The organism is Klebsiella ornithinolytica NBRC 105727 = ATCC 31898 (genome assembly GCF_001598295.1).
Lineage (GTDB): Bacteria > Pseudomonadota > Gammaproteobacteria > Enterobacterales > Enterobacteriaceae > Klebsiella > Klebsiella ornithinolytica.
This window is the reverse complement of the sequence record NZ_BCYR01000003.1, coordinates 1-56,073: the sequence shown is the minus strand read 5'-3', so window position 1 is coordinate 56,073 and position 56,073 is coordinate 1. Positions and strand designations below refer to the sequence as shown.

Annotated in this window: 55 protein-coding genes (1 of these 55 only partly in view); 34 read left to right on the top strand and 21 right to left on the bottom strand. The window is 55.6% G+C overall.

The genetic code is table 11. The features are described 5' to 3' along the window. The 4 genes in view from ROR01S_RS07825 to ROR01S_RS07810 are tightly spaced (at most 10 nt apart) and all read right to left on the bottom strand, a layout consistent with a single transcriptional unit that may run on beyond the window. A protein-coding gene (locus tag ROR01S_RS07825; protein WP_015584223.1) for a 3-carboxy-cis,cis-muconate cycloisomerase crosses the window boundary here: on the bottom strand, positions 1 to 231 show its start. 1,122 nt of this gene lie to the left of the window's left edge; the window shows 231 of its 1,353 coding nt (coding positions 1-231); its start codon is at positions 229 to 231; its stop codon lies beyond the left edge, outside the window. A gap of 9 nt (positions 232 to 240) precedes the next feature. After that, on the bottom strand, positions 241 to 1,443 hold the full coding sequence (gene pcaF, locus ROR01S_RS07820) for a 3-oxoadipyl-CoA thiolase (protein WP_004862531.1): 1,203 nt from the start codon (positions 1,441 to 1,443) through the stop codon (positions 241 to 243). Between the two features lie 10 nt (positions 1,444 to 1,453). Further along, positions 1,454 to 2,110 carry a 3-oxoacid CoA-transferase subunit B gene (locus ROR01S_RS07815; protein ID WP_004862533.1) on the bottom strand — a complete coding sequence of 219 codons (657 nt, stop codon included), beginning with the start codon at positions 2,108 to 2,110 and terminating at the stop codon, positions 1,454 to 1,456. 10 nt (positions 2,111 to 2,120) lie between these two features. Continuing rightward, positions 2,121 to 2,807, bottom strand: coding sequence for a 3-oxoacid CoA-transferase subunit A (locus ROR01S_RS07810; protein WP_004862535.1), 687 nt, complete (start codon positions 2,805 to 2,807; stop codon positions 2,121 to 2,123). Positions 2,808 to 2,974: 167 nt separating this feature from the next. On the opposite strand from ROR01S_RS07810, the gene ROR01S_RS07805 reads away from it, so the two are divergent. Next, positions 2,975 to 3,781: an IclR family transcriptional regulator domain-containing protein gene (locus tag ROR01S_RS07805; protein ID WP_004862537.1), complete on the top strand. Its 807-nt coding sequence runs from the start codon at positions 2,975 to 2,977 to the stop codon at positions 3,779 to 3,781. On the opposite strand, the gene smrA is transcribed toward ROR01S_RS07805, so the two are convergent. Next, on the bottom strand, positions 3,778 to 4,341 hold the full coding sequence (gene smrA / locus ROR01S_RS07800; protein ID WP_064359285.1) for a DNA endonuclease SmrA: 564 nt from the start codon (positions 4,339 to 4,341) through the stop codon (positions 3,778 to 3,780). The two genes, ROR01S_RS07805 and smrA, sit on opposite strands and share 4 nt — an antisense overlap. A gap of 97 nt (positions 4,342 to 4,438) precedes the next feature. Next, positions 4,439 to 5,350, bottom strand: a complete 912-nt coding sequence (locus tag ROR01S_RS07795; RefSeq protein ID WP_015584221.1) for a LysR family transcriptional regulator — start codon at positions 5,348 to 5,350, stop codon at positions 4,439 to 4,441. 165 nt (positions 5,351 to 5,515) lie between these two features. Between ROR01S_RS07795 and ROR01S_RS07790 the strand changes: the two genes are divergently transcribed. From ROR01S_RS07790 to abgT, 3 genes are read left to right on the top strand one after another with little or no spacing between them, the layout of a single operon-like run. Further along, positions 5,516 to 6,826 carry a M20 family metallo-hydrolase gene (locus ROR01S_RS07790; protein ID WP_044351834.1) on the top strand — a complete coding sequence of 437 codons (1,311 nt, stop codon included), beginning with the start codon at positions 5,516 to 5,518 and terminating at the stop codon, positions 6,824 to 6,826. Then, positions 6,826 to 8,271, top strand: a complete 1,446-nt coding sequence (locus ROR01S_RS07785; protein ID WP_015584220.1) for a M20 family metallopeptidase — start codon at positions 6,826 to 6,828, stop codon at positions 8,269 to 8,271. Before ROR01S_RS07790 ends, ROR01S_RS07785 begins: the two co-directional genes overlap by 1 nt. A gap of 58 nt (positions 8,272 to 8,329) precedes the next feature. Continuing rightward, positions 8,330 to 9,856 (top strand): p-aminobenzoyl-glutamate transporter, encoded by a 1,527-nt coding sequence (gene abgT, locus ROR01S_RS07780; RefSeq protein ID WP_064359284.1) that lies wholly within the window; start codon positions 8,330 to 8,332, stop codon positions 9,854 to 9,856. A gap of 353 nt (positions 9,857 to 10,209) precedes the next feature. Here abgT and ROR01S_RS07775 read toward each other — a convergent pair whose 3' ends face one another. Continuing rightward, positions 10,210 to 10,476: a hypothetical protein gene (locus ROR01S_RS07775; protein ID WP_004862550.1), complete on the bottom strand. Its 267-nt coding sequence runs from the start codon at positions 10,474 to 10,476 to the stop codon at positions 10,210 to 10,212. Positions 10,477 to 10,613: 137 nt separating this feature from the next. Between ROR01S_RS07775 and ogt the strand changes: the two genes are divergently transcribed. The 3 genes from ogt (at position 10,614) to uspE (ending at position 13,166) form a co-directional block, all read left to right on the top strand. Further along, positions 10,614 to 11,129, top strand: coding sequence for a methylated-DNA--[protein]-cysteine S-methyltransferase (ogt, locus tag ROR01S_RS07770; RefSeq protein ID WP_004862553.1), 516 nt, complete (start codon positions 10,614 to 10,616; stop codon positions 11,127 to 11,129). 195 nt (positions 11,130 to 11,324) lie between these two features. After that, entirely contained in the window at positions 11,325 to 12,077 is a 753-nt protein-coding gene (fnr, locus tag ROR01S_RS07765; RefSeq protein WP_004862555.1) for a fumarate/nitrate reduction transcriptional regulator Fnr, read from the top strand. 138 nt (positions 12,078 to 12,215) lie between these two features. Beyond that, positions 12,216 to 13,166 (top strand): universal stress protein UspE, encoded by a 951-nt coding sequence (gene uspE, locus ROR01S_RS07760; RefSeq protein ID WP_004862557.1) that lies wholly within the window; start codon positions 12,216 to 12,218, stop codon positions 13,164 to 13,166. 138 nt (positions 13,167 to 13,304) lie between these two features. On the opposite strand, the gene ROR01S_RS07755 is transcribed toward uspE, so the two are convergent. From ROR01S_RS07755 to pntA, 3 genes are all read right to left on the bottom strand, one after another. Further along, complete coding sequence (locus ROR01S_RS07755; RefSeq protein WP_004862559.1) at positions 13,305 to 13,493, bottom strand: YdiH family protein; 189 nt, start codon at positions 13,491 to 13,493, stop codon at positions 13,305 to 13,307. A 148-nt stretch (positions 13,494 to 13,641) separates the two neighbouring features. Beyond that, entirely contained in the window at positions 13,642 to 15,030 is a 1,389-nt protein-coding gene (pntB, locus tag ROR01S_RS07750) for a Re/Si-specific NAD(P)(+) transhydrogenase subunit beta (RefSeq protein WP_004862561.1), read from the bottom strand. Between the two features lie 10 nt (positions 15,031 to 15,040). After that, positions 15,041 to 16,570 carry a Re/Si-specific NAD(P)(+) transhydrogenase subunit alpha gene (pntA, locus tag ROR01S_RS07745; RefSeq protein WP_004862565.1) on the bottom strand — a complete coding sequence of 510 codons (1,530 nt, stop codon included), beginning with the start codon at positions 16,568 to 16,570 and terminating at the stop codon, positions 15,041 to 15,043. Positions 16,571 to 17,092: 522 nt separating this feature from the next. On the opposite strand from pntA, the gene ydgH reads away from it, so the two are divergent. The 3 genes from ydgH (at position 17,093) to folM (ending at position 20,366) form a co-directional block, all read left to right on the top strand. After that, positions 17,093 to 18,043 (top strand): DUF1471 family protein YdgH, encoded by a 951-nt coding sequence (gene ydgH / locus ROR01S_RS07740; RefSeq protein WP_004862568.1) that lies wholly within the window; start codon positions 17,093 to 17,095, stop codon positions 18,041 to 18,043. 178 nt (positions 18,044 to 18,221) lie between these two features. Further along, positions 18,222 to 19,604 carry an amino acid permease gene (locus ROR01S_RS07735; RefSeq protein WP_004862570.1) on the top strand — a complete coding sequence of 461 codons (1,383 nt, stop codon included), beginning with the start codon at positions 18,222 to 18,224 and terminating at the stop codon, positions 19,602 to 19,604. Positions 19,605 to 19,640: 36 nt separating this feature from the next. Beyond that, a complete protein-coding gene (folM, locus tag ROR01S_RS07730; RefSeq protein ID WP_004862572.1) occupies positions 19,641 to 20,366 on the top strand; it encodes a dihydromonapterin reductase in 726 nt (241 codons plus the stop codon). On the opposite strand, the gene ROR01S_RS07725 is transcribed toward folM, so the two are convergent. Then, positions 20,363 to 20,698, bottom strand: coding sequence for a GlpM family protein (locus ROR01S_RS07725; protein ID WP_004862575.1), 336 nt, complete (start codon positions 20,696 to 20,698; stop codon positions 20,363 to 20,365). The genes folM and ROR01S_RS07725 overlap by 4 nt on opposite strands. Positions 20,699 to 20,946: 248 nt before the next feature. On the opposite strand from ROR01S_RS07725, the gene rstA reads away from it, so the two are divergent. Next, on the top strand, positions 20,947 to 21,663 hold the full coding sequence (gene rstA / locus ROR01S_RS07720; protein ID WP_004862578.1) for a two-component system response regulator RstA: 717 nt from the start codon (positions 20,947 to 20,949) through the stop codon (positions 21,661 to 21,663). Positions 21,664 to 22,019: 356 nt separating this feature from the next. Here the strand turns inward: rstA and ROR01S_RS07715 are convergent, their stop codons facing one another. The 3 genes from ROR01S_RS07715 to ROR01S_RS07710 are packed head-to-tail and all read right to left on the bottom strand — an operon-like array spanning position 22,020 to position 23,770. Further along, complete coding sequence (locus ROR01S_RS07715; RefSeq protein WP_064359283.1) at positions 22,020 to 22,886, bottom strand: MBL fold metallo-hydrolase; 867 nt, start codon at positions 22,884 to 22,886, stop codon at positions 22,020 to 22,022. Positions 22,887 to 22,898: 12 nt separating this feature from the next. Continuing rightward, the gene (locus tag ROR01S_RS25885) at positions 22,899 to 23,225 is read right to left on the bottom strand and encodes a hypothetical protein (protein ID WP_071887179.1); all 327 of its coding nucleotides are present in this window, start codon (positions 23,223 to 23,225) and stop codon (positions 22,899 to 22,901) included. Positions 23,226 to 23,245: 20 nt separating this feature from the next. Next, on the bottom strand, positions 23,246 to 23,770 hold the full coding sequence (locus tag ROR01S_RS07710) for a DUF4286 family protein (RefSeq protein WP_004862584.1): 525 nt from the start codon (positions 23,768 to 23,770) through the stop codon (positions 23,246 to 23,248). Between the two features lie 163 nt (positions 23,771 to 23,933). Between ROR01S_RS07710 and ROR01S_RS07705 the strand changes: the two genes are divergently transcribed. The 4 genes from ROR01S_RS07705 (at position 23,934) to tus (ending at position 28,726) form a co-directional block, all read left to right on the top strand. Next, entirely contained in the window at positions 23,934 to 24,824 is an 891-nt protein-coding gene (locus ROR01S_RS07705) for a LysR substrate-binding domain-containing protein (RefSeq protein WP_004862586.1), read from the top strand. An 89-nt stretch (positions 24,825 to 24,913) separates the two neighbouring features. Then, on the top strand, positions 24,914 to 25,927 hold the full coding sequence (locus ROR01S_RS07700) for an alpha/beta hydrolase family protein (protein WP_048024991.1): 1,014 nt from the start codon (positions 24,914 to 24,916) through the stop codon (positions 25,925 to 25,927). A gap of 481 nt (positions 25,928 to 26,408) precedes the next feature. Then, positions 26,409 to 27,710: a two-component system sensor histidine kinase RstB gene (gene rstB, locus ROR01S_RS07695; protein ID WP_004862587.1), complete on the top strand. Its 1,302-nt coding sequence runs from the start codon at positions 26,409 to 26,411 to the stop codon at positions 27,708 to 27,710. A gap of 83 nt (positions 27,711 to 27,793) precedes the next feature. After that, the gene (tus, locus tag ROR01S_RS07690; RefSeq protein WP_004862589.1) at positions 27,794 to 28,726 is read left to right on the top strand and encodes a DNA replication terminus site-binding protein; all 933 of its coding nucleotides are present in this window, start codon (positions 27,794 to 27,796) and stop codon (positions 28,724 to 28,726) included. Here tus and fumC read toward each other — a convergent pair. Both fumC and fumA read right to left on the bottom strand, forming a co-directional pair. Further along, complete coding sequence (gene fumC, locus ROR01S_RS07685; RefSeq protein ID WP_064359282.1) at positions 28,716 to 30,116, bottom strand: class II fumarate hydratase; 1,401 nt, start codon at positions 30,114 to 30,116, stop codon at positions 28,716 to 28,718. The two genes, tus and fumC, sit on opposite strands and share 11 nt — an antisense overlap. 144 nt (positions 30,117 to 30,260) lie before the next feature. Continuing rightward, positions 30,261 to 31,907 (bottom strand): class I fumarate hydratase FumA, encoded by a 1,647-nt coding sequence (gene fumA, locus ROR01S_RS07680; RefSeq protein WP_064359281.1) that lies wholly within the window; start codon positions 31,905 to 31,907, stop codon positions 30,261 to 30,263. A gap of 196 nt (positions 31,908 to 32,103) precedes the next feature. Between fumA and manA the strand changes: the two genes are divergently transcribed. Next, positions 32,104 to 33,282 (top strand): mannose-6-phosphate isomerase, encoded by a 1,179-nt coding sequence (gene manA, locus ROR01S_RS07675; RefSeq protein ID WP_064359280.1) that lies wholly within the window; start codon positions 32,104 to 32,106, stop codon positions 33,280 to 33,282. Positions 33,283 to 33,380: 98 nt separating this feature from the next. Further along, the gene (locus ROR01S_RS07670; RefSeq protein ID WP_064359279.1) at positions 33,381 to 34,925 is read left to right on the top strand and encodes a YdgA family protein; all 1,545 of its coding nucleotides are present in this window, start codon (positions 33,381 to 33,383) and stop codon (positions 34,923 to 34,925) included. 178 nt (positions 34,926 to 35,103) lie between these two features. On the opposite strand, the gene ROR01S_RS07665 is transcribed toward ROR01S_RS07670, so the two are convergent. Next, positions 35,104 to 36,132 carry a Mal regulon transcriptional regulator MalI gene (locus tag ROR01S_RS07665; RefSeq protein WP_004862601.1) on the bottom strand — a complete coding sequence of 343 codons (1,029 nt, stop codon included), beginning with the start codon at positions 36,130 to 36,132 and terminating at the stop codon, positions 35,104 to 35,106. A 174-nt stretch (positions 36,133 to 36,306) separates the two neighbouring features. Between ROR01S_RS07665 and malX the strand changes: the two genes are divergently transcribed. Together malX and ROR01S_RS07655 are read left to right on the top strand one after the other, a co-directional pair. Further along, complete coding sequence (gene malX, locus ROR01S_RS07660) at positions 36,307 to 37,899, top strand: maltose/glucose-specific PTS transporter subunit IIBC (protein WP_004862603.1); 1,593 nt, start codon at positions 36,307 to 36,309, stop codon at positions 37,897 to 37,899. Positions 37,900 to 37,948: 49 nt separating this feature from the next. Continuing rightward, positions 37,949 to 39,121 (top strand): MalY/PatB family protein, encoded by a 1,173-nt coding sequence (locus ROR01S_RS07655; protein WP_064359278.1) that lies wholly within the window; start codon positions 37,949 to 37,951, stop codon positions 39,119 to 39,121. Positions 39,122 to 39,191: 70 nt separating this feature from the next. On the opposite strand, the gene ROR01S_RS07650 is transcribed toward ROR01S_RS07655, so the two are convergent. Beyond that, the gene (locus tag ROR01S_RS07650) at positions 39,192 to 40,220 is read right to left on the bottom strand and encodes a CorA family divalent cation transporter (RefSeq protein ID WP_004862606.1); all 1,029 of its coding nucleotides are present in this window, start codon (positions 40,218 to 40,220) and stop codon (positions 39,192 to 39,194) included. 187 nt (positions 40,221 to 40,407) lie between these two features. On the opposite strand from ROR01S_RS07650, the gene ROR01S_RS07645 reads away from it, so the two are divergent. The 4 genes from ROR01S_RS07645 to yedF all read left to right on the top strand — a co-directional run bounded on the left by ROR01S_RS07645 (position 40,408) and on the right by yedF (position 44,028). Beyond that, on the top strand, positions 40,408 to 42,030 hold the full coding sequence (locus ROR01S_RS07645; RefSeq protein WP_064359277.1) for an inorganic phosphate transporter: 1,623 nt from the start codon (positions 40,408 to 40,410) through the stop codon (positions 42,028 to 42,030). 164 nt (positions 42,031 to 42,194) lie between these two features. Then, the gene (gene ydfZ / locus ROR01S_RS07640; protein ID WP_064359276.1) at positions 42,195 to 42,398 is read left to right on the top strand and encodes a putative selenium delivery protein YdfZ; all 204 of its coding nucleotides are present in this window, start codon (positions 42,195 to 42,197) and stop codon (positions 42,396 to 42,398) included. A gap of 188 nt (positions 42,399 to 42,586) precedes the next feature. Continuing rightward, a complete protein-coding gene (gene yedE / locus ROR01S_RS07635) occupies positions 42,587 to 43,798 on the top strand; it encodes a selenium metabolism membrane protein YedE/FdhT (protein WP_004862613.1) in 1,212 nt (403 codons plus the stop codon). Continuing rightward, positions 43,795 to 44,028, top strand: a complete 234-nt coding sequence (gene yedF, locus ROR01S_RS07630) for a sulfurtransferase-like selenium metabolism protein YedF (RefSeq protein ID WP_004862615.1) — start codon at positions 43,795 to 43,797, stop codon at positions 44,026 to 44,028. The genes yedE and yedF overlap by 4 nt, the downstream gene beginning before the upstream one ends. Positions 44,029 to 44,083: 55 nt before the next feature. Here yedF and metQ read toward each other — a convergent pair whose 3' ends face one another. Further along, on the bottom strand, positions 44,084 to 44,899 hold the full coding sequence (gene metQ, locus ROR01S_RS07625; RefSeq protein WP_015584210.1) for a methionine ABC transporter substrate-binding lipoprotein MetQ: 816 nt from the start codon (positions 44,897 to 44,899) through the stop codon (positions 44,084 to 44,086). A gap of 254 nt (positions 44,900 to 45,153) precedes the next feature. Between metQ and ROR01S_RS26995 the strand changes: the two genes are divergently transcribed. After that, entirely contained in the window at positions 45,154 to 45,324 is a 171-nt protein-coding gene (locus ROR01S_RS26995; protein ID WP_004862622.1) for a hypothetical protein, read from the top strand. Positions 45,325 to 45,417: 93 nt separating this feature from the next. Continuing rightward, positions 45,418 to 46,950: a diguanylate cyclase DgcJ gene (gene dgcJ, locus ROR01S_RS07620; protein WP_015584209.1), complete on the top strand. Its 1,533-nt coding sequence runs from the start codon at positions 45,418 to 45,420 to the stop codon at positions 46,948 to 46,950. Between the two features lie 13 nt (positions 46,951 to 46,963). Here dgcJ and ROR01S_RS07615 read toward each other — a convergent pair whose 3' ends face one another. Then, positions 46,964 to 47,677: a hypothetical protein gene (locus ROR01S_RS07615; RefSeq protein ID WP_004862627.1), complete on the bottom strand. Its 714-nt coding sequence runs from the start codon at positions 47,675 to 47,677 to the stop codon at positions 46,964 to 46,966. Between the two features lie 31 nt (positions 47,678 to 47,708). Here ROR01S_RS07615 and ROR01S_RS26990 point away from each other — a divergent pair, with 31 nt between their 5' ends. Both ROR01S_RS26990 and add read left to right on the top strand, forming a co-directional pair. Continuing rightward, positions 47,709 to 48,140 carry a hypothetical protein gene (locus ROR01S_RS26990; protein WP_155728878.1) on the top strand — a complete coding sequence of 144 codons (432 nt, stop codon included), beginning with the start codon at positions 47,709 to 47,711 and terminating at the stop codon, positions 48,138 to 48,140. A gap of 49 nt (positions 48,141 to 48,189) precedes the next feature. After that, positions 48,190 to 49,191 (top strand): adenosine deaminase, encoded by a 1,002-nt coding sequence (gene add, locus ROR01S_RS07610; protein ID WP_064359275.1) that lies wholly within the window; start codon positions 48,190 to 48,192, stop codon positions 49,189 to 49,191. Positions 49,192 to 49,227: 36 nt separating this feature from the next. Here add and ROR01S_RS07605 read toward each other — a convergent pair whose 3' ends face one another. Further along, positions 49,228 to 50,268: an oxidoreductase gene (locus ROR01S_RS07605; RefSeq protein ID WP_064359274.1), complete on the bottom strand. Its 1,041-nt coding sequence runs from the start codon at positions 50,266 to 50,268 to the stop codon at positions 49,228 to 49,230. Positions 50,269 to 50,457: 189 nt separating this feature from the next. Here ROR01S_RS07605 and blr point away from each other — a divergent pair, with 189 nt between their 5' ends. From blr to rsxC, 7 genes are all read left to right on the top strand, one after another. After that, the gene (gene blr, locus ROR01S_RS25880) at positions 50,458 to 50,607 is read left to right on the top strand and encodes a division septum protein Blr (RefSeq protein WP_071824612.1); all 150 of its coding nucleotides are present in this window, start codon (positions 50,458 to 50,460) and stop codon (positions 50,605 to 50,607) included. 126 nt (positions 50,608 to 50,733) lie between these two features. Continuing rightward, complete coding sequence (locus tag ROR01S_RS07600; protein ID WP_032717535.1) at positions 50,734 to 52,104, top strand: GH1 family beta-glucosidase; 1,371 nt, start codon at positions 50,734 to 50,736, stop codon at positions 52,102 to 52,104. 217 nt (positions 52,105 to 52,321) lie between these two features. Continuing rightward, entirely contained in the window at positions 52,322 to 52,537 is a 216-nt protein-coding gene (gene ydgT / locus ROR01S_RS07595) for a transcription modulator YdgT (protein WP_004862642.1), read from the top strand. A 68-nt stretch (positions 52,538 to 52,605) separates the two neighbouring features. Further along, complete coding sequence (locus tag ROR01S_RS07590) at positions 52,606 to 53,046, top strand: DUF2569 domain-containing protein (RefSeq protein ID WP_004862645.1); 441 nt, start codon at positions 52,606 to 52,608, stop codon at positions 53,044 to 53,046. 79 nt (positions 53,047 to 53,125) lie between these two features. Beyond that, the gene (gene rsxA / locus ROR01S_RS07585) at positions 53,126 to 53,707 is read left to right on the top strand and encodes an electron transport complex subunit RsxA (protein WP_004862649.1); all 582 of its coding nucleotides are present in this window, start codon (positions 53,126 to 53,128) and stop codon (positions 53,705 to 53,707) included. Between the two features lies 1 nt (position 53,708). Beyond that, complete coding sequence (gene rsxB / locus ROR01S_RS07580) at positions 53,709 to 54,287, top strand: electron transport complex subunit RsxB (protein ID WP_015584207.1); 579 nt, start codon at positions 53,709 to 53,711, stop codon at positions 54,285 to 54,287. Next, the coding region (gene rsxC, locus ROR01S_RS07575; RefSeq protein ID WP_064359273.1) for an electron transport complex subunit RsxC at positions 54,280 to 56,073 on the top strand (1,794 nt) is incomplete at its 3' end. The genes rsxB and rsxC, both read left to right, overlap by 8 nt.

Here is a 56,073-nt window from a genome sequence, read left to right as displayed (position 1 = left end):
AATCGCCAGGTTGCCCGCGCTGGCGGCAGCCAGCCCCAGGGCCGGAAAATCGATGGCCGAATGCTGGCAGGCGCTGACGATGGGGGCGACAGCATCCTGCGGCACGGTGCCGCAGGATGCCTGTGCGCGGACCAGCGCCGCTTCAAAATCCAGCATCCCCTGCACCCGCTGCGCATCGCTAAACCAGGCGGTCAGCGGACTGCTGCGCAGCATGGGGGTCAACAAACTCATGTTGGCTCCTTAAACACGTTCAATAATCAGCGCAATACCCTGGCCGACACCAATACACATGGTACACAGCGCATAGCGCCCACCGGTACGACGTAGCTGATACGCGGCGGTCATCGCCAGACGACCACCCGACGCCCCCAGAGGGTGGCCCAGCGCAATGGCGCCGCCGTTGGGATTGACGTGGGGCGCATCGTCGGCCAGCCCTAAATCGCGGGTCACCGCCAGCGCCTGCGCGGCAAACGCTTCATTCAATTCAATGACATCCATTTGCTCCAGCGTCAGCCCCGTTTGCGCCAGCACTTTACGTACCGCCGGAGCCGGACCGAAGCCCATAATACGTGGCGCCACGCCCGCCGTCGCCACGCCGACGACCCGGGCCAGGGGGTGCAGATCGTTGGCCGACAGCGCCGATTCGCTGGCCAACAGCAAGGCACAGGCGCCATCGTTCACCCCGGAGGCGTTCCCCGCGGTCACCGAACCGTCCGGACGCACCACCCCTTTGAGTTTCGCCAGCGCTTCCGCAGTCGTGCTACGCGGGTGTTCATCGCGAGTAAACAGCAGCGGGTCGCCTTTACGCTGTGCGATAGAAACCGCGATCAGCTCATCAGCAAACCGTCCGGCCTCCTGCGCCGCGGCGGTGCGCATCTGGCTGCGCAGCGCAAAGGCGTCCTGATCGGCACGCGAAACGGCAAAATCAGCGGCGACGTTCTCGGCGGTCTCCGGCATCGAGTCGACGCCGTACAGTTCTTTCATCCGGGCGTTGATAAAGCGCCAGCCGATCGTCGTATCTTCAATCTTCATGTTGCGGCTAAAGGCATTCTCCGCCTTACCCATCACAAACGGCGCGCGCGACATGCTCTCCACGCCGCCGGCGATCATCAGCTGAGTTTCGCCGCTTTTGATGGCCCGCGCTGCGACGCCGATCGCATCAAGACTGGAGCCGCACAGCCGGTTAATGGTGCTACCCGGCACCGTTTGCGGGAGTCCGGCCAGCAGCAGCGCCATACGGGCAACGTTGCGGTTATCTTCCCCGGCCTGGTTTGCGCAGCCGTAAATCACATCATCAATGCGCGCGGGATCGAGGCCCGGGTTGCGCTCCAGCAGCGCTTTCAGCGGCAGAGCGGCCAAATCATCGGCGCGCATTGTCGCCAGCGTACCAGCAAAACGCCCGAACGGTGTACGCACCGCATCACAGATAAATGCCTGATTCATCATAGGTTCCTTATGCGCTTTCCGCCAGATGTTCAAAGGTCAACGCCACCGGAGTGATGCGCTGCAGCTCCTCAAAAGAGAGGCCGTTGAAAATTTCTCGGACCACCGGACCGGCCGGGGTGATGTCAATGACCGCCAGGTCGGTGTAGATCCGGCTGACGCAGCCCACTCCGGTGAGCGGGTAGCTGCACTGTTCAACCAGCTTACACTCGCCGTCGCGGGTCAGGTGATCCATCATCACAAACACCTGACGTGCGCCGATGGCCAGATCCATCGCCCCTCCCACCGCCGGGATCGCGTCCGGTGCGCCGGTGCTCCAGTTGGCGAGATCGCCGCTGGCGGAGACCTGATACGCCCCGAGTACGCAAATGTCGAGGTGGCCGCCGCGCATCATGGCGAATGAGTCGCCGTGATGGAAAAAGCAGCCGCCTTTGAGCAGGGTCACGTACTCTTTCCCGGCATTAATCAGCTCCGGATCTTCTTCACCCGGCTGCGGCTTCCCCCCCATCCCCAGCAGGCCATTTTCACTGTGCAGAAAGACCTCTTTATCGCTCGGCAGATAGTTGGCGATGCGGGTAGGTAAACCGATGCCCAGGTTGACATAGGCCCCTTCCGGGATATCGCGCGCCACTCGCTGGGCCATTTCATCGCGGGTTAGTTTTTGCATAGTTGGCTCCTCAGGCGCGTTGTGCGGTGGTCAGATGTTCCAGCGAGAACACACGCTGGACGAAAATCCCCGGGGTGATCACATTTTCCGGGTCAAGGTCGCCAAGACTCACCAGACGGGAGACTTCAACGATGGTGGTTTTTGCGGCGGTGGCCATAATGGGGCCGAAGTTGCGCGCCGCTTTGCGATACACCAGATTGCCCCAGCGGTCGGCCTGGTGCGCTTTGATCAGGGCAAAATCGGCCTTGATCGGGTATTCGAGGACGTAATGACGACCGTCGATTTCGCGGGTCTCTTTGCCTTCAGCCAGCGGCGTGCCGTAACCGGTCGGCGTAAATATCGCGCCCAGGCCGGCGCCGGCGGCCTGGATTCGCGCCGCGAGATTACCCTGCGGGACCAGTTCCAGCTCCACTTTGCCGCGGCGATAAAGATCGTCAAAAATCTGTGAGTCAACCTGGCGCGGGAAAGAACAGACCATCTTTCTCACGCGTCCGGCCTTCAGCAGTGCCGCCAGGCCAACTTCACCGTTGCCCGCATTGTTGTTGATAATGGTGAGGTCGCGGGCACCCTGTTCAATCAGGGCGTCAATCAGGTACGTTGGCTGACCGGCGGGACCAAAACCGCCGATCATGATGGTCGCCCCGTCGTGAATCCCGGCGATGGCATCACTTAGCGTCGACACGCTTTTATCAATCATCAGGTCGCTCCTTTACGTGCGGTAATCGCACTTTTATGCGTTGTTCGCACAAAATGTGACCCGCTTAACGATGTTGGTCAAGGGCGATAATCGAAATATGGTGCGATAATCGAACATCGTATATCTTTAGCGAAAGAATGTGATCGACGGCAAATATGGAGAAAAAAATGGAGAAGCATCCAGACGATTTACTGACGGGCGACAGCGATCCGTTTAAAGGCGATCCGAACTTTATGGCCTCGCTGGCCCGCGGGCTGGAAGTGATTCAGGCCTTCACCCCGCAGCGCCCGGTCCTGTCTATCTCGCAAATCAGCCAGAAGACCGGTATTCCGCGCGCGGCGGTGCGCCGCTGCCTGTACACGCTGGGGAAACTGGGATTCGTCTATGCGGAAGATGGCAAAAACTTCCAGCTGCGCCCGCGTATTCTGGCCCTCGGCCACGCGTGGCTAGCCTCCACGCCGCTGGCGCGTTCGGCGCAGCCTGTTCTTAAACACCTGAGTGAAATGCTGAACGAATCCTGCTCGATAGCCACCCTCGATGGCGACGATATTCTCTACATTGCCCGCGCCTCCAGTTCGCGGATTATGACCATCGATCTGGATATCGGCAGCCGCCTCCCGGCCTGGGCGACCTCGATGGGGCGCGTGCTGTTAAGCCATCTGCCGGAAGAGAAGCTGAACGATATGCTGGCGCGGGTGACGATGATTCGCTACACCCCGCAAACGGTGGATTCGGTGAACAAGCTGCGCGCGGAGCTGAAGCGCGTCCAGCAGCAGGGCTACGCGCTCAACGATCAGGAGCTGGAAATGGGACTGCGCTCGCTGGCGGTGCCTTTGTTCAACCCGCAGGGCCAGATACAGGCCGCGCTGAACGTCGGCGTGCATGCCGGGCAGGTCTCCACTCGCGACATGCTGGAACGGGTTCTACCCGAGCTGCAAAAAGCGGCTCGCGAGCTGACGCTGCTGCTGCGCTAGCGGCTGCGTTTGGCGTGGCGCTCCCAGTTCTCCTGTTTCGCCTCGGCGGATTTGCGCAACGCGACGTAACACGCTCCGCTGCCGCCATGCTGTGCCGAGGCCGCGCAGAACGCCTGTACCTCGGGCAGTTCGACCAGCCAGCGCGCCAGATAGCTACGCACGATATTAGCGTGCGCGTTATCTTCCCGCCCTTTTCCGTGGACGATCAGCAGATTGCGCAACCCCTCCTTTTGCGCCTGCACGACAAAGGCAAACAGCATTTGCCGGCACTGTTCGACCGGACGGCGCAACAGATTCAGGCTGGCCTGCTGGTCATATTTCCCCAGACGCAGCTTATCCAGCACACCGTTTTGCAGCCCGTCGCGTTTAAATTCCAGCGGCGTGGTCAGCGGCAGAATATCGAGATAGCCGGTGGTGAGAAAATTATCGAGCTGCAGGACATCAAGACGCTGCGTCGGGCGCAGGTTGCGTTCCGGATGCCAATGAACGTCATTGCCGCGCTTCAGAGGCTGAACGTCCTCCATGGCGCCAAGAAATAGCGATTTGTCGTCAAGATTCATGTGCACTCCTCCGGCTGCTACCGGAGGCTACTATAGCCGCCGCGCCCCGCCGCCTCAATGCGTTTATCGACAACCGGCGACAATTTGCCCTGCCGGCTCAGGCGGGAAACTGGTGGCGACTTTGTCGGCGAAACTGGGTAATCAGCGAGGCCGTTAACGGCGTCTGCCGCGAGTCGCGGCGCTGGATCAGATAATAGGTCGCTTTCGGTAACGTTTCGCTCACCTTGATCATCACCAGCTTGTCGGCAATCATCGGGTCGCTGCCCAGCTCAACCGGTAAGATACTCAGAAAATCACTCTGTACCACCAGACTGATGCAGGAAGAGAAGGTTTCGCACACGATGCCGACATGCGGGATCTGCGAACGGTGGCTAAACAGATCCTGCAGCTGCTTAAAGTAGCTGCCGCGCGGGGTTGGCATGGTCCAGCTGTAATGCAGCAGTTGTTCAATCGAGGTCGCCTGGGTTGCGGGATGCCCGGCGCGGGCGAAGACCGCAAACGGCTTTTCGAACAGTTTCTCAAAGCTGAATTCATGATCGTAAGGGCCGGGATAATAGGTATTGATGGTGAAATCGAGCTCCCCCTGCCGCAGTTCGTTGATCATCGACAGCAGCTGACCTTCCATGATACGCACCTTCACCAGCGGGTGCTGCTGATGAAAACGACAAATCACCGAGGGCATCAGCGAGCGCGCCACGCTGGCTCCAAGACCAATATTGATCTGCCCGGTCAACGCCCCCTGGCGCTGCAACAGATCTTCCTGCGCCGCCCGCAGCTCCTCAAGAATCAAACTGGCGTGCTGATAAAAACTTTCGCCATTCTCGGTTAACGATACCCCCTGGCTGCGGCGCACGAACAGCTGGGCGGACAGCCCCTCTTCCAGCTCTTTAATGGCCTTGGTCAAAGCCGGTTGCGATAACGCCAGTGTCCGGCTGGCACCGCGAATACTGCCCTGACGCGCCACTTCAACGAAGGCACGAATTTGGTGAAATTTAATCTGAAAAGACATCGCCGTAGTGATAACCATTGTTTATCAAACAGAAGAAAATGGCATCTACTGTAATGCAAAGCGTTGTGGCAACGTAAGAATGCGCTGCTGAAAAACCCATCAGCGATAAGTAAAAGCTATCACACCGTGAACCTCATCACATTTTTAAATATGACAGGACAGGTTATGCCGTTACTCAATGAATACATCCGTCAACTGCTGCCAGAGATGACGCAATGGCGTCGCGATTTACACCATTATGCCGAGTCCGGCTGGGTCGAGTTCCGCACCGCCAGTAAAGTTGCAGAGCAGTTGCATCAGCTGGGCTACGACCTGACCCTGGGCCGCGACGCGGTCGATGCCGATAGCCGGATGGGATTACCGGATGAGATCATCCTGGCCAACGCCTTTCAGCGCGCCCGTGAGCAAGGTGCGCCAGAACCGTGGTTGAGCGCATTCGAAGGCGGCTTCACCGGTATCGTCGCCACGCTGGATACCGGGCGTCCCGGCCCCACTCTGGCCTTTCGGGTCGATATGGATGCCCTCGATCTGAATGAAGATACCGACGGCCACCACCGCCCGTTCCGCGAGGATTTTGCCTCCTGTAACCCTGGGATGATGCACGCCTGCGGACATGATGGTCATACGGCCATCGGCCTTGGCCTGGCCCACGTTCTGAAACAGTATGCCGATCGGCTGCACGGCGTGATCAAGCTGATTTTCCAGCCTGCGGAGGAAGGTACCCGCGGCGCGCGGGCAATGGTCGCCGCTGGCGTGGTGGATGATGTCGATTACTTTACCGCTATTCATATCGGTACCGGTGTCCCGGCCGGTACCGTGGTGTGCGGCAGCGATAACTTTATGGCGACCACTAAATTCGACGCGCTATTCACCGGCGTTGCGGCCCACGCCGGAGGTAAACCGGAAGACGGGCGTAATGCGCTGCTCGCCGCGGCGCAGGCGGCGATTGCTCTGCACGCCATCGCGCCGCATAGCGCCGGCGCATCGCGGGTCAATGTCGGCGTGATGCAGGCGGGCACCGGGCGGAACGTTGTCCCATCCGGCGCGCTCCTGAAGGTGGAAACCCGCGGCGAAACGGAAGACATTAACCGGTATGTGTTTGAACGCGCGCGGGAGGTTATCCACGGCGCTGCCGCGATGTACGGAGCCAGCGTCGAGCTGCGCCTGATGGGCGCGGCGACCTCCAGCGCACCGTCCCCGGCGTGGGTACACTATCTGCGCGAGCAGGCGGCCCGGGTGCCCGGCGTGGAGCAGGCTATCGACCGTATTGCCGCCCCTGCCGGCTCAGAAGATGCCACCCTGATGATGGCCCGGGTTCAACAGCATAATGGTCTGGCCTCGTATATGGTTTTTGGCACGGAACTCAGCGCCGGTCACCACAACGAACAATTCGACTTTGATGAGAACGTGATGGCCATCGCCGTGGAAACTCTGGCCCTCACCGCGCTCAATTTCCCCTGGCAGCGAGGTGTGTAATGGAGGCCCTCTACCGCTACGTTGATGAGGTGATTACCGCCCGCGCCGGCGAGTTGACCGCTATCGCCGACGCCATCTGGGATCACCCGGAAACGCGCTTTGAGGAGTTCTGGTCAGCCGAAAGGCTGGCGCTCGCCCTTGAAGCAGAAGGTTTTGAGGTCTGCCGTGAGGCCGGCGGGATCCCCAACGCCTTTGTCGCCAGCTACGGCAGCGGAAAGCCGGTGATTGCCCTGCTGGGTGAATATGATGCGCTGGCCGGGCTTAGTCAGCAGGCGCAGTGCGCGTATCCTGCTGCCGCGACGCCTGGGGCGAACGGCCACGGCTGTGGTCACAACCTGCTGGGCACCGCCGCACTGGCCGCCGCCATTGCCTGCCGGAGCTGGCTGGTGCAGCACGGCGGTTGCGGGACGATTCGTTTCTACGGCTGTCCGGGGGAAGAAGGCGGTTCCGGCAAAACGTTTATGGTGCGCGAAGGCATGTTTGACGATGTGGACGCCGCGCTGACCTGGCACCCGGAAGCCTACGCCGGCATGTTCAGCACCAGCACGCTGGCCAACATTCAGGCCGCGTGGCGTTTCAGCGGCACCGCGGCTCACGCCGCCAACTCGCCGCATCTGGGGCGCAGCGCGCTGGACGCCGTCACGCTGATGACCACCGGCACCAACTTCCTCAATGAGCACATTATTGAGAAAGCACGCGTCCATTATGCCATAACCGACAGCGGCGGCATTTCCCCCAACGTGGTACAGGCTCAGGCGGAGGTGCTCTATTTAATCCGCGCGCCGGAGATGGCGGATGCGCAGCAAATCTATGCCCGCATCGAGAAAATCGCCCAGGGCGCGGCGCTGATGACTGAAACGTCGGTCACCTGTCGTTTCGAGAAGGCCTGCTCCAGTTATTTACCTAATCGCACGCTGGAGGCGGCGATGTATCAGGCCGTGTGCCACTACGGTACACCGTCATGGAGCGAGGCGGATCGCGCGTTTGCCGACGACATTCGTGCCACGTTAAGCGAGAACGACCTCAACAACAGCCTGAGAAATATCGCCGGCACCGGCGGCGAAGAGGGCAAACGCTTCGCCCGTCGCCACCGGGAAACGGTGCTAATCGATGAAGTCGCCCCCTGGGCTGCGACGGATACTATCCTGGCGGGATCCACCGATGTGGGCGACGTCAGCTGGAAAACCCCGGTCGCCCAATGTTTCAGCCCCTGTTTTGCCGTCGGAACACCGCTGCATACCTGGCAACTGGTGAGCCAGGGCCGCACGGCCATCGCCCATAAGGGGATGCTGGTGGCCGGAAAAGTGCTCGGCGCCACGGCGATCCGCCTGCTCACCGATGGTGCGCTGCTGCAAGCCAGTCAACAAGAACTGGCGCAACAGCTGGCTGAAAAGCCATATCACTGCCCGATCCCGCAAGGCGTGACACCGTCACCTTTAAAATAAAAACAATCATTCACGCACTAAACACCACAACTAACACAACAACGACTGAGGAATGCCCATGAGTATGTCATCCATACCGTCGCCTTCCCCCAACGGGAAGCTGTACAGCTGGGTTGAAAAGATCGGTAACAAGGTTCCACACCCTTTTTTGCTGTTTATTTATCTTATCGTGGTGCTGGCGGTAGCCACCGCAGCGCTGTCGGCCTTTGGCGTGGCGGTGATCAACCCAACGGACGGCTCCACCGTGGTGGTCAAAAACCTGCTCAGCGTCGAAGGGTTACACTGGTTTTTGCCAAACGTCATCAAGAACTTCAGCGGGTTTGCACCGCTGGGGGCGATTCTGGCGCTGGTGCTCGGCGCTGGACTTGCTGAGCGGGTGGGACTGCTGCCGGCGCTGATGGCCAAAATGGCCTCGCACGTCAGCGCACGCTACGCCAGCTATATGGTGCTGTTTATCGCCTTTTTTAGCCACATCTCATCCGACGCCGCTCTGGTGATTATGCCGCCGCTAGGCGCCCTGATGTTTCTCGCCGTTGGCCGCCACCCGGTCGCGGGCTTACTGGCGGCGATTGCCGGCGTCGGCTGTGGGTTCACCGCTAATTTGCTGATTGTCACGACCGATGTGCTGCTCTCGGGCATCAGTACCGAGGCGGCAAAAACACTGGATGGCTCGCTGCATGTCAGCGTTATCGACAACTGGTATTTCATGGCCAGTTCGGTCATCGTTCTGACCCTGGTTGGGGGGCTTATCACCGATAAGTTGATTGAACCGCGGCTGGGAAGCTGGGAAGGCCGCAGCGAGGACAGACTTGAGGCGCTGACGGCGGAGCAACACTTCGGGCTGCGGGTTGCCGGTATCGCGTCATTGGTTTTTATCGCTCTGGTCGCCATCATGGTCGTGCCGCAGAACGGTATTCTGCGCGATCCGGTCAGCCATACGGTGATGCCCTCTCCCTTTATTAAAGGCATTGTGCCGCTGATTATTTTTTTCTTCTGCTTCGTCTCGCTGGCCTACGGTATTGCCACCGGGAAAATTCGTCGTCAGGCGGATTTGCCGCCGTTAATGATCGAACCGATGAAAGAGATGGCCGGGTTTATCGTCATGGTGTTCCCGCTGGCCCAGTTTGTTGCCATTTTTAACTGGAGCAATATGGGTAAATTTATGGCCGTGGGGCTGACTGATTTGCTGGAGCAGGCGGGAATGAGCGGAGTACCGGCTTTTGTTGGCCTGGCGCTACTGTCGGCATTTCTCTGTATGTTTATCGCCAGCGGCTCGGCAATCTGGTCCATTCTGGCGCCGATCTTTGTGCCGATGTTTATGCTGCTCGGGTTTCATCCGGCCTTTGCCCAGATACTGTTCCGCATCGCGGATTCGTCGGTCCTGCCGCTGGCGCCGGTATCGCCGTTTGTCCCGCTGTTTCTTGGCTTCCTGCAACGCTATCGCTCAGATGCGAAACTCGGTACTTATTATTCACTCGTCCTGCCCTATCCTCTGATATTCCTCGTCGTGTGGCTTCTGATGCTGGTGATATGGTACTGGCTGGGTTTACCCATCGGCCCGGGAATTTACCCGCGCCTGTCCTGATAAAACCGGGTGGCCAGAGCCTGGTCACCCTCCGCTGCGCGCGTGACGACACGCATCATCGCGTGATCGCGTGGAGAGAAGCGTTCATCTCCAGACTTTTTATAATATCAGCCTTGTCGTCTGCGCCGCATTTTTCGTCACCCGAGGTTGTCCTGCGACATTCTTAAAGATGCCGTTTTTTTAAATGCATCTCTTTCAGCATCTTATATACCGACTCAATCGCAAGAGAGACAGCGTTTAACAATAAACCACTGATAATCAAGATTAAAAGTCCTGTCAGCATATATTGCATATCGATACCTCTAATGGTTATAAAAAAAAGCCAACACCGGGGTGCTGGCAAAATAATTGACTCAAGGAATGCCTGTATATTTATTCGCGGCGCCGGGTGCCTCCCGATGAATTAGCCAGTTCTTACTAATCCGCGTGCGTATGACAAACTGCAGAGAAAAATGAACTGAACGCTCCTCCGCACAGGGGAATTCGCCGCCGAATAAAAGTAACAAAAACCCGTCACACCCGCGCGGCGTAATTAATACAAAAATAAACATCACCGCAGACGGTATCTCCGCGGTTTTATCCGTCTCAGCAGCCGTATGCAGATTGAAATCGCGCGTCATTTCTTCCCCCGGTTCCCGGCCTTTATCCGCACAGCGGTGGATTATCTTTCAGGAGTATAGTTGGCAGAACGGCGTGCGTGATATCTTGTCAATATCACGCAATAGTTATCTTGCTAATCAGGTAACAAGGAGAAATGATGCTGGTACTGCTTCAGGACAAAATCGACACCCCGCTGGGGCCGTTATGGATTCTTTGCGACGAGCAGTTTCGCCTGCGCGCCGTGGAGTGGGACGAGCATAGCGACCGTATGACGCAACTGCTTGATCTGCATTATCGTCATGAAGGTTATCAACGCATCGATGCCCGCGATCCCGGCGGACTGAGTCGCCAACTTGACGCCTACTTCGCCGGCGATCTCAGCGTCATTGAGACGCTGCCGACGGCAACGGCAGGCACCCCCTTTCAGCGTGAAGTCTGGCAAGCCCTGCGCACTATTCCCTGCGGTCAGGTGATGCATTACGGCCAGCTGGCGGAAACGCTGGGGCGTCCTGGCGCGGCGCGTGCGGTCGGCGCGGCCAACGGTTCAAACCCGGTCAGCATTGTCGTGCCCTGCCACCGCGTGATTGGGCGAAATGGCACCATGACCGGCTATGCCGGCGGCGTGCAGCGGAAAGAGTGGTTATTGCGCCATGAGGGGTATCTGCTGCTTTAACGCTACGTGCCTTTTATCGGAAGCATCAGGTAACTTTACAATATGCTTCCGACCAACATTGCATTGGTTATCAATGAGATAAAAGTGATAAAAGCTTTACCCTTTTAATATTACGTGTTTCACGGGTTCGAGGCTTACCTGCTCACCAAAAAGATGTTAAAATTGACCAATATCAATTAAGGCTTGAGCAGACTTATGATCCCGGAAAAGAGAATTATACGACGCATTCAGTCTGGCGGTTGCGCAATCCATTGTCAGGATTGCAGCATTAGTCAGCTTTGCATCCCTTTTACTCTGAACGAGCACGAGCTTGATCAGCTGGATAATATCATCGAGCGTAAAAAGCCAATCCAGAAAGGGCAAACCTTATTCAAAGCTGGCGATGAGCTGAAATCTCTGTATGCGATTCGTTCGGGCACCATCAAAAGCTATACCATTACCGAACAAGGTGACGAACAGATTACCGGCTTCCACCTGGCGGGTGATTTGGTTGGCTTTGATGCCATCGGTACCGCGCTGCATCCGAGCTTTGCACAAGCGCTGGAAACCTCAATGGTCTGCGAAATCCCTTTCGAAACGCTGGACGATCTTTCCGGTAAAATGCCCAATCTGCGCCAGCAAATGATGCGGCTGATGAGTGGCGAGATCAAAGGCGACCAGGACATGATCCTGCTGCTGTCTAAAAAGAATGCGGAAGAGCGTCTGGCGGCCTTTATTTATAATTTGTCCCGTCGTTTCGCGCAGCGCGGTTTCTCGCCTCGCGAATTCCGCCTGACGATGACCCGCGGTGATATCGGCAACTATCTTGGTCTGACCGTCGAAACCATCAGCCGTCTGCTGGGGCGTTTCCAGAAAAGCGGCATGCTGGCGGTAAAAGGCAAATACATCACCATCGAAAATAGCGACCTGCTTGCTCAGCTCGCTGGTCAGGCCCGCAACGTCGCCTGATCCTCTTTGTCCCTCCGCCAGATCGCTCATTTTTTTTCTGATTTGTTGATCTGGCCAGGGTCATCCCCTGTTTCATTTCATCCATATAGGTTATCTTTTTAAAGACAGACTGTGGTTACAGTTGTAAGGAGACCCTGTATGGCCAAGTATCAGAACATGCTGGTAGTAATCGACCCCAATCAGGACGACCAGCCTGCATTGCGGCGTGCGGTGTATCTACACCAACGGATTGGTGGACGCATCAAAGCCTTTTTGCCGATCTACGATTTTTCCTATGAGATGACAACCCTGCTGTCGCCCGACGAGCGGACGGCGATGCGCCAGGGCGTTATCAGCCAACGTAGCGCCTGGATCAAAGAACAGGCCCGGTTTTATATTGAATCCGGCGTTCCCATTGAGATTAAGGTGGTGTGGCACAATCGCCCCTTCGAAGCCATTATTCAGGAAATCCTCAGCGACAAACACGATTTGCTGCTGAAAATGGCGCACCAGCATGACAAGCTGGAGGCCGTTATTTTCACCCCAACCGACTGGCATCTGCTGCGTAAATGCCCATGTCCGGTCTGGATGGTAAAAGATCAGCCGTGGCCGGAAGGCGGCAAAGCGCTGGTGGCCGTCAATCTGGCCAGCGAAGAAAATTACCACGACGCGTTAAACGAAAAACTGGTTAAAGAAACCCTCGAACTAGCGGACCAGGTCAACCATACCGAAGTCCATCTGGTGGGCGCCTACCCGGTAACGCCGATTAATATCGCTATCGAACTACCTGATTTTGACCCCAGTATCTACAACGATGCCATTCGCGGTCAGCATTTGCTGGCCATGAAGGCCCTGCGGCAAAAATTCGGCATTGATGAAAACCGCACCCACGTTGAAAAAGGCCTGCCGGAAGAGGTCATTCCTGACCTCTCTGAACACCTGCAGGCGGGGATTGTGGTTCTGGGCACCGTCGGGCGCACCGGGCTGTCGGCGGCCTTTCTCGGCAATACCGCCGAGCAGGTTATCGACCATCTGCGCTGCGACCTGCTGGTTCTCAAGCCTGAGCAGTACAAAACGCCGGTTGAAATGGATGACGAGGACGACGATTAATCCATCGCGGATTGATGCTGCGTAAAATACGTTCCCCTGCTTCGGCGGGGGATTTTTTTAGGTATCCACTCCGGCAACGGAAAAAACAAAGGGCCTTTCGGCCCCGTCATCGACAACACATAGACAGCAACAATGCTTTTAATGGATACCTAAGCGCCAGGCATGATCGATCTCTTCTTTCAGCTCGCTGGAAGAGAGCGACATCAAATCCGCAAATTCCAGCTCAAGAAGTTTGAATTTTTTCAGGTACTGCGCGGGGGTTAATGCTGTTGGGTCGCGACGCAGAAACTCGATTGCCATTTGCGCCGGGGTTAATTCGGTATCCATAATATCCTCAGAGTGATGAAAAAACAGGCTTAGTATAGCACTCCGGGCTGACGACTTTATGAGCAATTCATGGCCTTGCTGTATATATAAAAAAGCCGTCTCAGCAGAGACGGCTTCAGAATCAAACATTATTTAGGATGGCAAACCATTACAACGCTTTGAGAATTGCGTCGACGCTGGCTTTCGCATCGCCAAACAGCATGTGGGTGTTCTCTTTGAAGAACAGCGGGTTCTGAACGCCGGCATAACCTGTGTTCATTGAACGCTTAAAGACCACCACATTTTGCGCTTTCCACACTTCCAGCACCGGCATGCCGGCGATCGGACTCTTCGGATCGTCCTGCGCCGCCGGGTTAACAGTGTCGTTGGCGCCGATAACCAGCACGGTATCGGTATCGGTGAAATCGTCGTTGATCTCATCCATTTCCAGCACCACGTCATACGGCACTTTCGCTTCCGCCAGCAGTACGTTCATGTGCCCAGGCAAACGTCCGGCAACCGGATGAATACCAAAGCGCACTTTGATGCCGCGAGCACGTAATCTTTCGGTGATTTCCGCCACCGGATACTGTGCCTGCGCGACCGCCATGCCGTAGCCCGGGGTGATGATCACCGAGTGCGAGTTTTTCAGCATTTCCGCGGTATCTTCGGCGCTGATTTCACGGTGTTCGCCTACTTCTTCATCGCTGCCGGTAGAGGAACCATCGGTACCAAAACCGCCGGCAATCACGCTGAAGAATGAGCGGTTCATCGCCTTACACATGATGTAAGACAGAATCGCACCCGACGAGCCCACCAGCGCCCCGGTCACAATCAGCAGGTCGTTGCTGAGCATAAAGCCCGCCGCTGCCGCTGCCCAGCCCGAGTAGGAGTTCAGCATTGAGACCACGACCGGCATATCTGCCCCGCCGATCGAAGCCACCAGATGCCAGCCAAAGGCCAGGGCAATGACCGTCATCACCAGCAGCGCCAGAACCTGAGTTCCTGTGCTGTCGGTGCGAACAAAGGCCACCAGCAGCAGGAAGGAAACCACCAGCGCCGCCAGATTCAGCTTATGGCGATGCGGCAGCATCAGCGGTTTAGACGAAATCTTGCCGCGCAGTTTGCCAAAGGCCACAATCGAGCCGGTGAAGGTCACTGCACCGATAAAGATGCCGAGGAACACTTCCGTCAGGTGAATATTCACCAGGATCTGTTCCATACCCGCTTCGTGATACAGGTAGCTGTTAAAGCCTACCAGCACCGCGGCCAGGCCCACAAAGCTGTGCAGCACGGCAACCAGCTCCGGCATTTCGGTCATTTCGACTTTCTTCGCCAGGCGAATACCAATCGCGCCGCCGATAACCATCGCCAGGATGATCCACGCCACGTTGCCGGTATCCGGCCCGAGAATGGTCGCCAGCAGCGCGATAGCCATCCCGGCCATCCCGAACAGGTTACCCTGCTTCGAGGTTTCGTGCTTTGACAGCCCCGCAAGGCTAAAAATAAACAGAATAGCGGCAACAATGTATGCAGCTGTAACTAATCCTCCAGACATGTGCTACCCCTTAGTTCTTGCGGAACATTTTCAGCATGCGCTGAGTAACGGTGAAACCACCAAAAATATTAATGCTGGCGATCAGCACCGCGATAAAACTCAGGAAGCTGACCCAGCCACCGTGGCCGATCTGCAATAACGCTCCGACAACGATAATCCCTGAAATAGCGTTGGTCACCGACATCAGCGGCGTGTGGAGCGCATGAGAAACGTTCCATACCACGTAATAGCCCACCACGCAGGAGAGCGCGAAGACGGTAAAATGACCGAGGAACTCTTTCGGCGCCACGTTGGCAAGCCAGCCAAACAGAATAATCGCCAGCGCCATCAGCGCGTATTTACGCCACGGGGAGGTCGGTTTTTCTGCTTCTTTCGGCGCATCAACAGGCTTCGCCGCAGCCTGCGGCTGGGCAGAAACCTGAATCGGCGGCGCCGGCCAGGTCACTTCGCCCTCACGAACCACCGTCACGCCGCGAACCACAACGTCGTCAAAATCGATGGTGATATTGCCGTCTTTCTCTTTGCACAGCAGCTTCAGCAGGTTGACCAGGTTAGTCCCGTACAGCTGCGAGGACTGCGTCGGCAGACGGCCCGGCAGGTCGGTATAGCCGATGATCTTCACGCCGTTGGCGGTAGTCACCACTTCGCCAGGAACGGTGTATTCACAGTTGCCGCCGTTCTGCGATGCCAGGTCGACCACCACGCTGCCCGCGGTCATGGAGTCAACCATTTCACGGGTAATCAGCTTCGGCGCCGGTTTACCCGGGATCAGGGCCGTGGTGACGATGATGTCCACCTCTTTGGCCTGCGCGGCAAACAGCGCCATTTCGGCTTTAATAAAGGCTTCCGACATCACTTTGGCGTAACCATCGCCGCTGCCCGCCTCTTCTTTAAAGTCCAGCTCCAGGAACTCGGCGCCCATACTCTGCACCTGTTCTTTCACCTCTGGACGCGTATCGAACGCACGGACAATGGCGCCGAGGCTGTTCGCCGCGCCGATGGCCGCCAGTCCGGCGACGCCGGCGCCAATGACCATGACCTTCGCCGGCGGAACTTTGCCGGCAGCGGTGATCTGACCGGTAAAGAAGCGACCAAATTCGTGGGCCGCTTCAACAATCGCCCGGTAGCCGGCAATGTTGGCCATCGAGCTGAGCGCATCCAGCGACTGGGCGCGAGAAATACGCGGCACCGAATCCATCGCCATCACGTTGATATCGCGAGCCGCTAATTTCTGCATCAGCTCAGGATTTTGCGCAGGCCAGATAAAGCTCACCAGCGTGGTGCCCGGATTGAGTAATGCAATTTCATGTTCTTCTGGTGCGTTCACCTTCAGAATAATGGATGACTGCCAGACTTCAGCGGTGTCTACAACTTCTGCACCCGCCTGAGCAAAGGCTTCGTCATCGAAACTTGCCAGATGACCCGCGCCGCTTTCAACGGCAACGGTAAACCCGAGTTTTAGCAGCTGTTCCACCGTTTTCGGCGTGGCAGCGACGCGGGTTTCATTGGCAAACCGTTCTTTTGGTACCCCGATACGCATAGTTTTCCCTTCCATCGGTTTTTGATGATGGTTTTTCTTTTCTTACAGACGACGGTTAAGCGGCAAAACATGCCGTTTCTTTTCCATTGACTGAAAAAATGAAACAGTAACAAACTTTTTATAACCTACTGAAAATAGCGATTGTGATCTACTGCGATAAAACAGAAATTTTGATTTTATTGGTAAAACGCATCGCGAACCGTGTCAGGCAGCAATATTTACCTTAAATTTATGGTCAGGCCTGATAAATCGCTTAACTGATGCAGTAATACGCCATTAATCGCCAGCAAGAACATAACTTTAACATTACGTTAACTTATAAAAGTGGTATTGATTATCAATTTTGCTGGTCAAGCGGCTGTTTTTTCAACATATCAGAAATTGTTATATTATTGTGACGCACGTTTCGGGCGGTAAGCAAAAAATGACGCAGACAGTGACTCCTTTTAAATGCAATAATCGAGCGTTATCAGTCAACAACAATACCAGTACATGGTTTGCGCAAGGCAAAGGATTATTTTTATGAAGCTTAAGAACTCACTCCTGGCGTCTGCTCTCCTGGCTACGACAGCGTTGTCAGCCCATGCAGCGACCGAGCTGACTCCGGAGCAGGCGGCGGCGCTAAAACCCTACGATCGCGTAGTGATCACGGGCCGTTTTAATGCCATCGGCGATGCGGTAAAAGCCATGTCCCGTAAAGCGGACAAAGATGGCGCGGCCTCATTTTATGTTGTCGACACTTCTGATTATGGCAACAGCGGCAACTGGCGCGTAACGGCAGACTTGTATAAAGACAATGCCCCGCAGGCGGATGCCCCGAAAAATCGCGTCATCAATGGCGTCATGGAGTTACCAAAGGATCAGGCCGTCGAACTTGAGCCTTTTGATACCGTGACCGTGCAGGGCTTTTATCGCAGTCAGCCGGAAGTGAATGATGCGATCACCAAAGCGGCGAAAGCCAAAGGTGCCGCCTCCTTCTTTATCGTCCGTCAGGTTGATGCCAACCAGGGCGGTAACCAGCGTATTACTGCCTATATCTATAAAGCCGATGCCAGAAAACGCGTTCTGCAGAGCCCGGATGCGATCCCGGCCGACTCTGAAGCCGGTCGCGCGGCGCTGGCTGAAGGCGGCACCGCTGCGAAAAATGTTGAAATCCCAGGCGTTGCCACCACGGCAGCCGTCGGTTCCGGTACCGGCGTAGGTCGTTTCTTCGAAACCCAGTCATCAAAAGGTGGACGTTACACCGTCACGCTGCCGGATGGCACCAAAGTCGAAGAAGTGAACAAGATTACCGCGGCCCAGATGGCGCCGTTTGACAGCATCAAGTTCACCGGCAATTACGGCAACATGACCGAGATTTCTTACCAGACCGCCAAGCGCGCGGCGAAGAAAGGGGCGAAGTACTACCACATTACCCGCCAGTGGCAGGAACGTGGCGGTAACATCACCATCAGCGCAGACCTGTATAAATAATCGTATCGGCACTGTGTAAAAAGGCGGCAATATGCCGCCTTTTTGTTTTTTTTCATCCGCCACCATTGCATGCGCACAAGACACTCCGTAAAATCCCGCGCCTTAGCGTAATCCTCCATTTTTATGCGATTTCGCCAAATAAATATTCTTGATTCACTGCCGTCACCTCGGGAATACAATGGAAAAGAAACTGGGCCTCAGCGCCTTGACCGCACTGGTACTGAGCTCAATGCTGGGCGCAGGGGTGTTCAGCTTGCCGCAAAACATGGCGGCCGTCGCCAGCCCGTCGGCGCTGCTGATTGGCTGGGCAATCACCGGCGTGGGGATTTTATTCCTCGCCTTCGCCATGCTGCTGTTGACCCGCATTCGCGCCGATCTTGACGGCGGTATCTTCACCTATGCCCGCGAAGGTTTCGGTGAACTCGTCGGTTTTTGCTCCGCCTGGGGCTACTGGCTGTGCGCGGTGATCGCCAACGTCTCGTATCTGGTGATTGTTTTTGCCGCGCTCAGCTTCTTTACCGATACTCCGGACGCCATTATTTTCGGCAACGGGAATACCTGGCAGGCGATCGTGGGCGCGTCGGTCCTGCTGTGGGTGGTGCACTTTCTGGTCCTGCGCGGCGTCCAGACCGCCGCAGGCATTAACCTGATCGCCACCCTGGCCAAGCTGATCCCACTCGGTGCATTTATCATCCTCGCCGTCATCGCCTTTCGTCTGGAGACGTTCCGCCTTGATTTTAGCGGTCTGGCGCTCGGCGTACCGGTCTGGGAGCAGGTGAAGAACACCATGCTGATCACCCTATGGGTGTTTATCGGCGTGGAAGGTGCGGTCGTGGTTTCCGCGCGGGCGCGTAATAAACAGGATGTCGGCCGCGCTACGCTGCTGGCGGTCCTTTCCGCACTGGTGGTTTATCTGCTGGTGACCCTGCTCTCTTTAGGCGTGGTCGCCCGTCCGGAACTGGCCGAAATGCGTAATCCGTCGATGGCCGGCCTGATGGTGAAAATGATGGGCTCATGGGGCGAAGTAGTGATCGCTGCCGGGCTGATTATTTCCGTGTGCGGCGCCTATCTGAGCTGGACCATTATGGCGGCAGAAGTTCCCTGGCTGGCCGCGACGCATAAAGCATTTCCGCGCCGCTTCGCCCGGCAGAATAAAAACAACGCCCCGTCGGCCTCGCTGTGGCTAACCAATATCAGTGTTCAGCTGTCGCTGGTGCTCATCTGGCTGACAAAGTCTGATTACAATACGTTATTGACCATCGCGTCCGAGATGATTCTGGTGCCCTATTTCCTCGTGGGCGCCTTCCTGCTGAAGATTGCTGTACGCCCGCTGCATAAGGCGGTGGGTGTCGGTGCATGTATTTATGGCTTATGGTTATTATATGCATCCGGCCCTGTGCATTTATTGTTGTCAGTGGTACTTTACGCTCCGGGTCTTCTGGTTTTCCTGTACGCTCGCCGTACGCACCAGCACGATCGCATGCTCAAACGCCGTGAATTAGCCTTAATTGGTTTTTTGCTGGTTGCCGCTGTACCGGCAACGTGGATGCTGGTGGGGTAAGCGGTCGCCCTGCTGCTGAACTCAAAGGAGATACCCATGACTGTCCGACAGCCTCGCCCGATTCTCATCACCGGTGGAGGCCGCCGCATCGGCCTTGCGCTGGCGCACCATTTTCTGGATCAGCAGCAGCCGGTTATCGTCAGCTATCGCACGCACTACCCGGCCATTGACGCACTGCGCGACGCCGGAGCTATCTGTCTTACCGCCGATTTTAGTACCGATGAGCAGATACTGGCCTTCGCCGAAGCGGTAAAACACCACGCCGCCGGCGGCCTGCGCGCCATCGTCCATAACGCCAGCGACTGGATGGCTGAAAAGCCGGGCATTCCACTCACCACGGTGCTGGCCAGCATGATGCAGATCCACGTTCATGCCCCCTATTTGCTCAACCATGCGCTGGAAACGCTCCTGCGCGGGCACGGGCACGCCGCCAGCGACATTATTCATATCACTGACTATGTCGTTGAACGCGGCAGCGATAAACATATTGCCTACGCGGCCAGTAAAGCGGCACTGGATAATATGACCCGCTCGTTTGCCCGCAAGCTGGCGCCGGAGATTAAGGTCAACGCCGTTGCCCCTTCGCTGATCATGTTTAATGAGGGCGACGACGCCGAATATCGCCAGCAGGCGCTGGATAAATCGCTCATGAAAAGCGTGGCGGGCGAAAAAGAGATCATCGACCTGCTCGATTATCTGTTCGCCAGCCGGTTCGTTACGGGCCGCTCTTTTGCCGTGGATGGCGGCAGACACCTGCGTTAGTGGAAGCGGCTCCAGCCGAGGATCAGCAGCCAGGCACACAGCCCCCAGCACCCGACTGCGCCCGCCAACGCCAACGGCAGGCGCATCATCCCGGTGAAGTACCAGAGCGACAGCAGATAGACGAAATAGGGAATGATTGACCACATCCCAAAGACGATCGTGGTCCGCAGCGCCTCAAGCCCGCGTTCGCTGGCCACAATATAATGCGCAATCAGGGCAAAGGTCGGAAATAACGGAATTAAACCAGCAATATAATAATTTTTGCTTTTCGACAGTACGCCAATCAATATCACCACCAGCGCACCGATCAGCCCTTTAATCAACAACCCCATTCCTTTAGCCTTAACATTTAAACAACAGTTGATGTAGCATAACGGAAGTATCTCTCTTCACAATATTATTCGAATCGCCCCACCGCGGCGCAAGAGCGAATGCCCCGAAGCATAGATAACCGGCTGACCGCTCCGCGCGCGAAGCAAACGTCGGGGTCGCTTGAAGGATGAGGTCTTTTTTATAAAAGAGTAATGGCAGGTAGTCTGGTGGCGGTGTATGTTAATTCTTTTTCCAGTACAAGTAAGATATGAATAAGATCGTTTTTGTTGAGGATGATCCGGAAGTGGGCGCTCTGATTGCCGCTTATCTCGGAAAGCACGATATGGACGTAGTGGTTGAACCACGAGGTGACCGGGCAGAAGAGGTTATCGCGCGGGAAAAACCCGATCTGGTGTTGTTGGATATCATGCTGCCAGGCAAAGACGGCATGACTCTGTGCCGCGATCTGCGCGGCCAGTGGCAAGGTCCGATTGTGTTGCTCACCTCGCTCGACAGCGATATGAACCATATTTTGTCCCTGGAAATGGGCGCCAGCGATTACATTCTGAAGACCACGCCGCCTGCCGTATTGCTGGCACGTCTGCGCCTGCATTTACGCCAGCACGTCGCCTCCCCCGTGACCAATGCTCCGGCATCGCTCACCCCGCATAAATCGATTGCATTCGGTTCACTGCTCATCGACCCGGTTAATCGTCAGGTATTGCTCGGTGGCGAAAGCGTGGCCCTCTCAACGGCGGATTTTGAGCTGTTATGGGAACTGGCCACCCACGCCGGACAGATTATGGATCGTGATGCGTTGCTGAAAAATCTGCGCGGCGTCAGTTACGATGGGATGGATCGCAGCGTGGATGTGGCAATTTCGCGCCTGCGGAAAAAACTGCTCGACAGCGCGACCGAGCCCTATCGCATCAAGACGGTGCGCAATAAAGGGTATCTGTTCGCTCCTCACGCCTGGGACAATTAATCTTCCCCCGCCGTAGAACGCGACAAAAAACCGCCGGCGGGTTAATGCGGTCACTTAAAGGTGACCCGCATTTTTGGCCTGGCGGCCAGTCCTGGATGCACACCGGCATTCTCGCCCGTTTTCCCGACGCGCCTTAGCCTCCGCGCCGTCCTCCCGTGGCCGTCACATTGCGATATCATCGCCGAAGGTTTTTCAGCGGAGAATGGCAGCGTGGAATAACAGGACATGCCGCTGGGGGACTTGCGCGGCTGAAAATCGCTTAGGTGCAGGCGGCAGGCCGGGGCAGCCAGCTCACCGGTCCCCGCTGCGGCGCATCAAGGGCCAATATCGGCCTTACTCTGGCGCCCTGCTTTTCATTAGTCAATCTCTCCCGGCGGAGGATCGTTTTCCCGGTAGGCAATACGGTAACCCTGGCCCGCCTTGAGCACGTTGGCAAAACCCGAACGGTCTAAATGCATTCCTGCAACCAACAGTTTTTCACTTGCCGCCTGCGCGAGGATTTTTTTACGTGTCTCTTCAGCCTGAAGGGGGTCACAGTCAAACACAATGGAAACGTCCGGGCGTGCTGACTGGATATGCGGAAAATGGACGATGTCTCCCCAGATCAATAAGCATTGTTCCCCGGAAGTGATACGGAATCCGGTATGCCCTGGCGTATGTCCTGGCAGCCATACCGGGAGAATACCCTCAGTTATCGCCCCCTCGTCAAGCAGGCGCAGCTGCCGGGCGTACACGTCTAACGTCCTGCGGGCGAGGTTAAAATTTCGCTTCCCGCGCTCATTCGCTACTTTAAATCGTTCATCATCCTGCCAGTATTGTGCCTCAAGCGGGTGAAGATGAAGTTCGGCCTGTTTAAAAACAGGTAGCCCTCCGGCATCTAAAAGCCCCCCAATATGGTCAGGATGGCCGTGCGTCAGCAACACGGTATCGACATCATCGGGGCTGATACCTGCAGCGCCAAGATTATCTATGAGTTGCCCGCCTACGTTATTCAGCCCCCCGGCACCGGCATCGACCAGGAGGGTTCGCCCGCGCCCCTGGATAAGATAGCCGTTGATATGGATATTGCCGGGTTCAGCGATCCGGGCGCGGTGTTGAATCACCGTTGCTTCTGCTGTTTCAATGCCTGACAGCCAATCCAGACTGGCGGACATCGTGCCATCGCTCAGCGCGGTCACCACAAAATCCCCAATCCGACGGGTTGAAAAAGAGTGATGGTTCATCGTTACCTCTGGTTAATTGCGCGCAAACAGGTGTGATGCAGCGGAGCCAAAACAGCGAATACGCGCTGTAAGGCCCGAAGCTTGTCGAATGGCTAGTTCTAACTCGCGCATGAACTCCTCCATGACTTCTGACGTACGCACGTTTGTCAGACGATAAAAAAGCTCGGCATATACCGGATGTCCGCATCCGGGTTTTACATCGACATAGATGATATGCACATTTTCCGACTCCGCAGCGAGAATGCCTGTGCAGAGCGCACTGCAGATACGCGTTAAATCGCGGAGGTCACTAAACCTGGCAGCATGTTCCTGAGAAAGATAAAACGTCAGATTCGGCATGTTGATAAACTCGCCTCCCTTCAGGCTTGAGCAGGATTCGTCAACTGCGCTGTCAGCGGCGCATAGAAGTTTACGCCGGGCAGGTCAGCTAACTGCGCGGCAGTTTCCCGCGTCACCACCCAGGCAATGCGTCGGGCGGGCATTTTATCTAATCCTGACGCCTGCATTTGCAGTGCCGGGTACCCCAGCCCCTCAATAAAGCTCAATGGCTGGGTGCTGAGCAGCAGGATTTCATCACTGGCTACCGCAGGTGCCGTGCCGTCACACTCATACAAATTACGCTGCCAGTCGGTGATGTGATTTTGCCAGCGTGAAAAATGACCGCCCCCTTTCAGCTTGTACTCCTCGCTGGTAAGTACCTCTGCATACTTCACCGTATGAATGGCGAGATACCGGGAGCCGCCTGGTTTCAGGGCCTTAAAACGCTGGGAAGAGCTAAACCCGGCGACCGAAATCAGCGCGGGCAGCTTTTGCTGGCTGTAAAACGTATTCCACTCCTGCTCACTTTCAGGGTCGGTATAGTTACACTCCACGGTATAGAGCATCGATTCACCTCTGCATGAATAAAACGCAGGGCCCGAATGGCCTTGCTTAATGACTTTTGATCATGCTATATGCTGTTAACTCGGCGATGAATCGATATTAATTCAAGTATTAGTGACATTATGTCACTAACAATTCACACTTCCGTCGAATAAGGCAATTCTAATGCGCAGAAAAATTCCCAGCAGCGCTTCACTTCAGGCGTTTGAGGCCGCTGCCAGGCACGGTAATTTTGCCCGTGCCGCCGCGGAGCTATCGCTGACCGAAGGCGCCATCAGTAGACAGATTGCCCGCCTGGAGGCTCTGCTCGAGTGCAGACTATTTGACCGTACGGGAACCCGAGTAAAGCTTAATCCAGTGGGTTCACACTATGCCCATCACGTACGGGAAATACTCGAACGGTTAGAACGGGATACTCAGTATGTGATGGGCATGCCCGAAGGCAGCAGAAGCCTGGAAATTGCTGTTCTGCCGACGTTTTGCAGCCGCTGGCTGATTCCCCGGCTCAGCGGCTTTCAGTCTTTATATCCGGACATCACGTTGAATATCGCGGCGAGAACCGACCCTTTCATTATCACCGGGAGCGGATTTGACGCGGCGATTCATTTCGAGCATCCCGCATGGGCGGGTATGCGCACGCAGGTTCTGTTTGAAGAGAAGCTGGTGCCGGTTTGTCGTCCCGACCTGTTAAGCGATAAGGATATCGTTGAACAGTTGAATACACTGCCCCGCATTCACCGGCGGCAGAACCCAGAAGCCTGGCTGCATTATGCCGGGCAAAGTGGGATAGTCCTTGATAACCCGGCACAGGGAGTCCGCTATGACCTTCATGAAATGGCGATAGCAGCCGTACTGGCGGGACAAGGTGTGGCCATGGTGCCACGCATATACGTCGAAAAAGAGCTAAACCAGGGATTGCTGGTTGCGCCCTGGCCGGACTCAGAGCAACTGAGCAAGACATTTTGTTTGGTAAAACCGGTGGAAACAGGAATTAATGAACCCGCCCTGCAAGATTTTGAGCGCTGGTTACGGGCAGAACCGATGCTCGTGACATAGCGGTTGTCTGCTTTCTGTCAAAAGCGGAAAATAAAACATGATAAGAATCAGCTGCAGTTTAATATTTATAATCCATAAAAGAGCTGTATATGATTAAATATATTGTTTCATTTTCAGTTATGATTATCCTGATCATTATTTTTTTGTTCAGTCGGTTATCTGATTTCGAGCTTGCCGGATACGGGCAGCTGCGCACCCTCTCTTTTACACATCATCAGGATCTCCTCACGGGTACATTAATTCTGCCGCCAGATAAGGTATATCCTCCGTTCGTGCTTTTAATTCATGGCGACGGGCCTCAGGATCGCTGGTCAGACGGCGGATATATTCCTCTGGTTAACTTCCTTGTGTCACAGGGAATGGCTGTTTTTTCATGGGATAAACCGGGCGTTGGTGAAAGCACCGGAAACTGGTTGGCGCAGACGATGTCAGATCGCGCCAAGGAGGCCGTTCTGGCATTACAAAAATTAAGAGAGCAACCAGAACTGAAAGAAAGTCGCGGAGGTTATCTTGGTTTCTCACAAGCTGGTTGGGTCGTACCCCAGGCAAGCCAATTAACAACAACTGACTTTATTGTGCTAATAGGTCCTGCGATAAACTGGCGGAATCAGAGCATTTACTATACCGAGCAACGGCTTAAAGCCGAGGGTCGCTCCATGTCTGCTATTCTGGATGCTAAACAACATGAAGCCGCGGATTTTGACAGGCAGTTTACAGAAGAAGCGGCTAATCGCCCCTGCAACACCCAATGTACGCGACAGGACTTCGAGCGCAGGAATTCCCGGGCTGATGCGACGAAAGAGATTTCAGGTATAGATACTCCGGTATTGATTCTCATGGGAAAAGATGACCGGAATGTAGACCCTGATGAAACAGTCGCAGTCTGGCGTAAAGCACTACCGGTGGGTACAGCGCGTTGTATCAGGCAGTTGCCGGGGGCAACTCACGGGCTTTTACGCAGCGAATGGTTTGATTACCAACTAGCCTCTCAGTGGCCTTTGTGGAAACAGGGATTGTTTCTGCTGTCCGGGCAACACGCCTATTCGCCCGGGGCACTTAATACTGTCTCATCATGGATCCTTAAGCAGCAATGTGGAAACTGAACTGCATTCTTATTACCTGCCGAAAGCCAAGCAGGGAGTCACAAAAAAAAGCCCCCTGTTGCATAAAAACCGGTGCGTTCATCAAGTCGTGGTGTACCGTTAGAGTTAACCTGACCAGCCATTGTGGATAGCTGTTTTTGTTCAGGAGACACGTCTTTCGCTCCTGGCCGTTATCAGTACTAAAATCGCGACAGGAAGCCACTGTACGTAGGGCGAGTATTCGTCGCCGTGCCAATTAACTGCGTCATACTTACGCATGCCAGGTGTTGTCAGCCGGTGCGAACCCTGCTTTTATAGCGAATCAAGTCGGGCATTTATCCACGCAAAAATGCTTTTCACGTATATTCTGCCGGGATAAATGCCCTTGCTAACGATCGGGTTCGTTGAGGAATCAGCGCTCTGGTGGTTATACCAATGCTCCATCGTGCCCATGAAGGTAAAAGACAGGTAGTTAACTTTTTTGATTTTTAGGTGAGATTTAATGAAAAAGCTGTTTGTGCAGTTTTACCTTCTGCTGTTCGTCTGCTTCCTGGTGATGACCATGCTGGTGGGGCTGGTGTATAAATTCACCGCCGAACGTGCGGGCCGGCAGTCGCTGGACGATCTGATGAAAAGCTCGTTGTATCTGATGCGCAGCGAGCTGCGGGAAATCCCACCGCGCGACTGGAGCAAAACGCTAAAGGAGCTGGATCTTAATCTGTCGTTCGATCTGCATATTGAGCCGCTGAGCAAATTTAAGCTGTCGGAAAACTCCATGCAGCATCTGCGCGCCGGGGATATTGTCGCCCTCGATGATGAATACACCTTTATTCAACGCATTCCGCGAAGCCACTATGTTCTGTCGGTGGGCCCCGTCCCCTATCTCTACTTCCTCCACGAGATGCGTTTGCTGGATGTTGCCTTAATGGCTTTCATCGCCATTTCGCTGGCCTTTCCGGTGTTCATCTGGATGCGCCCCCACTGGCAGGATATGTTGCGTCTTGAGACCGCAGCGCAACGCTTTGGCGAGGGGCATTTCACTGAACGCATTCATTTCGACAGTATGTCCAGCTTCGAGCGTCTGGGCGTGGCCTTTAACCAGATGGCCGACAATATCAACGCGCTAATCGCCAGCAAGAAGCTGCTGATCGACGGCATTGCCCACGAACTGCGTACTCCGCTGGTGCGTCTGCGCTATCGCCTTGAGATGAGTGAAAACCTGACCGAAGCGGAATCCCAGGCGCTGAACCGCGATATTGGGCAGCTGGAAGCCTTAATCGAGGAGCTGTTGACCTACGCCCGTCTGGACCGACCGCAGAACGAACTACACCTGACGACGCCTGATTTTCCCGCCTGGATAGCGGCGCACGTTGAAGAGATTCAGATGGTGAATCCCCAACGCGATGTGACGTTACATAAGGTGGTCGCCGGGGATTACGGCGCGCTTGATATGCGTCTGATGGAACGGGTGCTGGACAATCTCGTCAACAACGCTTTGCGCTACAGCAATCAGCGAATTCAGGTCAGCCTCACGCTACAGGGTTCGCGCGCAACTTTACAGGTTGAAGATGACGGTCCGGGCATCGACCCAGAGGAGCGCGAGCGGGTGTTTGAGCCCTTTGTCCGTCTCGATCCTAGCCGTGACAGGGCCACCGGCGGCTGCGGGCTTGGGCTGGCGATCGTCCACAGTATCGCCCAGGCCATGTCCGGCGAGGTGAGCTGCGGCGCCAGCTCTCTGGGCGGCGCTCGCTTTTGTTTTAGCTGGCCAATCTATCACCAGCTGCCCAATTTGAGCGCTCTTTGAGTACTGCCTGACCCTCTTGCGCAGGTGCTTCGGCCTGCGTATAGTTAAAAACCAAACAGTATGTTGTAACTAAGGTGGGCGCTATGGCCAGCTACGATCTCGTTGAACGTCTGAATGACACCTTTCGCCAGCTGGAACGCGAGCTGCAGATGCTCCAGCAACGCCTGCGCGCCTGTCGACTGCTGGCCGCCCGGGTGTTTGAACTGCCGGCCGTCAGTAAAGAGACGGAACACGATCCGCTGGAGACTATTCAGGTGGTTCAGCACACCGGTCAACCGGCGCTGGAGATGGCGCTGAAACACTACAGCCATCTGTTCATTCAACAGCAATCAGAAAGCCGTAGCAGTAAGGCTGCGGTCCGCCTCCCCGGCGCCATCTGCCTGCAAACCGATGGCGAGGAACAGGCGGCGTTACTGCAGAGCATTTCTCGCATTAACGCGCTGAAAGCCGCTTTCGAAAAGATTGTCACCGTTGATTCCGGCCTGCCCGCCGCGGCACGTTTTGAATGGGTGCACCGTCATCTGCCGGGGCTTATCACCCTCAGCGCCTACCGTACCTTGACGGTGCTATGCGACCCAAGCACCCTTCGCTTCGGTTGGGCTAATAAGCACGTGATTAAAAATCTCACCCGTGATGAGGTGCTGCAGCAGCTGGAAAAAAGTCTGCAATCGCCGCGCGCGGTGCCGCCCTGGACGCGTGAACAGTGGCAAAGCAAACTGGAGCGAGAATATCAGGATGTCGCCGCTCTGCCGCAGCGGGCAAAACTTAAGATCAAGCGGCCGGTGAAGGTCCAGCCTATTGCACGCGTCTGGTACGCCGGTGAACAGAAACAGGTGCAGTACGCCTGCCCGGGCCCGCTTATCACGCTGATATCCGGCACTCAGGGGGTGAGCGTGCCGGATATCGGCGAGTTACTGAACTACGATGCGGATAATGTGCAGTATCGCTATAAGCCGCAGGCGCAGTCGCTCAGGTTACTTATCCCGCGACTGCATCTGTGGCTGGCTAACGAGTAGCCATGCTGCCCACCATCTCTTCCGGGCGCACCCAGCTGTCAAATTCGGCCTCCGTCAGATAGCCCAGCGCTAACGCGGAGGCTTTGAGCGTCAGCCCCTCTTTATGCGCCTTTTTGGCAATCTCCGCCGCTTTGTCATAGCCAATATGGGTATTCAGCGCCGTGACCAGCATCAGTGACTCATTGAGCAACTGAGCGATCCGTTCACGGTTCGGTTCGATGCCGGTCGCACAGTGTTCATTAAAACTCTCCATCCCATCCGCCAGCAGACGCACCGATTGCAGGAAGTTATGAATTACCATCGGACGATATACGTTCAGTTCGAAGTTACCGGACGCCCCGCCGATATTGACCGCCACATCATTCCCCATAACCTGACAGCACAGCATCGTCAGCGCTTCGCACTGCGTCGGGTTAACCTTGCCGGGCATGATGGATGAGCCGGGTTCATTTTCCGGAATCGCGATTTCGCCAATCCCGCAACGCGGGCCGGAAGCCAGCCAGCGTACATCGTTGGCAATCTTCATCAACGAAGCCGCCAGCCCCTTCAGCGCCCCGTGGGCATGAACCAGCGCATCGCAGGTCGCGAGGGCTTCAAATTTATTCGGCGCAGTGACGAACGGCTGGCCGCTGAGGGTCGCCAGTTCTTCCGCTACGCGAACGGCATATTGCGGATGGGTATTCAGACCGGTACCAACGGCGGTACCGCCCAACGCCAGCTCGCTCAGGTGCGGCAGGCTCAGCTCCAGATGGCGGAGATTGTGTTCCAGCATCGCCACCCAACCTGAGAACTCCTGCCCCAGCGTTAACGGCGTCGCATCCTGCAGGTGCGTGCGGCCAATCTTAACGATGTCGTTGAAGGCCGCAGCTTTATCACTCAGCGTCTGTTTCAGCACCGTGAGCCGGGGGATGAGCGCTTCGCGCAGCGCGATAATCGCCGCGACATGCATCGCGGTTGGAAAGACATCGTTGGAACTCTGGCTCTTGTTAACGTCATCGTTAGGATGAACTTTGCGCTCCATGCCACGCGCGCCGCCCAGCAGCTCACTGGCGCGGTTGGCCAACACTTCGTTCATGTTCATGTTGCTTTGCGTGCCGGAACCGGTCTGCCAGATGGCCAGCGGAAATTCATCGGGATGATTGCCGGCCAGAACTTCATCTGCGGCTTGAATAATCGCTCCGGCCTTCTCTGCGGTCAGTAATCCCAAATCCTGGTTAACTTTCGCCGCCGCCCGTTTGGTCAGCGCCAGCGCATAAATCAGTTCGCCCGGCATTTTTTCCGTCGAGATGCGGAAATGTTCCAGCGAACGCTGGGTCTGCGCGCCCCATAGCTTATCGGCAGGCACCTCGATAGCGCCCATTGAGTCTCTTTCACTGCGATGCGTTGTCATTACTTTCTCCTTGAATACAAAGTACGTAATTACGACAAAGCTCACCTGCTATAAAGGGTTAAGTATTGGTCAAATTTTTAAGATTATGTTGCTCGTTCGTGCCGCTAAACGACATAAAAAAACCGCCCCGGAGGGCGGCTTAGATTATTTCACACAGCGTGTGCACTGCGAGGTCTGAATCTGCTGGAAGAAATCGTTGCCTTTGTCATCCACCAGGATGAAGGCCGGGAAATCTTCCACTTCGATTTTCCAGATAGCTTCCATCCCCAGTTCCGGATACGCCACGCACTCCAGGCTGCGGATACTCTGCTGCGCCAGCACCGCCGCCGGGCCGCCAATGCTGCCGAGATAGAATCCGCCGTGTTTGTGACAGGCGTCGGTCACCTGCTGGCTGCGGTTGCCTTTTGCCAGCATCACCATGCTGGCGCCGTGGGACTGCAGCAGATCAACATAGGAGTCCATGCGCCCCGCGGTGGTTGGGCCGAGCGAACCTGAGGCATAGCCATCGGGCGTTTTCGCCGGACCGGCGTAGTAGATCGGATGATCTTTCACGTACTGCGGCAGCGCTTCGCCGTTATCCAGCAGCTCTTTCAGCTTCGCGTGGGCGATATCGCGCGCCACGATGATGGTACCGCTGAGCGACAGCCGGGTCGATACCGGGTACTGCGACAGCAGTGCCAGAATCTCGCTCATCGGCTGATTGAGATTAACCTTCACCGCTTCACCTTCACCGGCCTGACGCAGCGACTCCGGAATGTATTTACCCGGATTGCTTTCCAGCTTCTCAATCCAGATACCGTGGCGGTTGATTTTGGCCTTGATATTGCGGTCAGCGGAGCAGGAGACGCCCATGCCGACCGGACAGGAGGCTCCGTGGCGCGGCAGACGCACTACGCGGATATCGTGGGCGAAGTATTTGCCGCCGAACTGGGCGCCGAGGCCGAGATTTTGCGCTTCCAGCAGCAGCTCTTGCTCCAGCTGAATATCGCGGAACGCCTGGCCGTGTTCGTTACCTTCAGTCGGCAGACCATCATAATATTTGGTCGATGCCAGCTTCACGGTTTTCAGCGTCGATTCCGCCGAGGTGCCGCCAATCACGAAAGCGATATGGTACGGCGGACAGGCCGCGGTGCCGAGGGTGCGCATCTTCTCAACCAGGTAGCTTTTCAGCTTCGCCGGGGTAATCAGCGCTTTGGTTTCCTGATACAGATAGGTCTTGTTGGCCGAACCGCCGCCCTTGGCGATACAGAGGAATTTGTATTCGTCGCCGTCGGTGGCATACAGGTCGATCTGCGCCGGCAGGTTAGTCCCGGTGTTGACCTCTTTATACATATCCAGGGCCGCGTTCTGCGAGTAGCGCAGGTTATCCTGGATATAGGTGTTATACACCCCCTGCGCCAGCGCCGCTTCATCGCCGCCGCCGGTCCAGACGCGCTGGCCCTTTTTACCGGTGATGATTGCGGTACCGGTATCCTGGCAGGTCGGCAAAATGCCTTTGGCCGCGATATCGGAGTTGCGCAGGAACTGCAGGGCGACGTATTTGTCGTTTTCGCTGGCTTCCGGGTCGTTAAGGATATCGGCGACCTGCTGCTGGTGCGCCGGGCGCAACATGAAGGAAGCATCGTGGAAAGCGTGTTGTGCCAGAAGGGTCAGCGCCTGAGGTTCAACCTTCAGGACTTCCTGGCCGGCGAATTCGGCGACAGAGACGTAGTCACGACTGAGGAGATAATACTCGGTGTCATCCTTTTTAAGGGGAAAAGGATCCTGATAAACAAACGGTTTATTCGACATTGTGCTCTCACTTACTGCTGGGCTGATTATATTTCAGGCAGACACTCCATTTGCCTGTAGAAAAGCGAGTCGATCAATTTTACACAAAATTTTAACAAAAACTGAGACAGGGACGACTTTTTCTTTCAGCAGTTGCTTCTCGGCGGTTTGCTGGTTTAATAGAGCGATTATTATCATGTGGAAACAGGGATTGAGAATGCAAAAGCTCATTAACTCAGTGCAGAACTATGCCTGGGGAAGTCACACCGCATTAACGGAACTTTATGGTATCGCCAACCCGGACGACCTGCCAATGGCAGAGCTGTGGATGGGCGCGCATCCGAAGAGCAGTTCGCAGGTTCTCGACGCTGACGGTCGCCCGCACGCGCTGCGCCAGATCATTGACGGCGACAAGTCCGCCCTGCTCGGCGACAAGGTTGCACAGCGTTTCGGCGAACTGCCGTTCCTGTTTAAAGTGCTCTGCGCCGCCCAGCCGCTCTCCATTCAGGTTCATCCGAACAAGCAGGCTTCAGAAATTGGCTTTGCCAAAGAGAACGCCGCCGGCATTCCGCTGGATGCCGCTGAACGTAATTATAAAGATCCTAACCACAAGCCGGAGCTGGTCTTTGCGCTGACGCCATTCCTGGCGATGAACGCGTTCCGCGAATTTAACGAGATTGCCGCCCTGCTGCAGCCGGTTGCCAGCGCGCACCCGGCCATCGGCGAATTCCTCAGTCACCCGGATGCTGAACATTTAAGCCAGCTGTTCGCCGGCCTGCTCAATATGCAAGGCGAAGAAAAAGCGCAGGCTCTGCGCGTGCTGCAAGCGGCGCTGGATAACCAACAGGGCGAACCGTGGCAGACCATCCGCCTGATCGCCGAATTCTATCCCGACGACAGCGGCCTGTTCTCTCCGCTGCTGCTTAACGTGGTGAAGCTGAATCCAGGCGAAGCGATGTTCCTGTTCGCCGAAACACCGCACGCCTACCTGCAGGGCGTGGCGCTGGAGGTGATGGCCAACTCGGATAACGTGCTGCGTGCCGGCCTGACGCCAAAGTACATTGATATTCCTGAGCTGGTTGCCAACGTGAAGTTCGTTGCCAAGCCGGCAGGCGAGCTGCTGACTCAGCCGGTGAAACAGGCCGCGGAGCTGGATTTCCCGATTCCGGTCGATGATTTCGCCTTCTCCCTGCACGATCTCTCGGCACAGGAATCCACCCTCGACCAGCAGAGCGCGGCTATCATCTTCTGCGTAGAAGGCGAAGCGGTTCTGCGTAAAGGTGAACAGCGTCTGACCCTGAAAGCCGGTGAGTCGGCCTTTATTGGCTGTAACGAGTCGCCGGTCGCGGTCAGCGGCAGCGGTCGTCTGGCGCGCGTCTTTAATAAGCTCAAGTAAGTTACTGAACTTTTTAGTCGCGCTTGCTAGACTTTCCCTCATCATGACAACATGACCAGGCGGCTCGATCCGCCTGGTTTTATTTATGGACAAATGCTATGAAGAAATCGCTGGTCGCAGCAGGAATTATCGTGGCGCTGGGCGTCATCTGGACAGGCGGCGCCTGGTACACAGGGAAACAGCTGGAAAGCCACCTCGCCGAGGTAGTGCAACAGGCTAATGCGCAGCTACAGAGCAGCGCGCCGGAAGCGGGCGTCGAGCTGTCATGGCAAAACTATCAGCGCGGCGTATTCAGTAGCCACCTGCAGCTGGTAGTGAAGCCGGTTGCCGGTAAAGAGAACAGCTGGCTGGCGGCCGGGCAGTCGCTGGTGTTTGATGAAGTGGTCGATCACGGCCCCTTCCCGGCGGCAGCGCTGAAATCCGGCCAGCTTGCCCCGGCGATGGCGTCCGTCAGAACCACGCTGGTCAATAACGATGCCAGCAAAGGGCTGTTTGATATCGCCAAAGGCGAGTCACCGTTTACCATCAATACCCGGATTGCCTACAGCGGCGACAGCCGGTCGGCTATCGCCCTGAGACCACTGGACTACGCGAAAGGCGATGAGAAAGTCACCTTCAGCGGCGGTCAGTTCCAGCTCGATGCGGATGCGGAAGGCAAATCGGTGAGTCTGAGCGGCGAAGCGAGCAGCGGTCAGATCAACGCGCTGAATGAATACAACCAGAAAGTTCAGTTGAACTTCAATAACCTGAAAACCGACGGCGCCACCGAGATGACCAGCTTCAATGAGCGCATCGGTAAGCAGAAAATCTCCCTGGAGAAGCTGTCGATTGGCGTTGAAGGGAAAGAGCTGGCCCTGCTGGAAGGCATGAACATCGATGGCCAGTCTTCGCTGACTGAAGACGGTAAAGGGATTAACAGCCAGCTGGATTACACCGTCAACAGCCTGAAGCTGCAAAACCAGGATATCGGCAGCGGTAAACTGACCGTCAAGCTGGCGAATCTTGACGGCCAGGCCTGGCATCAGTTCAGCCAGCAGTACAATGCCGAAGCGCAGGCGCTGATGGCGAACCCGCAGCTGGCGCAGAATCCTGAGCTGTACCAGCAGGCGCTGACGGAAACCTTCTTTAAAGCGCTACCGATTTTACTGAAGGGTAACCCGTCGCTGACTATCGCCCCGCTGAGCTGGCGCAACGCCAAAGGGGAAAGCACCTTTAATATGTCTGTTCTACTGAAAGACCCGGCGCTGACCACCGCTGAACCGCAAACGCTGGCGGATGAAGTGGATCGCAGCGTCAAGTCGCTCGACAGCAAGCTGGTCATTCCGGTCGATATGGCCACCGCATTTATGACTCAGGTTGCCGGCCTCGAAGGCTACCAGCCGGAAGATGCGGCTAAACTGGCAGACCAGCAGGTGAAAGGTCTTGCCGCCATGGGCCAGATGTTCCGCATTACCGCGATGGAAGACAACGCGATCACCTCCAGTCTGCAATACGCCGAAGGTCAGGTCACCCTGAACGGGCAGAAAATGCCGCTGGATGAGTTCGCCGGAATGTTTGGCTTTACTCTGCCGGCAGCCCCTGGCGCCGAACCGCAGGAAACCCTGCCAGAAGAAGTGGCGCCGCCGGTCGCGCCGCAGCAGTAATCTCGCGATTAGCCCCTTTCGAGGGGCTCAGTTTAGCGGTCAGTGCCCGGCGGCGCTTCGCTTGCGCGGGCCTACCGGAAACGTGGCAACCGCTACAATCACGCAGGCCCGGTAAGGCGTAACTGCCACCGGGCCAGAATGCGGGAACCATAGTTTACATCTGAGCCCTTTCGAGGGGCTATTTTCGGGTCACCAGCCGCGGGGGCATAATTTGATTTCTCGCGCTCATCTGCCCCTTCTCCAGACGCCGTAGAATACATTCCGCCAGGCTTTGGCCCATCTCGCGCGCAGGCGTGGTGACCCAGGTCAACGGCACATCATCCAGCGCGCTTTCCGGGACTTCGGCAAAAGCCGCCAGCGCCACGCGCTGTTCAAAATAGCTCTCCACGCTGTCTTCACCGCTCTGGCGTCCCGCTCGCATCAGGCCAAACCAGGCGCCGGTGGCAATCACGTTGTTGTAACACAGCACGGCGGTTATGGTCGGGTTCTGCCGCAGCAGCGAGGCCATTGCTTCGGCCGCCAGCTTTTGGCTGGATTCGCACTCCACGACCCATTCGCTATGAAACGGCAGACCGTACTTCAGCAGCGTCGCGCAGTATCCGCCCACCCGCTCCGCCCGCGTCAACGACGCGCTTTGTCCGCCGAGCCAGGCAATGCGCTGGTGTCCGCGGCGGATCAAATGCTCGGTGACAATCTGCGCGGCCTGCATATTATCCGGGCGGATAAGGTCGATATCATCGAGGTAGCTGGCGCGGGAGGCAAACACCAGCGGCATACCAACCTCCGCGGCGCGATCGCGCAGTTCGCTACCTTTGTCGATAGCACCGGCAATAATCACCCCGTCTACACCCTGCGAAATCAGGGTTTCAAAACGTTGACGCATTTTTTCCCCACCGTAGCCGCCCTGGGTAAGAAAGACCATTTTCCCCTCGGCCTCAAGCGCATCGGTCAGCCCGGCGGTAAGCTCCGCATAAAACGGCTTGGAGAGGTCGCTCACGATAAGACCAATCACGCCGCTCTGCCCGCCGCGCAGTGCAGCCGCCTGGCGGTTACGCACAAAACCCAGCTGTTCAATCGCCTGATTGACGCGCTCGCCGGTGGCCGACGATATCCGGCCTTTGCCGCTCAGCACCAGTGAGACCGTACTCACCGACACTCCGGCCACCTGCGCAACGTCGTTAATGGTGATCTTTTTTGCGATAGCCATAACTGCAACCGTCTCCCTGTGGCGGTCGATAAAACGTTTTATCAATGGATTACCTTTATAAACGTTATCTTCGCCTGATTATGTGATTTTTATCGCACTAAAAAGTGATAAAACGTTTTATCTTTCCGTAGCGTTACACCCTACCCATAACTTAAAAAATCAGGATTCGTGTTAATGACGGCAAAAACGACACCAAAAATTACCTTGTGGGAGTTTTTCCAGCAGTTAGGAAAAACGTTTATGTTGCCCGTGGCATTGCTTTCTTTTTGCGGGATCATGCTGGGGATCGGCAGCTCTTTAAGCAGCCACGATGTGCTCACCCTGCTGCCATGGCTCGATATTCCGCTGCTGCAGGCTGTGTTTGTCTGGATGAGCAAAGTCGGCTCCTTCGCCTTTAGCTTCCTGCCGGTGATGTTCTGTATCGCGATTCCGCTGGGGCTGGCGCGTGAAAATAAAGGCGTGGCGGCCTTCGCCGGCTTCGTCGGCTATGCGGTCATGAACCTGGCGGTGAACTTCTGGCTCACCGCGAAAGGGATTCTCCCCACGACCGATGCCGCGGTGCTGAAAGCCAACAATATCCAGAACATCATCGGTATTCAGTCGATCGATACCGGGATCCTGGGGGCGGTGATCGCCGGGATCATTGTCTGGATGCTGCACGAGCGTTTTCACAATATCCGCCTGCCTGACGCATTAGCCTTCTTTGGCGGCACGCGTTTTGTACCGATTATCACCACCGTGGTACTCGGGCTGGTTGGTCTGGTTATCCCCCTCGTCTGGCCGGTCTTTGCCATGGGAATTAATGCCCTCGGTCACGTGATTAACAGCGCGGGCGACTTCGGACCGATGATCTTCGGCACCGGCGAACGTTTGCTGCTGCCGTTCGGTCTGCACCACATTCTGGTGGCGCTGATTCGCTTTACCGAAGCGGGCGGGACCATGGATGTGTGCGGTCATACCGTCAGCGGCGCGCTGACTATCTTCCAGGCGCAGCTAAGCTGCCCGGAAACTCACGGCTTCTCAGAAAGCGCCACCCGCTTCCTGTCGCAGGGTAAAATGCCGGCATTCCTCGGCGGCCTGCCGGGAGCGGCACTGGCGATGTACCACTGCGCACGTCCGGAAAACCGTCATAAAATTAAAGGCCTGCTGATCTCCGGGGTGATTGCCTGTGTCGTCGGCGGCACCACTGAACCGCTGGAGTTCCTGTTCCTGTTCGTCGCCCCGGTACTGTATGTTATTCACGCCCTGCTGACCGGCCTTGGTTTCACCATTATGGCGGTGCTGGGCGTCACTATCGGCAACACCGACGGGAACGTCATTGACTTCGTGGTCTTCGGCATCCTGCACGGTCTGGCAACCAAGTGGTATCTGGTGCCGGTGGTTGCCGCCATCTGGTTTGCGGTGTATTACGGCATCTTCCGTTTCGCCATTACCCGCTTTAACCTGAAAACGCCGGGCCGCGATATCGAAACCCAGACAGCCTTTGACAAAGCCGTGAGCGGCGTCACCGGTAAATCCGGTTACAACGTGCCGGCAATTCTGGCCGCGCTGGGCGGAGCCGAGAATATCGTCTCCCTGGATAACTGCATTACCCGCCTGCGGCTGTCGGTGCACGACATGAGTAAAGTGGATAGCGCCGCGCTGAAAGCCAACCGCGCCATCGGCGTCGTACAGCTGAATCAGCATAACCTGCAGGTTGTTATCGGCCCTCAGGTGCAGTCGGTGAAAGATGAAATGACCGTCCTGATGAATACCGTCCAGGCATAAACGCCCGCCCCCTCCTGACCCGGAGGGGGCTTTGATAAAGGAAGTGTCAATGTTTGATTTTGCAACGCCTGTCAATCGCCACGGCACCTGGTGTACGCAATGGGACTACGTAGCCGACCGCTTCGGCGCCGCCGACCTGCTCCCCTTTACTATCTCCGATATGGATTTCGCCACCGCCCCCTGCATTCTTGATGCCCTCAGTCAGCGCCTGGCGCACGGCGTGTTCGGCTACAGCCGCTGGAAAAACGATGAGTTTCTGGCCGCGGTCGCCCACTGGTACGCCAGCCGCTTTCACTGCCCCGTTAACCGCGATGCGATCGTCTATGGCCCGTCGGTCATTTACATGGTAGCGGAGATGATTCGCCAGTGGTCTGACGAAGGCGACGGTGTGGTCGTCCATACCCCGGCCTATGACGCTTTTTATAAAACCATTGAAGGAAACCGGCGTCGCGTTGCATCGGTGCCGCTGACGCAGCGGGATAATCAGTGGCATTGCGATATGGCGCAGCTTGAACGCACGCTGGCGGAGCCGCGCAACACGCTGCTGCTGCTGTGCAGCCCGCATAACCCGACCGGGAAAGTGTGGCGCCGCGAGGAGCTTGAGACCATGGCCCTGCTGTGCGAAAAACACGGCGTGAAGGTCATCAGCGATGAGATTCATATGGATATGTGTTGGGGTGAGCATCGTCATACGCCGTGGTGCGACGTCGCTCGCGGGCCGTGGGCGCTGTTCACCTCCGGCTCAAAAAGCTTCAATATTCCCGCGTTTACCGGGGCTTACGGCCTGATTGATGATGCCGCATCCCGCGAAGCTTATCTCACGGCTCTGAAGAATCGCGATGGCCTCTCTTCGCCTTCCGTACCGGCGCTGGTCGCCCATATTGCCGCCTACCGTGAAGGGGCCCCGTGGCTCGATGCGCTGCGGGCCTATTTGCAGGACAACATGCGCTATATTGCTCAGGCGCTCAATCACGCCTTCCCGCAGCTGAACTGGCAGCCGCCGCAGGCCACCTATCTCGCCTGGATCGATCTGCGCCCGCTCGGCGTAGATGACCGCGCGCTGCAAAAAGCGCTCATCGAGGTACAGAAGGTCGCCATTATGCCCGGGTATACCTACGGCGAAGAAGGCGTTGGTTTTGTGCGCCTCAATGCCGGCTGTCCCCGGGAAAAACTGGAAAAAGGCGTCAACGGATTGATTGCCGCCCTGCGCGCTTTAGCATAGCGATACCGCGGCGTACCGCACGGCGTCGGCCGTGTTAAACGCCGCGGACAAGTCTGCCCGGATCCCCGGCTCACAAGTCGTCCCGCCGCCGAAAGGCCAGATATCCGGCCCCAAGGGTAAATCCACCGACAAGCAGCACCAGCAGGATAAACCCGTGATGATTGGTGGACAGCGGGATCCCCCCGACGTTCATACCGAAGAACCCCGCCACAATATTGATCGGTAACGCCAGCACGGTAATGACCGTCAAGGTATATAGCGTGCGGTTGCTTCTTTCCATTTGCCGGGCGCTGATCTCCTCCTGCAGCAGGCTGATACGCTCGGTCAGCCCGGAGAGATCGTTGAGCACCACGGTAAACTCCTCGGTGAACTGGCGAAACTCCTGAACCACGGAGCGATCGATCCACGCCGGAGGCCGGTTGAGGAGTCGAAACATGGCTGCCGGTTCGGGGGCCAACAGCCGCTGAAAGCGCAGGAGCATCCGCCGCAGGCGCGCCAGGTCGGCGCGGTTACGCTGGACGTGGTTACTGAGCAGCCGCTCTTCGATGGCATCGACATGGCGACTGGCCTGGCGCACCACCTGTTCCAGCACCTCCTCCTGCTCCTCCAGTAAAAAGGCCAGCAGCGCGGTGGAGGATGTTACGTGCAATGTCGCCAGCCGTGGCAACATCCATTCAATAAAGCGCAGCGGCTTATAGCGGGCCGTCACCACCAGCTTCTGACTGCAGTACAGCCACAGCGTCGATGTTTCTGCGGTGGTCTCTTTGGGATGAAAAATGACGTCGTTAAGCACGGCAAACAAATTGTCGCCCTGGCGCTCAATGCGGGTGGTGTGAGAGCCGTCGCGGATCTCCTCAAAGAAAAAATCGGCAACGGGGAAATGATTCATCAACCACTTCTCGGCGGTTGCGTGGTTGAGATTGAGATGCAGCCAGACGAAATCATTTTCGCCGTCCAGCTCGTGAAAGCGGGCGCATACTTGCTGGGAGGTGATTTGCAGCGGCTGATGCCCTTCCCGAAAAAGAAAACCGTACACCAACCCGGAGACTTCCATATCAAAATCGGGCTTTAACATCTTTCCTGCGACATCTTGACTCATATATCCCTCAGGATTGTATTGCATGCTGTTCGGACCCGAATAAAGTCATCTTTCGCTATTTTTCAGAGCCTGGCAAGGTTAATGATTTGTTCATCAAACGGAAACCTGGCTGACATCTGCGTTTTATAAGTTCAGCGCTGTCACCCGTAACAATTTATCCTGTCTGACGTTTAAAGGAAGGTTCCTGATGAGCGATAACAGCAGCTCGCAACGCGTTGCGCCGGGCCTTAGCCCGCAAATCATCCAGTCAAAGATTTACCAAAAGAACAGTAAAAAAACTGTTCTTTTTTTTGTCTTTTTATTAGCTATCGGCATCGCATTTTCCGCCGTGAGCTTATTTAACGACGTGGCCCGTTCAGGAACGGTATATACCAGCTACCTGCCTTTTCTTTTATTAGGGCTGGCTTTATTGATTGCTCTCGGCTTTGAGTTTGTTAACGGCTTTCATGATACCGCCAACGCCGTGGCCACCGTCATCTATACCCACTCCCTGCCGCCGACGGTCGCGGTCATGTGGTCCGGCTTTTTTAATTTCCTCGGCGTGTTGCTCTCCAGCGGCGTGGTGGCCTTCGGTATCATTTCATTACTCCCGGTCGAACTCATTCTGCAGGCCGGTACCGGCAACGGGTTTGCCATGGTGTATGCCCTGCTGTTTTCAGCCATTATCTGGAACCTGGGCACCTGGTGGTTCGGCCTGCCGTCCTCTTCGTCACACACGCTGATCGGCTCGATCATTGGCGTCGGCGTTTCAAACGCGCTGATCCACGGGCGCAACGGTACCAGCGGCGTCGACTGGGGCCAGGCGGTCAATGTCGGCTATTCTTTGCTGCTCTCGCCGGTGGTCGGTTTTGTCTGCGCCGCCGTCCTGCTGCTGCTGTTAAAGCGTTTCGTCAAAAACAAGCAGCTCTACGCCGCACCGAAAAATGACGCGCCGCCGCCGCTGTGGATCCGTAGTCTGCTGATCCTCACCTGTACCGGCGTCTCGTTTGCCCACGGCTCTAACGACGGGCAAAAGGGAATGGGGCTAATTATGCTGATTCTGGTGGGGACCATGCCCATTGCCTATGCGCTTAACCGCACTCTGCCGCCGGAACAGGCACCGCGGGTCGCGGCGCTGGCCGAAGTCACCGAAAACAGGCTGCTCAAACAATTCCCGGGCAACCTCCCCACCGATCCTCGTGAAGTGTTGACCCAGTATGTGCGCGACAGCCAGCTGACGCCGGACGTATTACCGGCGCTGGCGCGCCTTTCCGGCATTATTGGCGACCAGATACGCCAGTACGGTTCGGTAGATAAAATCCCGGCCCAGGCGGTATCCAACACCCGTAACGATATGTATCTGGCTTCGGAAACTATCAAGCATTTGAAGAATAACCCCGATCTCCAACTGCCGCTGGAGACATCGCAGAATCTCGATGCGCTGAAAAAAGAGCTCGATAGCGCCACGCGTTTCATTCCGTTCTGGGTCAAAGTGGCCGTTGCTCTGGCGCTCGGACTGGGCACCATGGTCGGCTGGCGGCGTATTGTCGTCACCATTGGCGAGAAGATCGGCAAAACGCACCTGACCTACGCGCAGGGTGCCAGCGCAGAACTGGTGGCGATGAGCACCATCGGCGCCGCCGATGCTTTTGGCCTTCCCGTTTCCACGACTCACGTCCTCTCTTCCGGTATCGCCGGAACCATGGCGGCAAATCGCTCAGGACTGCAGTTTTCTACCGTGCGTAATCTGCTGATGGCCTGGGTACTGACGCTGCCCGCCTCGGTGATCCTCTCCGCGGTGCTGTACTGGATGTTCGCAAAAGTGTCCTAGCCACCGGCGCAGATTTGCCCGCTTCCCGCCCGTCGCCCTGACGGGCGGACTCATGGGTAAAAACAGCCATGATTTTGATAAAGCTCAAAAAAATTCACTGGCAAAAGGTGTATTAAAAAGCCGCTAACCATCCCGTTCAGCTATTTTGATAAGAGGAGGAAACCATGAAAACTTACGATCGTAACCGTAACGCTATCTCAACAGGCAGCACGGTTATGGTGGCAGGAAATGGCGTGACGGGCGTCATTAAGGCCATCCACGGCGAAGGTAAAACGGCGGAACAATTACGCCGCGCTGACTGCGTGGAAATAGAAGGCTGCGAAGGGTTATATTGCCCAATGAGCCTTATTCGGCTGGGCTTTCATTAATTACCTCCCGGCGATGGCTCGTCGCCCTGCCGAAAGAGAATAAAGGCCGCCGCGGCGGCCTTTATTTTTGTTGCCGGATCGATTCATTTTGATCCCATCGAGCGTTTTCTCGCTATAAGCGGCGTATTATCCCGCCTTCTTTCACCCCGCCCGGGGTAATTTACCTTCTGAGTTCAGAGGCATCTTTCATGACATGGCAACAGTTCAAACAGGCCTACCTGATTAAATTCTGGGCACCGGCCCCCGCGGTTATCGCCGCCGGTATTCTCTCCACCTATTATTTCGGTATTACCGGCACGTTCTGGGCCGTGACCGGGGAATTTACCCGCTGGGGCGGGCAGTTATTGCAACTTGCCGGCGTTCATACCGAGCAGTGGGGTTATTTCAAACTGATTCATCTCGAAGGGACGCCGTTAACCCGCATTGACGGCATGATGATTATCGGCATGTTTGGTGGCTGTTTCGCCGCCGCGCTGTGGGCAAACAATATCAAATTACGCCTGCCGCGCAGCCGGATCCGTATTATTCAGGCCGTAGCGGGCGGGATCATTGCCGGTTTTGGCGCACGCCTGGCGATGGGCTGCAACCTGGCAGCCTTTTTTACCGGTATTCCTCAGTTTTCCCTCCACGCCTGGTTCTTTGCCATCGCGACAGCTATCGGGACCTGGTTTGGCGCACGCTTTACGCTACTGCCCCTGTTTCGAATTCCGGTCAGGATACAAAAAGTTTCTGCGGCCTCGCCGCTCACACAAAAGCCGGCGCAGGCGCGGCGTCGTTTTCGCGCAGGAATGCTGGTGTTCTTCGCCATGATCGCCTGGGGATTACTGACTGCACTCAATCAGCCTAAACTCGGCCTGGCGATGCTGTTTGGGGTCGGTTTTGGTCTGCTGATTGAACGTGCGCAGATCTGCTTTACTTCGGCATTCCGCGATATGTGGATCACCGGACGCACCTATATGGCCAAAGCGATTATCTTCGGGATGGCGGCGAGCGCGATTGGCATTTTCAGCTATGTGCAGCTGGGCATGGAGCCCAAAATCATGTGGGCAGGCCCGAATGCGGTGATCGGCGGCCTGCTGTTTGGTTTCGGTATTGTGCTGGCCGGCGGCTGTGAAACCGGCTGGATGTACCGCGCCGTTGAAGGTCAGGTTCACTACTGGTGGGTAGGACTGGGCAACGTCATTGGTTCGACGATTCTGGCCTATTTCTGGGATGATTTATCCCCAGCGCTGGCCACCAGCTGGGATAAAGTCAATCTGCTGGCCACCTTCGGGCCTTTTGGCGGCCTGCTGGTGACCTATCTGCTATTATTTATCGCGCTGATGCTGGTCATTGCCTGGGAGAAACGCTTTTTCCGCCAGAAATCCGCCGCCATGGCCAATGTTAAGGAAACCGCATGAAAGCTATCGTTCCCGATTATCGTCTCGACATGGTAGGCGAACCCTGCCCCTATCCGGCCGTTGCCACTCTGGAAGCGATGCCTTCGCTTAAAAAAGGGGAGATTCTGGAAGTGGTCAGCGATTGCCCGCAGTCGATTAATAACATTCCGCAGGATGCCCGCAACTACGGTTATACGGTGCTGGACATTCAACAAGACGGGCCAACCATCCGCTATTTAATCCAGAAGTAATCCCTCCCGTCCAGGCCGGTGACGCGCTCCCGCCGCCGGCCTGATGCCATACAGATTACCAGCCTTTTACCGCGTCGCCTTTGTACAGCTCCGCTGCCGCAGCGGCGACTTCATCACTTTGATACGCTTTCACCAGGTTTTTCACCTTTGCACTGTCTTTGTTATCAATCCGGCTGGCGAAAATATTGACGTAGGGTGAATTTTTATCTTCGATGAAAAGCCCGTTGCGGGTTGGCGAGAGCCCAACCTGACTGGAAAATGTCGTATTAATCACGGCAAGCGCAATTTGCCGATCGTCAAGCGCGCGAGTTAGCTGCGGCGCCTCAATCTCGACGATTTTCAGTTTCTTCGGGTTGTGCACAATATCTAACGACGTTGGCAGCAGACCCACCCCATCTTTAAGGGTAATCAGGCCCTGCTTCTGCAGCAAAAGCAGCGAACGTCCGAGGTTGGTCGGATCGTTTGGCACGGCTACCTGAGCACCTTCAGGTAGCTCATCAATGGCGTGTATTTTCTTCGAGTAGGCGGCGATCGGATAGACGAATGTTGTGCCCACCTCAACCAGCTTGTAGCCGCGCTCCTGGATCTGTTTATCCAGGTACGGTTTGTGCTGGAAAGCGTTGATATCCAGATCGCCGTTATTCAGCGCTTCATTGGGCAAAACGAAATCGTTAAAGGTGACGACTTCGACATCAAGGTTATATTTCTCTTTCGCCACCTTCTGCGCCACCGCCCATACCTGCTGATCGATCCCCGCGCTGATACCCACTTTGATATGATTCGGGTCCTGCCCGGCGGGACCACAGGCGGCAAGCAGCGTGGTGCTGGCGACAAGCAGCGAAACAGCAAACTTCTTCAGCGTAAAAATCATAATCCCAGAGTCCTTTTTAAAATAGCCTGCCGCTTATAGCAGGAAAAGTAGCGCCTGAGACTATAGGAAATATCATTGGCGATATTAAAGACTGATTCACTATGATTTATAGCGATTGGCTATGAGCCTGTCTCATGGCTGAGTTTTCCTCGCGGAGCTGTCACGGAGGCGACGAAATTATAGTTTAACTCACTGGAAAAATTGGCTAATGAAGATTAAAATTTCAATCAGCTAACGGATGAAAGGGATTTTTCATGGCTGATGAGGTCAGTGAACCATGGCTGAACGCAAGCGTATTCGATGAGTCCGCCTGTTCCAGCATATTACTTGATGATTTTATTGCCAGCCGGAGGGCACGCATGAAAAATAAACACCGCTGGCAGAAATATACCCATCCCTTTGTCGTTGCTGTTCTCATTTATTGATGAAAACGTTGACGTTCGGGGACGTTACATTACCAGTGCTCCAGCGCCATCGGACCTGGGTTATCACCGCTTCAGGCACACAGGTCATTGAGTATGGACACCAAAATCTTTTCCGTTAATTTCCGGTATATCAATACGCTGATCGTGATTCTGACCACCTCAATTTTCATCGGTCTCATCACGCGTGAATACCGCGATCTGGAAAGATATATGGGCTACGTGGCGGAAAATGGACGATCCGCGCTCTCCCATGCGGAATATATCAACCAGAATATGGCGTTCCAGCTTTCCCGGGCTTTTTCAGTTTTGCCTGCCTCGCCAGGTGTGCAAAAGAATAAGCGTGACAAGGTGTGCGAACATCTTGAATCGGCCAACGGTGTTCAGGGGTTAAACCTTAGCAACCAGACATATCGTGGTTTAAACGGGACATTGCAAACCCGGAATGCGGACTGCCAGGTCTGGGCCGAGGATGTTCCTGCGCTTTCTGTTATTCAAAATGATCATCGGATATCGGTGTCAAAATATACCTTCTCCAGCTATCGCGGCTACATTTTCAATAACATCCGCTATTATATCGATCTGATCAATAATTATATTTATATTAATAAAATCATTGACGTTAATAAATACCAGTTTGATAACTGGTTAGTCCGTGATGATAACGTGATCGATATCACTCGCAGCGCCCATACTATCAGCATCGATCGTCGCGCATTGAACGATTTACTCCATGGTGAGAACATCACTTCCCATATTTACCGGGACGGCTACACCAAGAAAAATATAATTAGTATGCTCACGCCAGTTTTTCAGAACGGTTTAATCAAAGGCATCATTGTCACCGATGTTAATATTGATGATTTGACCACTGCGTTTTACACTGCGGACCGCCCGGTACTCTGGCGCTTCCTGTCACTGTATGTCACGGATGAGTCAACCGCTGGTGATATTTATTTCCATCGTTCGATACTCAAATCTATTAACATCATTAAATACCAGGCGAACTTAACACCGTTATATAAGCTGAATGTTAAACTTGACCTTATCTATTTTATTATCAATAACTTATGGTTAGTATTCATCTATACCCTCAGCACCTGGCTGCTTTGTCGCTACACGAAAAAGCAAATGGCACGTCATGCTGAACTGTCCAAAGATAATATTACGGATACCATGACCGGCCTTTATAACCGAAAAGTGTTGAACGACGCGCTAAGTCATAAAATAGACGCGGCATTGGCAAAGCATATTCCTGTTACGCTGGTGTCTATCGACAGCGATGGTCTGAAGAAAATCAATGATACCCTCGGACACCATATGGGCGATAAAGTCATCCAGTCATTAGGCCGCGCCATCGAGCAGTCGATTCGTAAAAGTGACTATGGCATCCGTGCTGGCGGCGATGAATTTCTATTAATTCTCTTCGATACCGACTACGCGAAAAGCTTAGACGTCATCGCCCGCATCAAAGAAAACCTGCGCCATACCGATAAAGACAAGCGGGTCTCCTTTTCGCATGGCAACTATCCATTAGAAGCTGGCGATTCTCTTGAAAGCGCGATCAACAAATCCGATCAGCTGTTGTACGTTCACAAAAGAAATAAACATGCCGTACCCGGTAAATAACCTGTGCCGTCTCTCAGGGATGTCGGTAACCGATGTCCGGGTTCTGGAGGTGAACAAAATCACAGCGCGCCCAGTTGTAGTTCACTTTGACGAGCTTGAGTTCTCCTGAAACCGTACCAAAGCGCCGCGCCTGATTCTGCTGGAAGTATCGTCGCAATTGTGCGGGCAGAAAACGGGCTTGGTAGCGCAATAGCGTACTGTGCCAGAAAGGCGCCGGAAGCGGCGTAGCAGCGTGCCGGGCAAGCAGTTCTTGTTTCCAGGGTGATGCCAGAACTTTCTGACAAAATGCGTGGCGCATCGCAACCGCCGCCTCATCCGGAATCCCGGCAAGCAATAGCTGGCCAGGCAGGGCAACCAAACGCAATTCTCTGACCGTTATACGTCGGGCCTGATAGTCAGCCCACATTTCACCTAATTGCGAAATCTTTTCGGGAAGGACCTCGTTTTCAGCGTATAGCGGGAGAGTCAACGGTAAAAAGGTAAAATGAAAACACGCTTCCGGCAACCTGTCCGCCAGTACGTCGTCGCGCACCAGATCGTTTAGTTTATTGAAAAGTTGCTGTATTTGAGCAGGCATTGTGGGCCGTATGCCCGTTGCAAGCGCCAGCTTTGTTGGGTCATAGTCCGGCGTCTCGCGAATGCTACCAATACCCTCGTTTTCCAGCCAGGTCGCCTGGGTCTTCTCGTTCGTTGATTGATAAACGCTATCCAGGTGAATCACTTTCATCTTAAATTGTCATCATGCATAGGATGAAGCATTGGCGTACGCCGTTGCCGTGAATGAAAAAATCTGCTTTAACCGGGTTAACCCGGTTAACTTTATTTTATCTGAGTTGAAACAACGCCCCTCTGGCTCACAGTTTATCGATCTTCGCAACGGCTATCTGCCACGTTTGCCCACCCGATGCGAGAGTCTGCTGCTGGAATCGAATGGCTTTCTTTGCATCTCTATCGTGAACGCCCCGGATTCCTTAGACCCCCTCTCCTTCACGCAACGTCCCGCATCCTATGCCGGCCTGCTGGCTAAGTTTAGTCGACAGGATAATCGCCCGCCGCCCGGCCCACCGCCCGCAAGTTTGCCGGGGATCCTGTTCGGGCCAGGAGACTCTCGTGATGTAGGTTCAAAACCGATCGCGGCTCTTACAGATGATTGTATCCACTGGATTTTTTCAATGCTTTTAAAGAGTTAAAGAATTGCTGTATAATGACGTGCACTTTAACTAAAAAATGAGTGCGACCATGATTGATTTAACTTTGCCATTAACCGACATTCACCGCCACCTTGACGGCAATATTCGTGCCCAAACCATTCTCGATCTTGGCCGCCAGTTCAATATCACCCTTCCGGCAACCTCACTCGACACGCTGATCCCCCATGTACAGGTCACCAGTAATGAACCCGATCTGGTCAGCTTCCTCGCCAAACTGGACTGGGGGGTAAAAGTTCTGGCCTCGCTGGAAGCCTGTCGTCGCGTGGCTTATGAAAACGTCGAGGATGCGGCACGCAATGGTCTCCACTACGTTGAGCTGCGTTTTTCCCCGCGCTATATGGCCATGACCCACCAGCTGCCGGTCGACGGCGTGGTTGAAGCCGTGATTGCCGGCGTACGCGAAGGCAGCCGCGATTTTAATGTCGAAACCCGTCTGATTGGTATTCTGAGCCGGACATTCGGTGAAGCGGCCTGCCAGCAAGAGCTGGACGCGCTGCTTGCCCACCGCGAAGCGATCACCGCCCTGGATCTGGCGGGTGATGAGCTCGGTTTCCCGGGCAATCTGTTTATGGAACACTTTACCCTCGCTCGCGATGCCGGCTGGCGTATTACCGTGCACGCCGGCGAAGCGGCCGGTCCGGAAAGCATCTGGCAGGCTATACGAGAACTAGGAGCAGAACGTATCGGACATGGCGTAAAAGCGGTCCAGGATCCGGCTCTGATGGATTATCTTGCGCAGCAGCGTATCGGTATTGAGTCCTGCCTGACCTCCAATATCCAGACCAGCACCGTGGCATCTCTGGCAGAGCATCCGCTCAAAACGTTCCTTGAACACGGCGTTCTGGCATCCATTAATACCGACGACCCGGCGGTACAAGGTATCGACATCATTCACGAATACACCGTGGCCGCGCCGGCAGCAGGCCTGAGTCGCGAGCAGATTCGCCAGGCGCAAATTAATGGTCTGGAACAGGCGTTTCTCAGCAACCAGGAAAAAGCGGCGCTGATTCAGCGCGTTCAGCAGGCCTGACCCTCAGCCCGGCGGCCTCGCTGCCGGGCAAAGACTCTAGATCAGACTCAGGGTGGCGCGATGTTTCGCCGACTCCAGACCGAGCTCAATCAACTCCATAATCTGAATCGCCTGGCTGGCAGGCACCGGATTTTCGCCGCTGCCATTCAGGGTGTCGCGAATGGCGGCATAGTAAGCCGGGTAGTTGCCCGGCAGAGTGAGCCAGTTTTCCGTCGTGCGAGCGTCCCCTTCAACCCGCGTCAGCACCCCGTCGCGCATATCGTATCCCCAGTCTTCCTGCGGCAACCGCTCGCCATTTTTCAGCCGCTCCTCCTGCGGATCCAGCCCATATTTGACATAGCTTGCCCGGGATCCGTGAACGATATATCGCGCGGTTTCTGCTGCCGCCAGCAGCGTACCGTGCAACACGACCCGGCGCTGGGGATAAGCCAACACGGCGTGGAAATAGTCGGTAGCCTGGGCGCCCGGACGCAGCTGCGCCAAATCAACGGTCATACTGACCGGCAGGCCAAATAAATTGACGACCTGATCAAGAAGGTGCGGCCCCAGATCGTACCAGATTCCGCTTCCCGGGCCGCCCTGTTCGCGCCAGCGGTTACGCACCTCTGGACGATAGCGATCGAAGTGCGATTCGACGTAACCTACCTCGCCGAGCAGCCCTTCATGAATCAGCGATTTCAGCGTCAGAAAATCGCTATCCCAGCGGCGGTTATGAAAAACGGACAGCAGTCTGCCGCAGCGTCTGGCCACGACCTCCAGCTCTCTCGCCTGTGACAGTGTCACGGTAAAAGGTTTATCCACGACCACATGCTTACCCGCTTCCAGCGCCGCTTTCGCCAGCGGGAAATGGGTATCGTTTGGCGTAGCGATGACGATCAAATCAATATCGGGGTTGCTCAGTAAGCCTGCGGGTTCAGCCACCACGTTCACCAGAGGCCAGTCGGCCAGGACTTTCTTTTCATCGCTACTGGACACCGCGGCCAGCGTCATTCCCGGCGTACCGCTGATTAACGGCGCATGGAAAGTTTTACTCGCATATCCGTAGCCAATCATCCCCACCCGGATAGTGTCACTCATCTTGCTGCCCTCTCATTCAAGGATTTTTGCCCTCTGATAACTATAAGCTTCAATTGATTTATTAGCTTTGCTTATGCTTCTCAAGCGTTCACCTTTACAGCAATGGTGATAATACTCTTCCGCCAGCCCTTGCGTTACTCTCCCCATTTAGTAACATTTACTCCTGTTTTAACTTTTAATTTCAGGATTATGGCAAACGTTTTTAACCGAATTGTAGAACTTATTGGTTGGGTTGTATTTGGCGTCTCAGCCCTGCTTTTGGTTATCGCTCACCACATTGATAACTACCAATCCCCGCCTCCAGCTAATGTTGTGCAAACGACCTCGCTGCCCCATTAGCCTGTCAGCCTCTGCTGACGCTAAACAGTGACCCACTTCGCAAGCGTGCAACCGGTTTCAGAAACCGGTTGCACAGCGATAAACGCATTCACTACACTCTCTTTATCATTCGATAAGGAGTTTTTCATGGCCGCATTTCCGCAACATTTTCTTTGGGGCGCCGCCACCGCAGCCTATCAGGTTGAAGGCGGTCACGATGCCGACGGTAAAGGCCCGTCAATCTGGGACATATACGCCCATCAGCCCGGCGCGACATTCGAGAACACCAATGGTGACGTCGCCGTCGATCACTATCATCGTTTTCGCGAAGACGTTGCCCTGATGGCCGAAATGGGCCTGCAAAGCTACCGTTTCTCTATCTCCTGGCCTCGCCTGCTGCCTCTCGGCCGTGGCGAAGTTAACGAAGCGGGCGTCCGGTTTTATAGCGATTTGATCGATGAGCTGCTGGCTCACAATATCGAGCCGATGATTACGCTCTATCATTGGGATCTGCCGCAGGCGCTGCAGGATGAAGGGGGCTGGGAAGCACGAAGCACCGCCGAAGCGTTCGCCGAGTATGCCCGCCTGTGTTACGCGCGCTACGGTTCCCGGGTGAAGCTGTGGGCAACCTTCAACGAAACCATTGTGTTCATCGGTCACGGCTATATTAACGGCTGTCATCCGCCGGCGGTACGCGATCCGGCGCGCGCTATCCAGGCCTGTCATCACGTTTTTATTGCCCACGCGCTGGCGGTTAAACAGTTTCGCCAAAGCGGTATCAAGGGCGAGATTGGGTTCGTTAATGTCCTGCAGCCGCATACGCCGCTCACCGACAGCGCAGAAGATCGCCAGGCCAGCGACATGGCGGACGCAATACATACGCACTGGCTATACGATCCGGTGTTAAAAGGCCATTACCCCGAGTCGCTTTTGCAGCAGACCCAGACCCTGTGGGGTGTTCCGCAGTTTGCTCCCGGCGATGACGCGCTGCTGCGTGACAACCGCTGCGATTTTATTGGACTCAACTATTATCGCCGTGAAACCGTCTCAGCCCGACCTCAGGAGGGACCCTGCGGCGGTGAACCGGGCGTCGAAGGTCTGTTTTACTTCGTGCGTAACCCGCAGAGCACCTATACCGAATGGGGCTGGGAGATTTGGCCGCAGGGGTTAACCGACGGCATAATGATGATCAAAGCACGCTATGGCGATATTCCCATTTACATCACCGAAAATGGTTTAGGCGCGAAAGATCCGATTATTGATGGCGAAGTCGTTGACGATCCGCGCATCGACTATCTTAGCAGCCATATTAATGCGCTGGAAAAAGCCCTTGAGGCGGGGGCCGATGTCCGCGGTTATTATCCGTGGTCGTTTATTGATCTGCTGAGCTGGCTGAACGGTTACCAAAAACAATACGGTTTTGTGTATGTCGATCATCAGCAAGGGCTCGCCCGTAAACGGAAAAAGAGCTTTTTTTGGTATCAAAACGTTATTGCCAGCCGGGGCAAACAGCGTTAATCTTCTCTCCCAGGCGCCGCCCGGCGCCTGATTTAGCACTAGAATATTCTTAAATTTCTTTTGACTACCCCAGGAATGAAATCATTTCTTGTCTTTAGTATTTACAACCTAAATAATTTCATCCGGCCCGTTAAGAAGGCACCGTTTGTTGAAAGTTGGTTTACCGACAGTTGTTAATATTCGACTTGTTTATTCCGATTATAAAATGGAACCGCAAATGACCGTTCAGGACTACTTATTAAAATTCCGTAAAATCAGTTCCCTTGAAAGCCTTGAAAAACTTTTTGACCATCTTAACTATTCCCTGACCGACACCACGGAAATCGTCAACATGTATCGCGCAGCCGATCACCGCCGGGCAGAGCTGGTTTCTGGCGGTAAATTGTTCGATGTCGGGCAGGTTCCGAAATCCGTCTGGCGTTACGTGCAATAAAAACTGTTCTCAGCCATGCCAGTTGCTTATACTCCCGCTCTTTATTTTGATTGAATCCGGGAGAAATCATGTCTTCTCACTCTGCAGAACGTATCGGCGGGTGGCTGCTGGCACCGCTCGCATGGCTACTGGTTGCTCTGCTTAGCACTTCGCTGTCGCTGTTGATCTTTGCTAATGCGTTGATGAGCTCCCGGACCTACGCCCTGCTGGCGGAAATGAGCGCCGGGCACCTCCTGCTTTGGGTGGGGTCGCTGCTGTTCGCCCTCGCCATGTGGTACTATACCCTGTGGCTGACCATTGCGTTTTTCAAACGGCGAAGCATCGTACCAAAGCACTATATTATCTGGCTGCTCATCTCTCTGCTGCTGGCGATAAAGGCCTTTGCTTTTTCACCCATTTCAGACGCGATGGCCTTGCGCCAGCTGCTGTTTCCGCTTCTTGCCGCGGCGCTGTTGGTCCCCTATTTCAAACGTTCCGCACGGGTTAAGCGAACCTTCGTGAATTCGTAATAACCCCACAGTTAACCTGTTGTCGCCGGTATCGATTTATTCGATAATAGGCGGCTTTTTCTGTTTTCAGGTCGAGTTGATGGCTGATTATTTACTGCTCTTTATTGGTACTGTCCTTGTGAACAACTTCGTGCTGGTGAAGTTTCTTGGACTGTGCCCGTTTATGGGGGTTTCCAAAAAACTGGAAACCGCAATGGGGATGGGGCTGGCCACCACCTTTGTGATGACGCTGGCCTCAATTTGCGCCTGGCTGATTGATACCTGGATTCTTATCCCGCTTAACCTGATCTACCTGCGGACCCTGGCTTTTATCCTGGTTATCGCGGTAGTGGTGCAGTTCACCGAGATGGTGGTGCGTAAAACCAGCCCTGCCCTGTATCGACTGCTGGGTATTTTCTTACCGCTGATCACTACCAACTGTGCGGTGCTCGGCGTCGCGCTGCTGAATATTAACCTCGGGCATAACTTCTTGCAGTCCGCGCTCTACGGTTTTGCCGCCGCGGTCGGTTTCTCGCTGGTGATGGTGCTGTTCGCCGCTATTCGCGAACGGCTGGTGGTTGCGGATGTGCCTGCGCCGTTTCGTGGTAATGCCATTGCCCTGGTTACTGCGGGTTTAATGTCGCTGGCATTTATGGGCTTTAGTGGTTTGGTGAAGTTGTAATATGAGTGCAGTCTGGATAGCCGTGATCGCCATTAGCCTGTTGGGGCTCATTTTTGGCGTGATTCTGGGATACGCCTCCCGTCGGTTTGAAGTAGAAGATGATCCCGTTGTTGAAAAAGTCGATGAGCTTCTTCCGCAGAGTCAGTGTGGACAATGCGGCTACCCCGGCTGTCGTCCTTATGCCGAGGCCGTCGGCACTCAGGGTGAGAAAATCAACCGCTGCGCCCCAGGCGGCGAAGCGGTGATGCTAAAAATTGCCGCTCTGCTGAACGTCGACCCGCAGCCCATCGATGGCGATGAACAACAACTCGAGCCTGCACGCATGCTCGCGGTCATTGACGAAAATAACTGTATCGGCTGCACAAAGTGTATCCAGGCCTGCCCGGTTGATGCGATTGTCGGCGCAACTCGCGCAATGCACACCGTGATGAGCGATCTTTGTACCGGCTGTAATCTTTGCGTCGCGCCCTGCCCGACGCAATGTATTGAAATGGTTCCTGTCGCGACGACCACTGAAAACTGGAAGTGGGACCTGCACACTATTCCAGTACGCAATATTCCTGTGGAACAACATGTTTAAGCTATTTTCCGCGTTCAGAAAAGATAAAGTCTGGGACTTCAACGGCGGTATTCACCCGCCTGAAATGAAAAGCCAGTCTAACGGCACGCCGCTGCGCCAGGTTTCCCTGCCGCAGCAGTTTGTGATCCCGTTAAAACAGCATATCGGCGCTGAGGGTGAGCTCTGCGTGCGGCCTGGCGATCGTGTACTGCGTGGTCAGCCGCTGACCCGCGGCTGGGGACGAATGTTGCCGGTTCATGCCCCGACCTCCGGTACCGTCAGCGCCATCGCGCCGCACTCGACCGCTCACCCTTCCGCCCTCGCCGAGATGAGCGTCATTATCGATGCCGACGGTGAAGACCGGTGGATTGAGCGTGACGGCTGGAGTGATTACGCAAACAAAACCCGTGAAGAGCTCATCGAGCGTATTCACCAGTTCGGCGTGGCCGGGCTGGGCGGCGCGGGATTCCCGACCGGCAGCAAATTACGCGGCGGCGGCGACAAAATTGAAACCCTGATTATTAACGCCGCTGAATGCGAACCCTATATTACCGCCGACGATCGCCTGATGCAGGATTGCGCAGCGCAAATTATCGCCGGCATCCGCATCCTGGCCCATATTTTACAGCCGCGCCAGGTGCTGATCGGTATTGAGGATAATAAACCGCAGGCCATCTCGATGATGCGGGCAGTCCTTGCCGATGCTCACGGTATCGAACTGCGGGTGATTCCCACCAAATACCCGTCCGGCGGCGCGAAGCAGCTGACGCAGATCCTCACCGGCAAACAGGTTCCCCACGGCGGGCGCTCGTCGGACATCGGCGTGCTGATGCAAAACGTCGGTACCGCCTATGCGGTTAAACGTGCGGTGATCGACGGTGAGCCGCTGACCGAGCGCGTTGTCACCCTCACCGGCGAGGCGGTTACCCGTCCTGGCAACGTGTGGGCGCGACTGGGAACGCCGGTTCGCCATCTGCTGGAAGATGCCGGCTTCTGCCCGAGCGCCGAACAGATGGTCATTATGGGCGGCCCGCTGATGGGGTTCACCCTGCCGTGGCTTGACGTTCCGGTGGTCAAAATCACCAACTGCCTGCTGGCGCCATCGGCAAGCGAAATGGGCGACCCCGAGGAAGAGAAAGGGTGTATTCGCTGCAGCGCCTGTGCGGACGCCTGTCCGGCCGATCTGCTGCCGCAGCAGCTGTACTGGTTCAGCAAAGGCCAGCAGCACGATAAAGCCACCGCCCATAACCTGGCCGACTGCATCGAATGCGGCGCCTGCGCCTGGGTCTGTCCGAGTAATATTCCGCTGGTACAATATTTCCGTCAGGAAAAGGCCGAGATTACGGCTATCCGTCAGGAAGAAAAGCGTGCAGCGGAGGCCAAAGCCCGCTTTGAGGCCCGCCAGGCTCGCCTGGAACGGGACAAAGCCGCACGCCTGGAGCGCCACAAACAGTCTGCTGTTCAACCGGCCGCGAAAGATCATGCGGCGATTAACGCGGCGCTGGCCCGGGTTCGCGAAAAACAACGCGATGCCACCCAGCCGATCGTAGTCCAGGCCGGCGCGAAACCGGATAACAGTGAAGCGATCGCCGCCCGCGAAGCTCGTAAAGCCGAAGCCCGTGCCCGCAAACTGGCGCTGCAGGATCAGGATACGGGGCAACTTGCGACCGAGGCTCACGTTCAGCCCGCCGCCGAAGCCGTCGACCCGCGTAAAGCGGCCGTTGAAGCGGCTATCGCCCGCGCGAAGGCCCGCAAGGCTGAGCAGCAGGCCGCCGCACCGGCTGACGTTCAGCCTGCAACCGAAGCC

Bases quoted from the DNA above. Each gene is read 5' to 3' on its own strand.
- pcaF (WP_004862531.1), bottom strand. From the start codon at position 1,443: ATGAATCAGGCATTTATCTGTGATGCGGTGCGTACACCGTTCGGGCGT.
- ROR01S_RS07815 (WP_004862533.1), bottom strand. From the start codon at position 2,110: ATGCAAAAACTAACCCGCGATGAAATGGCCCAGCGAGTGGCGCGCGAT.
- ROR01S_RS07810 (WP_004862535.1), bottom strand. From the start codon at position 2,807: ATGATTGATAAAAGCGTGTCGACGCTAAGTGATGCCATCGCCGGGATT.
- ROR01S_RS07805 (WP_004862537.1), top strand. From the start codon at position 2,975: ATGGAGAAGCATCCAGACGATTTACTGACGGGCGACAGCGATCCGTTT.
- smrA (WP_064359285.1), bottom strand. From the start codon at position 4,341: ATGAATCTTGACGACAAATCGCTATTTCTTGGCGCCATGGAGGACGTT.
- ROR01S_RS07795 (WP_015584221.1), bottom strand. From the start codon at position 5,350: ATGTCTTTTCAGATTAAATTTCACCAAATTCGTGCCTTCGTTGAAGTG.
- ROR01S_RS07790 (WP_044351834.1), top strand. From the start codon at position 5,516: ATGCCGTTACTCAATGAATACATCCGTCAACTGCTGCCAGAGATGACG.
- ROR01S_RS07785 (WP_015584220.1), top strand. From the start codon at position 6,826: ATGGAGGCCCTCTACCGCTACGTTGATGAGGTGATTACCGCCCGCGCC.
- abgT (WP_064359284.1), top strand. From the start codon at position 8,330: ATGAGTATGTCATCCATACCGTCGCCTTCCCCCAACGGGAAGCTGTAC.
- ROR01S_RS07775 (WP_004862550.1), bottom strand. From the start codon at position 10,476: ATGACGCGCGATTTCAATCTGCATACGGCTGCTGAGACGGATAAAACC.
- ogt (WP_004862553.1), top strand. From the start codon at position 10,614: ATGCTGGTACTGCTTCAGGACAAAATCGACACCCCGCTGGGGCCGTTA.
- fnr (WP_004862555.1), top strand. From the start codon at position 11,325: ATGATCCCGGAAAAGAGAATTATACGACGCATTCAGTCTGGCGGTTGC.
- uspE (WP_004862557.1), top strand. From the start codon at position 12,216: ATGGCCAAGTATCAGAACATGCTGGTAGTAATCGACCCCAATCAGGAC.
- ROR01S_RS07755 (WP_004862559.1), bottom strand. From the start codon at position 13,493: ATGGATACCGAATTAACCCCGGCGCAAATGGCAATCGAGTTTCTGCGT.
- pntB (WP_004862561.1), bottom strand. From the start codon at position 15,030: ATGTCTGGAGGATTAGTTACAGCTGCATACATTGTTGCCGCTATTCTG.
- pntA (WP_004862565.1), bottom strand. From the start codon at position 16,570: ATGCGTATCGGGGTACCAAAAGAACGGTTTGCCAATGAAACCCGCGTC.
- ydgH (WP_004862568.1), top strand. From the start codon at position 17,093: ATGAAGCTTAAGAACTCACTCCTGGCGTCTGCTCTCCTGGCTACGACA.
- ROR01S_RS07735 (WP_004862570.1), top strand. From the start codon at position 18,222: ATGGAAAAGAAACTGGGCCTCAGCGCCTTGACCGCACTGGTACTGAGC.
- folM (WP_004862572.1), top strand. From the start codon at position 19,641: ATGACTGTCCGACAGCCTCGCCCGATTCTCATCACCGGTGGAGGCCGC.
- ROR01S_RS07725 (WP_004862575.1), bottom strand. From the start codon at position 20,698: ATGGGGTTGTTGATTAAAGGGCTGATCGGTGCGCTGGTGGTGATATTG.
- rstA (WP_004862578.1), top strand. From the start codon at position 20,947: ATGAATAAGATCGTTTTTGTTGAGGATGATCCGGAAGTGGGCGCTCTG.
- ROR01S_RS07715 (WP_064359283.1), bottom strand. From the start codon at position 22,886: ATGAACCATCACTCTTTTTCAACCCGTCGGATTGGGGATTTTGTGGTG.
- ROR01S_RS25885 (WP_071887179.1), bottom strand. From the start codon at position 23,225: ATGCCGAATCTGACGTTTTATCTTTCTCAGGAACATGCTGCCAGGTTT.
- ROR01S_RS07710 (WP_004862584.1), bottom strand. From the start codon at position 23,770: ATGCTCTATACCGTGGAGTGTAACTATACCGACCCTGAAAGTGAGCAG.
- ROR01S_RS07705 (WP_004862586.1), top strand. From the start codon at position 23,934: ATGCGCAGAAAAATTCCCAGCAGCGCTTCACTTCAGGCGTTTGAGGCC.
- ROR01S_RS07700 (WP_048024991.1), top strand. From the start codon at position 24,914: ATGATTAAATATATTGTTTCATTTTCAGTTATGATTATCCTGATCATT.
- rstB (WP_004862587.1), top strand. From the start codon at position 26,409: ATGAAAAAGCTGTTTGTGCAGTTTTACCTTCTGCTGTTCGTCTGCTTC.
- tus (WP_004862589.1), top strand. From the start codon at position 27,794: ATGGCCAGCTACGATCTCGTTGAACGTCTGAATGACACCTTTCGCCAG.
- fumC (WP_064359282.1), bottom strand. From the start codon at position 30,116: ATGACAACGCATCGCAGTGAAAGAGACTCAATGGGCGCTATCGAGGTG.
- fumA (WP_064359281.1), bottom strand. From the start codon at position 31,907: ATGTCGAATAAACCGTTTGTTTATCAGGATCCTTTTCCCCTTAAAAAG.
- manA (WP_064359280.1), top strand. From the start codon at position 32,104: ATGCAAAAGCTCATTAACTCAGTGCAGAACTATGCCTGGGGAAGTCAC.
- ROR01S_RS07670 (WP_064359279.1), top strand. From the start codon at position 33,381: ATGAAGAAATCGCTGGTCGCAGCAGGAATTATCGTGGCGCTGGGCGTC.
- ROR01S_RS07665 (WP_004862601.1), bottom strand. From the start codon at position 36,132: ATGGCTATCGCAAAAAAGATCACCATTAACGACGTTGCGCAGGTGGCC.
- malX (WP_004862603.1), top strand. From the start codon at position 36,307: ATGACGGCAAAAACGACACCAAAAATTACCTTGTGGGAGTTTTTCCAG.
- ROR01S_RS07655 (WP_064359278.1), top strand. From the start codon at position 37,949: ATGTTTGATTTTGCAACGCCTGTCAATCGCCACGGCACCTGGTGTACG.
- ROR01S_RS07650 (WP_004862606.1), bottom strand. From the start codon at position 40,220: ATGAGTCAAGATGTCGCAGGAAAGATGTTAAAGCCCGATTTTGATATG.
- ROR01S_RS07645 (WP_064359277.1), top strand. From the start codon at position 40,408: ATGAGCGATAACAGCAGCTCGCAACGCGTTGCGCCGGGCCTTAGCCCG.
- ydfZ (WP_064359276.1), top strand. From the start codon at position 42,195: ATGAAAACTTACGATCGTAACCGTAACGCTATCTCAACAGGCAGCACG.
- yedE (WP_004862613.1), top strand. From the start codon at position 42,587: ATGACATGGCAACAGTTCAAACAGGCCTACCTGATTAAATTCTGGGCA.
- yedF (WP_004862615.1), top strand. From the start codon at position 43,795: ATGAAAGCTATCGTTCCCGATTATCGTCTCGACATGGTAGGCGAACCC.
- metQ (WP_015584210.1), bottom strand. From the start codon at position 44,899: ATGATTTTTACGCTGAAGAAGTTTGCTGTTTCGCTGCTTGTCGCCAGC.
- ROR01S_RS26995 (WP_004862622.1), top strand. From the start codon at position 45,154: ATGGCTGATGAGGTCAGTGAACCATGGCTGAACGCAAGCGTATTCGAT.
- dgcJ (WP_015584209.1), top strand. From the start codon at position 45,418: ATGGACACCAAAATCTTTTCCGTTAATTTCCGGTATATCAATACGCTG.
- ROR01S_RS07615 (WP_004862627.1), bottom strand. From the start codon at position 47,677: ATGAAAGTGATTCACCTGGATAGCGTTTATCAATCAACGAACGAGAAG.
- add (WP_064359275.1), top strand. From the start codon at position 48,190: ATGATTGATTTAACTTTGCCATTAACCGACATTCACCGCCACCTTGAC.
- ROR01S_RS07605 (WP_064359274.1), bottom strand. From the start codon at position 50,268: ATGAGTGACACTATCCGGGTGGGGATGATTGGCTACGGATATGCGAGT.
- blr (WP_071824612.1), top strand. From the start codon at position 50,458: ATGGCAAACGTTTTTAACCGAATTGTAGAACTTATTGGTTGGGTTGTA.
- ROR01S_RS07600 (WP_032717535.1), top strand. From the start codon at position 50,734: ATGGCCGCATTTCCGCAACATTTTCTTTGGGGCGCCGCCACCGCAGCC.
- ydgT (WP_004862642.1), top strand. From the start codon at position 52,322: ATGACCGTTCAGGACTACTTATTAAAATTCCGTAAAATCAGTTCCCTT.
- ROR01S_RS07590 (WP_004862645.1), top strand. From the start codon at position 52,606: ATGTCTTCTCACTCTGCAGAACGTATCGGCGGGTGGCTGCTGGCACCG.
- rsxA (WP_004862649.1), top strand. From the start codon at position 53,126: ATGGCTGATTATTTACTGCTCTTTATTGGTACTGTCCTTGTGAACAAC.
- rsxB (WP_015584207.1), top strand. From the start codon at position 53,709: ATGAGTGCAGTCTGGATAGCCGTGATCGCCATTAGCCTGTTGGGGCTC.